Source organism: Pseudomonas sp. SJZ079 (genome assembly GCF_007993865.1).
Lineage (GTDB): Bacteria > Pseudomonadota > Gammaproteobacteria > Pseudomonadales > Pseudomonadaceae > Aquipseudomonas.
The window spans coordinates 1-54,906 of sequence record NZ_VIUH01000013.1; the positions used below are offsets into that span (position 1 = coordinate 1).

The window sequence follows — 54,906 nt, forward strand, 5'->3', positions numbered from 1 at the left end:
GCGCTGAAAGGCTTGAGTATCCATGGTGGGCAGACCTCACAAGCGGATGTCTGCCTTAAAGCTTAGTCCTTGCAACACAATTTTGGGACAGAGCCAATAATTACATGCGCGCCTTGTCTCTTTTGCAATTCCGCTGCCAGGTTTTCTTTCGCGAAGTCAGGCAGCTCGGTATTCCCGCCCATGTCATCTTTGGCATATTCGTTGAGCAGGAATACCAGTGCCTCCGCATGGGATGGATTGGATAGGTTGGCAATGCAGATATCTTCCATAATCTAACTCCGTGAGTTTCAATGTTGGCATTGTCGAGCAAGCAAGACCAAGGTGGGGCGGGGTTATCCGGTGGCCGACGAAAATGAATCGGTTTACTTTTCGATTGTGCTTTCAATGTATGGGCTTAAGTGCTGCTGGGCAGTCTTCTTCGCCACAATGAATACGCTTTTGTTTTTGCCCGGTTGCCATTGGTGATCAATCTCAAAGCCGACATCGGTCAACGCAGTTTCCAGCGCGCTTGTGGTGAATACCTTGACCGACGGCATTAAGCCTAAGAATTGTCCACTTGGCGCGATCACCTTGAAGAGCTTCATCGAGTCGCCAATGCACGCGGTGCTGGTGACGAAAATGCCGCCCGGTTTTAGCATGTTGTAAACCTTGGCGATGACCTCATTGCGGTTGTCCAATAGTTGATGGCGCAATGTCTTCGCCGAACATGATTCGATGCCCCTCTGGCGTAGCAACACCAAATTCACGTATGCCCCAAGGTTTATTGGATATGGCCTGGCAAATCTCGGCGCCGCGCTGCTGATAGTCACTATAGATCTCATCAATACCTTCGCAGTTCACATACGCAAAGTACGAATGGTCATGCGTATCGCGGGCCGGAAGTTCGTCGGGGCAGTGCCCCAACATGACATGGAAACGGTCAAGGCTAAGGAATGACCAGCCGTCCACACGGAATCGGACGGAAAACCCAAGCTTGTCGAGAAAATAGCTCTCGGTCTTCTCTAGATCATTGACAGCCAGAACATGCTGAGTTGACTTTACTTCAAACACTTATGACTCCCTTCACGAGTATGGATACTCATAACGATTAAGCTACAGGGCGGCTGAACACCGTCCCAGCGAGCGAAGTGAGCGACTTGAGCACTTGGCTCCCGTTGTGCGAACCACAGAGTGGCCAGGGCGGCAACGCCCAACACAGGCCGGATATACGAATGCAATCGCACTGACGACAGGGCAGAAAAAGCGTTACTCACCGCTTGCGGGGAGAGTCCATATACACATGTTAGCGGCGCTGAACTATGGGCGTAAAGAAACCTCCCAAATATTTTCAATGCCTTTGATATGATCATTAAGTCGATCTTTAACGTGCTCAGGTGACCATGCAGCCGCTCTCTCTAGACCAAAACATTGTTCCTTGGTTGCCGATATTTCTGAGTCATTTATGTATAGCGAGTACTTGCCAGATAATGGGTCTTTTTTGAATCGGGTGACTTCGTTTTGAAATTTTTCAGGAATATCTTTGCATTGGCACAAGAGTTTCCAGGTGGGGTCTTTAAGTGCTTTGCGTGTTACCCATAACCGCCAAAGCAACTCAGATGCAAGAACCTCTTGTGGTGAGGCGCTTGGTGCAAAGCAGTTGAAAAATGCAAATTCTGGTTCTTGAAGAGCCAGTGCGTATGCGCAGACCTCGCTATCCATTTGTATTTTAAATAGCTTCCCTGCTTTCCAGCGCATATCCACGGTTTCCTGTAAGGGCCGGTAACGCCTGAGTTAAGCCGACTTGCGTAGCGGAGCCAACAACATGGCAAGCTTTTCCTGCCATGTTGTTGGTGGAGCGAAGCAAGTTCGGCTTGAATGCTGTAATGGACTCTCCTTGCACCACACTTGCCGATACCGAGTCGTTCGGGTGATCGCTGGGAGAGTCGCTATGCACAAGCGTATTGCAGTTGATTTGGCCAAGTCCGTTTACCAGGTTGCCGAGAGTGTCCGTGTCGGTCAGGTGAGTCAGCGCCGGCGGCTGAATCGTGAGGCGTTCCGGCGATATATACAGGAGCAGGGCGAGCCGGTCGAGTGGGTCATGGAAGCGTGCGGCACGGCGCATTACTGGGGCCGGGTGGCGCAGGCGCTGGGCCATCGGGTGATCTTGCTGCATCCGCGCTATGTGCGGCCCTACCGGCGGCGCAACAAGACCGACCGCAACGACTGCGACGCCATCCTCGAAGCGGCGCGTTGTCAGGGCATTCATCCGGTGCCGGTGAAGAGCTCCGCGCAGCAACAGGTGCAACAACTGCATGGCCTGCGCGAAACCTGGAAGAAAAGCCGCATCCAACGCATCAACCTGTTGCGCGGCATCCTGCGCGAAGCCGGTATCGAAGCCCCGGTGACGACAGCCGCGTTCTTGCGTCAGGCCACCGAACTGGTCGAGCATCCCGAACTGGCCCGCCTGAGTGGCCTGCTGCATATCGTTCTGTCCGAGATAAACCTCTACGAACAATGCATGAGCGAATGCGAGCAGCAACTCAAACGCTGGCATGCCGACGACGAGGTCGTGCGCAAGCTGGACGAAGTCAGCGGCATTGGCGTGTTGACGGCCAGTGCCTTCAAGGCCGTCGTAGGCCAACCCGAGCGCTTTGCCAACGGCCGGCAACTGAGTGCCTGGCTGGGCATGACCCCGCGCGAATTTAGTAGCGGCAACAGCCGCAAACTGGGACATATCAGCCGGCAGGGCAACGTCTACCTGCGTACCTTGTTGATCCATGGCGCCCGCGCCGCCTTATTGGCGGCCCAACGTTGCCAGGCCAACACGCCCGAACGGATGACCGCGCTACAGCGCTGGGCCACGCAAACGGTGGCGCGCATCGGTCACAACAAGGCGGCGGTGGCCTTGGCCAACAAACTGGTGCGGATCTGCTGGGCGGTGTGGTGCCATGAGCGGCGCTTCAGCGGCAACTGGCAAAGCATCGCGCCCGCGTAGCGGGCAGGGTAAGCAGAAAGTAGTTTTTACGTGGTTGTGGTGAGACCAAGAGCACTGTCGGAACAGGCGAGTCCTGCGACGGAGCAAGGCCGATAACAAGTTTGATCCTAGTGATCGATTGAACGCTTGGCCCCCGTTGCGCGAACTACAGAGTGGCCAGGGCGGCAACGCCCAGCACAGGCCGGATATACGAATGCAACCGCACTGACGACAGAGCAGAAAAAGCGTTACTCACCGCTTGCGGGGAGAGTCCATATACACTAGTTAGGGTTTACTAAAACTAGTTTATGCCAGTCAGAGTTTTCACAAGGCCATGGTAGGTGAGCTTGTGCCTCGTGTGGAATGCAACTGTAGTATTTGGTTTTGTCTGTAGTGTAAAAAATTTTTATTGATATTTTGTAGGGAGGACTTGAATTTTCCACGCTTTCTTTGTGGTTGATCGGAATGGCCTTAAATTCGATATTTAATAAGTCATTTATTCCTTTAGGCGTGCTGGCTCTAAAAAAATATACAGCCGAGTTAGGCGTGCAGTCGCCGTGAGTTAAAAATGCTCCCTTGAATAATTTTTCTTTTGTGCGTGCGAGTAATATTTCACAGGCTTCTTTTGGTGTGTATTTAGTGTTGATTATTGCTTCTGCTTCGGCGTTATGCTTTTCATGGTTCCCGGTAAATAGTATTTTGTTACTTTCATTGGTTCGGCTGTTCATGAGCCCTGAATTTGTAGATGTTGACAGTGCGCGCAATACATTTTCTACATAGGTGGAAGCTTTGTGCTGGTCAATTATTTCATTTGGGAGCGGGATGTTGAATAGCTTATAAATTAATACAATTGCAATTGATGAGATTATCAATGTATCTAGTATTTTCATGTCATCCCTAACTATTAATAGACACCAAATGGTGTGATAACACTTGCCCGCTCTGGTGGATAACCTTCCTTGTCATCCTGGCAGTCCCGCTCTAGCAAGCGGGTTACGCGCGGATGGTGGGGTGTTCGGGGTGTTATGCACCAAGCTGGGCAAGTCCTTTTGCCGGCTTGGCCGGCTGATGGCCAGACGCTATTGGATTGCGCCGTTGCTGTCCACCGAAACGACAAGGCCCACCGAAGTGGGCCTTGTCGTAGCGCTACAGGACGTCCGGGTGGTGCTCAGCGCCAGTGCAGGATCGGCCAGCCGGCTTGCTCGGCATGCTCGCGCAGCACGCTGTCGGGGTTGACGGCGTGGGGTTTGCTGACTTTTTGCAGCAGCGCCAGGTCGTTGCGTGAGTCGGAGTAGAAGTAGGCGCCATCCAGGCTTTCGTTGTGCTGTTGCAGCCACTCCAGCAGGCGGCTGACTTTGCCTTCGCGGTAGGTCAGCACCCCCTGGGTGCGACCGCTGTAGCCACCGTGTTGTTGCTCCAGTTCGATCGCCAGCACGTGTTCGACGCCGAGGCGCTGGGCGATCGGCGCGACCAGATGCACCCCGGAGGCGGAGATGATCAGCACCCGGTTGCCGATGGCGCGATGCTGCGCCATGCAGGTGCAGGCGTCGCTGTGGATCAGCGGTTCGATGACGTTTTCGACGAAGGGCTCGACCACGTGGGCGACTTCTTCCACGCTGCGCCCGACCAGGGGCGAGAGGCTGAAGGCCATGTAGTCTTCCATGGCCAGCTTGCCTGCGGCGTAGAGCGCCATCAGTTCGCGGTCGCGCTGTAGAAAACTGTCTGCGTCGACCCAGCCGAGCCGGGCCATTTCCTGGCTCCACAGGCTGGCGCAGTCGCCGTCGATCAGGGTGTCGTCCAGATCAAAAATTGCCAGGGCCATCACGCCACCTCACAGATTGCGTTGGCCTCTATTTTAAGCCCGATGCGCTGGCCCTTGGTATGCAGGTCGGCGGCCGAGCGATTGAGCACATCGACCAGCAGCTCGACCCCGCGCGCCTCGACGCGGTAGCGGATGACGTTGCCGAGCAGGCTGTGGCTGCGAATCTGTGCCTCGATGCTGCCCTGCGGGTCGAACTGGATGGCTTCCGGGCGGATGGCGATGCGCTTGCCGATCGGTCGGTCGAACAGACGGCTGGCGGTCTCGGCGTCGAGCAGGTTGTAGTTGCCGATAAAGCCGGCGGCGAAGGCGTCCACCGGCGCGGTGTAGAGGGTTTCCGCATCGCCGCTCTGGACGATCTGCCCGGCGTTCATCAGGAAGATGCGGTCGGACAGCACCAGCGCCTCCTCCTGATCGTGGGTGACGAAGATGGTGGTCAGGCCCAGTTCCTGCTGGATCTGCCTGATCTGTTCGCGCAGGTGCTTGCGAATCCGCGCGTCCAGCGCCGACAGCGGCTCATCCAGCAGCAGCAGGCGCGGGCGGGTGACCAGCGAGCGGGCCAGGGCCACGCGCTGGCATTGGCCGCCGGACAGTTGCTGCGGGTAGCGCTCGGCGAACTCGTTCAGCTCGACCAGCGCCAGCACCTCCTTGACCCGCTGACGGCTTTCCTCGGCGGCGACTTTCTGCATGCGCAGGCCAAAGGCGACGTTCTGCTGCACGGTCATATTGGGGAACAGTGCGTAGCTCTGGAACACCATGCCGATGCCGCGCTTCTGCGGCGCGACCGGCACCAGGTCCTCGCCGTCGAGGAGGATCTGCCCGCTGTTGACCGGCGTCAGCCCGGCGATGCAGCGCAACAGGGTGGACTTGCCACAGCCGGACGGGCCGAGCAGGGTGACGAACTCGCCTTGGGCGATCTCGCAGTGGATGTCGCTGAAAATCTGCGTGGAGCCGAAGCTCTTGTGCAGGCCTTGGATGGCAAGAAAACTCATGACTTGTCCTTGTTCAGGTGGTTCGCGGCCCAGGTCAGGATCAATACGAAGAGGAAATAGGAGATCACCAGGGCGCTGGTGAAGTGACCACTGCTGTTGCGCATGTTGTTCAGGTACACCTGCAGGGTTTCGTAGCGGGTGCCGACCAGCAGGTTGGCGAACACGAACTCGCCGAACAGGAAGCTGAACGAGAGGAACAGCGAGACCATCAAGCCCTTGCGCAGGTTCGGCAGTACCACCAGAAAGGCCGCCTTCCAGGTACTGGCGCCGAGCATGTGGGCGGCGTCCATCAGGTCGGGCAGGTTGATCGCCTGCAGGTTGTTGGTGATCGCCCGGTACATGAACGGCAGCGCCACGGTGAAGTAGCAACCGATCAGAATCCACGGGGTGCCGGTCATGGCCAGCGGGCCGGAGGAATACAGCTGCAACAGGCCGACCGAGGAGACCACCGGCGGCACGGCGAACGGCAGCAGGATGAGAATGTTCATCAGCCCGTCGAGCTTGGGGAAGTGGTAATGCACGACGAACAGCAACGGCAGGATCAGCACGGCCGACAGCAGCAGGGCGCCGACACAGATCAGCAGCGAGTGGCCGAAGGCAGCGAGAAAGCGCGGGTCGCCCCACAGCTCGACGTACCACTTGAAGGTCATGCCGCTCGGCAGAATGGTCGCCGACCAGTCGGTGGACAGCGAGTAGAGCAGGGTGCCGAACAAGGGCAGCAGCAGGATGAAGAACAGGGTGTAGACCATCAGCCGGTGATAGAGGCCGACGGCGGAGAGTTCAGCGCGTGACATGGTAGCTCCTGCGCAATAGCCATTGATGCACCACGGTGACCAGGGTCATCAGCCCGACCAGGATCATCGCCAGGGCACTGGCCATATTCGGGTCGAGGAAGATGTCGCCGGCGACCAGCGAGGCGATGCGGATCGGCAGCACGTTGAAGTTGCCGGTGGTCAGCGCGTAGACCGTGGCATAGGCGCCCAGGGCGTTGGCCAGCAGAATCACGAAGGTGCCGAGCAGCGCCGGGGTCAGCACCGGCAGGCCGATATGCCGCCAGAACTGCCAGTTGCTGGCGCCGAGCAGCGCCGCGGATTCGCGCCAGTCGCTGCGCAGGGCGTCGAACGCCGGATACAACAGCAGCACACCGAGGGGAATCTGGAAGTAGGTGTAGAGGATGATCAGCCCGGTTTTCGAGTAGAGGTTGAAGTCTTCGATGATGCCCATCTGCTTGAGCAGGATGGTCAGCGCACCGTTGAAGCCGAGCAGGATGATGAAGGCGAACGCCAGCGGCACCCCGGAGAAGTTGCTGGTCATGTTGGAGAAGGCCATGACGAAGTCGCGCAGCTTGGAGTCGACCTGGCGCAGCGAGTAGCTGCCGAGCACGGCGATGACGATGCCGAGCAGGCTCGACCAGAAACTGATCTGCAGGCTGTGCTTGATCGCTTGGCGGTAGAACGGCGAGCCAAACACCTCCGTGAAGTTGCCCAGCCCCCAGCCATCGGCGGCGTTCAGGCTGTTGCTCGCCACCCACACCAGCGGCGCGATCTGGAAAACCGCGAAGAACAGGGCGAAGGGCAGCAGGCACAGCAGCGCCAGCCATTTGCCGCGCAATGCGCTGCGCAGACGCTGCAGCAGGCCTTGGTCTTGCTGGCGAGCCCGCGCGGGCAGCTGCGGCGCCACAGCGGCTGCCGGCGTTGCAGGGGGGGAGGGGCGTTCAAGACTGGCGCTCACTTCAGCAGCTCCCGGCACAGGGGTTTGTCGTGGGCCACACCGAGCAGCTCGCACACGGTGCCGCACAGTTCGGTCTGCTTGGGCTGGGCCTGGGGATCCAGGCTGAAGGCGCTGCCGAGCACCAGCAGCGGCACTTCGCGTTCTTCCGGCAGCAAGCCGTTGTGCGAACGGTCGGCGTTCATGCCGTGGTCGGCGGTGACCAGAATCTGGTAGCCGGCATCCAGCCAGGTCTGGATGTATTCGGCCAGCAGCACGTCGGCCATGCGCGCGCTGTTGCGGTATTGCGGGCTGTCGAGGCCGAACTTGTGGCCGGCGTCGTCGATATTCATCGGGTGCACCAGGAGGAAGTCCGGCGCCTGTTGCTGGCGCAGGCTGTCGGCATCGGCGAACAGGTGCGAATCCGGGTAATGGTCGGCGTAATAGAAGTGGCCGTACTGGATCGGTAGCGCTGCGTCGGCGGTGTGGCGGTCGCGGGCGGCCTGGAAAGGCGCGCGGTTATACAGCTCGCTGACCCAGTGATAGGCCGCCGCGGCGGTCTTCAGGCCGGCGTCGCGGGCGTAGTGAAAGATGCTGCGTTGATTGGACAGGCGCACCACGTCGTTGTGCACGATGCCACTGTCGATCGGGGTAACGCCGGTGAGGATGCATTCGTAGAGCGGGCGGGACAGCGCCGGCAGCTCGCAGTCGAGCTTGTACAGGGCGGCGCGTCCGGCCCTGCAGTAAGCCTGCAAGTGGCCCAGCGCATGCTGGGCCACCTGGTAACTCAGGCCGTCGAGTAGCACCAGGATGACGTTGTGTTTCATAGGCGTGGTTATCCCCAAACTCAGGTATTAAGCAACGGTTCTGGGGACGCCCGTTGAACGGCGTCCCCAGCTCCGTAGCCCGGATGCAATCCGGGAAGGCTTATCAAGTCTCCCGTACGGCATCCGGCTGCTCCGGTGTGCCGGCGTTATTGCATATGGATGATGACGTGCTCCTGCCACATGCGCGGCAGTGCCTTGGAGGTCGCTTCCCAGGCGGCCGCGTCCTTGATCGGCTGAACCTTGGCGTACTGCTCCTGCGGCAGCAGCTTGGCTTGCACCTCGGCCGGCAGGGTCAGGTGCTCGGCGCGGATCGGCCGGGCATTGCCTTTGGCCAGGTTGATCTGCCCGGCGTCGCTGAGGATGTACTCGCGGGCCAGCTTGGCGGCGTTGGGGTTCTTGGCGAACTTGTTGATGATGGTGGTGTAGCCGGAGATCACCGAGCCGTCGGACGGGATCAGCACTTCGAAGCGGCTGGGGTCGATCTGGTCGCGGTAGCTCAGGCCGTTGAAGTCCCATACCACGCCGACTTCCACTTCACCTTTTTCCAGGGTCTGGATGGTCGGGTTGGCCAGCGACAGACGGCCTTGCTTGGCCAGCTCGCCGAACAGTTCCAGGCCGGGCTTGATGTTGCTCTCGTTGCCGCCCATGGCGATGGACGCGGCGAGCACGCCATTCACCGCTTGCGCCGCGGTGCTGACGTCGCCAGCGGCGACTTTGTAGCTGCCGGTTTTCAGGTCGGCCCAGCTCTTCGGCACATCCTTGACCAGCTGCTTGTTGACGATGAAGGCGATGGAGCCGGTGTAGGCGAGCATCCAGTGGCCGTCCTGATCCTTGGCCCAGTCCGGAATCTGCGCCCAGGTGCTCGGCTTGTACGGCTGGGTCACGCCTTGCTGCACGGCAATCGGTCCGAATGCCGCGCCGACGTCGCCGATGTCGGCGCTGGCGTTGTCTTTCTCGGCGGCGAACTTGGCGATTTCCTGCGCCGAGCTCATGTCAGTGTCCATGTGCTTGAGGTTGTACAACTTGGCCAGATCGACCCAGGTGTCCTTCCAGTTGGCCCAACTGTCCGGCATGCCCACGCTATTCACCGCGCCTTCGGCCCTGGCGGCCTGTTCCAGCGCTTTGAGGTCGGTCTCGTTGGCCATGGCCGAAGTCGCCAGAGCGATGGTCGAGCCCAGTAGTGAAGCCAGCAGCAACTGTTTCATTCGAAACTCCTTTGCATTGAAAAGGTGTTGGTCTAGATCAGCAAGAACCCGGTCAATCTAGGCGCTACAGATGACATTTTTATGTCGTCACCCACCTGGTGCTGCTTTTCGAGCCGTGGCAAGCGGGTGCACATCTAGCGTAGACCATGCGTATGTGGTTGTTTTCGGCTGGGCTGGCGGCGCATCAGCTGGGCGTTTCGTCGCTTGGCGAGGTGTCTTGTCATCTACCAGTCATCTAGGCTGCTTAAGATTGCAATGAACTGCGGCATGGGCCGCGCCCGTTCGGAGTTGGATGGGTTTGGACTAGTCCAGTAGAGGATTGTCGATGCGCGATACAGCGCCACGAGCGGTAACCGCGATTTGCCGAGCCCTGGAAGAGCAGATCGAGCATGGCTTGCTGGCCTCCGGCAGCCAGCTGCCGGCCGAGCGCAAGCTCAGCGAAGTGTTCGCTACCACCCGGATTACCCTGCGCGAGGCGCTCAGCCAGCTGGAAGCGCAGGGGCTGATCTATCGCGAAGAGCGCCGTGGCTGGTTCGTCTCGCCGGCGCGGGTGGCCTACAACCCGCTGGTGCGCACGCATTTCCATGCGATGGTGGCGGAGCAGGGGCGGGTGCCGGCAACCGAAGTGTTGAGTGCGCGGCTGATGCCGGCCACTGCGGAAATCTGCCAGCTATTGGGCTTGCCGGGGCTGTCCAGCGTGTACCAGATCCGCCGTGCCCGGCGTATCGACGGGCGCTTGGTGCTGTATGTCGAACATTACCTCAACCCGACGTATTTCCCCGGCGTACTGGACTTCGACCTGACCCTCTCGCTGACCGATCTGTATGCCAGCGAATACGACATTCATTACGGCCGGGTGCGTTTCGACATGGTACCGACCGCCCTGCACACGGAAGCGGCGGCAGCCTTGAAGGTGGCGGCGGGCAGCCCGGCGCTGCGCATCGTGCGGGTCAACCGCGATCAGCATGGCCGGCTGATCGACTGCGACCTGGAGTTCTGGCGTCACGATGCACTGCATGTGAGCGTCGAGGTGCCGGAGTAGCGGCTGTCCATTGGCTTGTGGCTAGCCGAGGATTACCGCGGCCCCGTAGGCTGGGTTAGCCGCGCAGCGGCGTAACCCAGCACCCTTGAAAGCGCCTCTCACCCTGCCTATGGCAGCTCGGGGCTGGCGTAAAAGGCGGTCAGCACCTTGACCAGGTGAGCCAGGTCGTGGCTGCCGGCCAGTTCGCGGATCGAGTGCATGGCGAAGGTCGGCAGGCCGATGTCGACGGTGCGTACGCCGAGTTGGCTGGCGGTGATCGGGCCGATGGTCGAGCCACAGGCCATGTCGCTGCGCACCACGAAGCTCTGCACCGGCACTTCATTCTCCAGGCACAGGTGGCGGAAGAAGCCGGCGCTTTCGCTGTTGGTGGCGTAGCGCTGGTTGCTGTTGATCTTGATCACCGGACCGGCGTTGATCTTCGGGCCGTGGTTTTCATCGTGCTTGTCGGCGTAGTTGGGGTGCACGGCGTGGGCGTTGTCGGCCGACACCAGCAGCGAGTGCTGGATGCAGCGGACAAAGTCATCGCCATCCGGTAGCACGCGGCGCAGCACCTGTTCGAGCATCGGCCCGTCGGCGCCACAGGCCGAGCTGGAGCCGACTTCCTCATGGTCGTTGCACACCAGCACGCAGCTTTCCGCGTCGGGTGCGGCGAGCAGCGCTTGCAGGCCGGCATAGCAGGACAGCAGGTTGTCCAGGCGCGCGCCGGCGATGAAGTCGTTACTCAGGCCGATCACGGCAGCAGACTGGGTGTCGTAGAAACTCAGTTCGTAGTCGAGCACCGCATCGGCGTTGAGGCCGTGCTCACTGGCCAACTGGTTGGCCAGCAGGGCACGGAAGTCGGCTTTCTCCGCGCCGGCGAGCTGGGCGAGAATCGGCGGCAGCTCGTTTTGCGGGTTGATCGCCCAGCCCTGGTTGGCCTCGCGGTTGAGGTGGATGGCCAGGTTGGGGATCACCGCGATCGGGTTCTGGAAGTCGATCAGCTGGCTTTCGACCTTGCCGTCACGGCGAAAGGTCACGCGCCCGGCCAGCGACAGGTCGCGGTCGAACCAGGGCGCGAGCAGGGCGCCGCCGTAGACTTCCACGCCGAGCTGGAAAAAGTCCTGACGTTGCAGTTCCGGTTGCGGCTTGACGCGCAGGCAGGGGCTGTCGGTGTGGGCGCCGACCAGGCGGATGCCGGCTTCGATGGGCGGGCGCTTGCCCAGCTGGAAGGCGATGATTGCCGAGTCGTTGCGGGTGACGTAATAGCGGCCGCCGGCTTCGGTGTGCCAGGGCGCGCGCTCATCCAGACGCTGATAACCGGCCGCTTCCAGGCGTTGGGCCAGGCTGGCGGTGGCATGGAAGGGGGTGGGTGAGGCCTTGAGGAAATCGATCAGGCCTTGGTTCAGTTCGTCGCGCATGGGGCACTCCTGGCAGCAATGCGCGGAGTTTATCGGATTTGCCCGGTGTATAGGGGTGGGCCGACCGAGTGAATCAGGCCGGAATGCTGACCAGACTCAGCAGGTGCCCGTCGACTGCGGCGAACTGGCCGTCCAGCTCGCAGCCCGCCGGCCAGTCGCCAGTCAGGTCAATCAGCAGGCGCAGGCGTGCGCTGTCGCCTTCAGTGTGGCTCAGCAGTTCGGCGTCCTGGAAATAGAAGCGCCGTAACACCAGAGGGTAGAGCGCCTTGAACAGACTTTCCTTGAGCGAGAAGGTCAGGCTGACCCGCCAGGCGCGCTGCTCGGCGGGCAACGCCTGCAACCTGAGCAGTTCGTTCGGGGTGAGGATTTCTGCCGCCAGGCGCTCGGCGCGGCTGGCGGGCAGCGGTTGCTCGACATCCAGGCCGAGGCCGCGCCAGTCGCTGCGTTGCGCCACCACGGCGGCGGCCCAACCCTTGCCATGGGTAATCGAGCCGACCAGGCCGTTCGGCCATTGCGGCGCGCGGTCGCTGCCGATCGTCGGCACGTCGGCCACGCCGGTCAAACGACGCAACGCCTCGCGCGCGCACAGGCGTCCGGCGAGGTATTCGCTCTGCCGTTTGGCCACGCCGGGTACTGGTGCGATGGCGCAGCGGCTGAAATCCTCGCCGCCCAGCAGCGCGGGATCGAAAGCTGCGCTGACCAGCTGTACGCCGGTGAGCGTCTGCGGCAACGGCCAACGATGGTTCAGGGCAGGGCAGCAGGGGGGCAGGTAGAGGTCGGTCATCCGCGCATTCTGCCGTGCGCCGCCCACGTCGGCCAGTCGCGTGCGCAGTTACATTTCTTTGCACAGCTGCAACAAAGCTAAACGGATAGTCGGGCGGGATTTTGTCAGACTGGCCGCTGTGTTCCTCCGGGGACGCAGGTGAGGTTGTTGTCGGGGCCTGTGTGAGCCGGTTCTGACGTTTTCTCTAGATTGAGTACGGGAGCCCGATTGGGCTCCCGTTTTTTTTGGTGGGTTTGCACTGCAGGGCCCCAACCTGGGGTGTCAGCGTCTCGCAAGCATTGCGGGACTGGGCCTGGCCGCTGGCCGGCACGTCTTGTGTTAGCATCGTTTTTCGCGCCCCTTGCAATAACCAATAAGTAAGACGGGAGGCGAAATGACCCGTTTGCCGTGCCTCGTATGGGCGGACCTGCGCAGCAACACCCTCGAACCCAGCCCCGTGGGTGAGTTGGATGCGCAGTTCAGTCTCCAGCACGTCGTGGAGATGGCGAGCATCTCTGCGCGCATCGAGCAGACAGCGCCCTTGTTGTCATGCTTCGAATACGACTACCCAAGCCTGCCTGCACTTAAGGCGCTGCGTGCCACCAAGCAGGCCTACCCTTACCTGCCTATCCTGATGCTTACCCTCCATCACTCGGAGGCGCTAGCCGTGTGGGCGTTTCGTGCGCGGGTTTGGGACTTTCTGGTAAAACCGGTGTCGGTCGAGGCGCTTAGCGCGCGCATCCAGTCTCTGGTAGCGGTCTTGCCATCGGCCCCAGCGTCTGGGCGAGAAATCGCCATGCCCGCGCCGCTCATTCCCTTGGAGGCCCGCGTCGGCGGCCCCGGCTCTGCCGAACGGCCGACTCAAGCCGCGCTGTCCTATGTGCAGTGTCACTATGGCGAAGTGCTGCGGTTGCAGGATGTCGCCCGCTGCTGCCGCATGAGCCTCTACGAATTCAGTCGCCGCTTTAAGCATGCCCACGGCCTGACGTTTCGCGAGTACCTCTGCCAATACCGGCTAGAACGCTCCTTGGAGATGCTGTCCAATCCCCATGCCAGCATCCTCGAGATTGCTTGCGCCGTTGGTTTTCGCAATGCCTCCCATTTCACCCGGCTGTTTCATCAGCGAATCGGGGTCACCCCCTCCCAATATCGCTCGAACCCCAGCACGCGGCACTCCTTCAAATAGTAAAACGCATAGTGCCCTGCAAAAGCAGCACAGCGGGCCGCTTTCATCGCCGTCATAATTCCTTGTGGCGTTGGTAGTCGCTCACTGCATAAGTGAAGTGTCAACTGCGCCATGCCAACGAACAGGGGAGTGAGTGTTGCGAGGAGTTGCGAGTAGCAAGGAACGAGCGCAAACGCTGGGGCGTTGCAATGAGGAACGATGTAAACGTCGTTCCCCCTTCTCGAAAAGGAGGTAAGCCATGTTTGCTCATTGGTTAAAAATCTACTCAGTTCCGGTGGCAATCAGCCTGGTCGGTGCGGGGCTCTATGCGGGCCCGGCAAGCGCGGGTATTTGTGAATTGGCTGACGGCAATCGCGATACCGGCTGGGCACTCACCTTCGATGACGCCCAGGTGAGCAACTGCGTATTTACCGGCAATGCCGGGACGGGCCGCAACAAAGGCACCCTTAGCCTGACGTTGAATATCGCCAATGCCGAGCCCATCGACATCGGCTTCGTTCAGGAAGTCGCGGCCGCCGAGGACAGCTTCGGTCTGCGTATCACCTGGAATCTGATCCTCAACAATAACTTCCAGTTGTTACGGGGCATCAGGGGCCGAGCTTTCGACAACACCGAAAAACTCGACGACGACGAAAACGAGTTCGTCGCGGACGAGCACCCCGGCTTCGCGCATTTTCACAACGATGGCACCTTCAACCCAGGCCCATTCGTAGGAGCCGAGGACTGTGATTGCGAGTCCGACCGTGACTTCAAAATCAAGGCCGAGGATGGCATGTTCGCGGCTGGCGGGACGGGCATGGTCACGGGTATCGGTGTCCACCAGATCGAGGAACAGGGACGCGTGCGGAGTTTCTCGGTCAGCGTCAAGCCACTGCCCGAGAATGATTAGCCAGTAGAGGTCAGCAGGAAGGCTAGATCCGCTGGCGTACGAGCGCCGCAAGAGCGCTCCGCAGAGGAGTAGGTCGAGCGGCGCGCTAAGTCCCGTAGTGCTGCTGAGCACGCAGCCTGCGGGATTCTTGTTGGTCGATCATCACGCCAGCTTCATCAGCAGCATCCCGGCGAGAATCATGGCGCAGGCGAGCAGCCGAATCGGCGGCATGCTTTCCTTGAGCCACAGGCTACCGATCAACAGGGCGAACAACACGCTGGATTCGCGCAAGGCCGACACCAGCGCTACCGGGGCCTGGGTCATGGCCCAGATGACGATGCTGTAGGCCGCCAGCGACAGGCCGCCGCCGAGCAGGCCGCTGCGCCAGTGTGGGCCGAGTTGGCGTAGCACTTGCGGACCGCGCCTTGCGATCAGCGTGCTGGCCATCACCAGCCCGCTCATGCTGAACAGCCACATCGAGTAGGACAGGGCGTCGCCGTTGCCCCGTGCACCAACGGCATCGGAGAGGGTATAGCCGGCGATAAAGGTCGCCGTCATCAGGGCGCTGAACAGCAGCGGGGCATTGAACGGGGCGGCACGGTGGCCGCTGCGCAGGGCCATCAGCCAGATGCCTGCGACCAGTGTCAGCAGGCCGAGCCATTGGCCCTTGGGCAGGCTGTCGGAGAGCAGCAGCACGGACAGCAGGGCAACCATCAGCGGCGAGCTACCGCGTGAAATCGGATAAACCTGGCCCAGGTCACCGTACTGGTAAGCTCGCGATAGAAAGGTGTTGTAGCCGATATGCAGCAGCGCCGAGAGCACTATCCAGGGCCAGGCTTCGGCAGCGGGAAAGGCCACGAAGGGCAAGGTGCAGAGGGCCACGGCGCCGGCGGCCATCTGCATCAGGGCGGCGCTGAGAAAACGGTCGAGGCCGATCTTCAACAGGGCGTTCCAGCTGGCATGCAGGGCTGCGGCGGCCATGACGGCGAGAAAGACTGAGGTCTCCAAGCGGTTTCTTCCTTGTCCCGGCGGCGAGCTATGGCGGGTATAGCAGCGGTGGAATACTGCCACATCCTCTGTACGCGTTGGCAGCGAGTCAGTCGGTTGAGGCCGGCAGCGAACCACGCGCCAATCCGCTGATCGCACAGTTTCGCGTACCGCCAGGCCAGTGCCTAGCTGGGTCGTAACAGCCTGAACCGATTCGCATGTTAGGCTTGCCCGGCGGGCCACCCGGGCCGGTTTTGCGAGTCTTTTCGATGTCTAACTCCGAAGTCAGTGCGCACCTGCAGCGCGGTACTGCCGCCTATCGACGTGCCACCCTGGCGCTGTTCTGCGCCGGATTTGCCACCTTCGCCTTGCTCTATTGCGTGCAGCCGTTATTGCCCTTGTTGGCGGCGCACTTCGCGGTGTCGGCCGCCGCCAGCAGTCTGGCCTTGTCGCTGACCACCCTGAGCCTGGCGCTGTGCCTGCTGGTGTCCGGGGCACTGGCCGAGAGCTGGGGGCGCAAGCCGGTGATGGTCGCGGCGCTGGGTCTGGCCAGTGTGCTGGGCATCGCCTGCACGCTGGTCGAGACCTGGGATTACCTGTTGCTGTTGCGCGCCTTGCTCGGCCTGGCCCTGAGCGGCTTGCCGGCGCTGGCCATGGCCTACGTCGGCGAGGAGTTCGATCCCGCGGCGTTGCCGGCCGCCATGGGCCTGTATATCGGCGGCACGGCCTTGGGTGGCCTGCTCGGCCGCTTGCTCGCCGGCCTGCTCAGTGACCTCGGTGGCTGGCCCTGGGCGTTGGGCGGTGTAGCCGGGCTGGGTCTGCTGGCCCTGGGGCTGTTCGTCTGGCTGTTACCGCCCTCGCGCCACTTTCGCGCGCAACCACTGTCGCTGCGCGGCCTGCTGGGCAACTTCGCCATGCACCTGCGCAGTCCCGCGCTGCGGGGGTTGTTCTGGCTGGCCTTCCTGTTGATGGGCGGCTTCGTCGCACTGTTTAACTATGTGGGTTTTCGCCTGGCTGCGGCGCCGTTCAACCTGTCGTCGACGGTTATCGGCCTGTTGTTCAGCGTGTATCTGTTGGGGATCTTGAGTGCAGGTTGGGCCGGGCGGCTGGTGCCACGCTTTGGCGCGCGGCAGGTGATGCAGAGCGCTATCGGCATCATGTTGCTCGGTGTAGCGCTGTGTGCCACGCCCTGGTTGAGTGTGGTGATCGCAGGGTTGGCGCTGTTTACCCTGGGCTTTTTCGCCGCCCATGCGGTGGCCAGCGGGCAGGTCGGTCAGCGCGCGCAGAGCGCCAAGGCGCAGGCTTCGGCCTTGTATTTGTGTGCCTATTACCTGGGCTCCAGTCTGGTCGGCTATGCCGCGGGTTATGTCTGGGAACACGCCGGCTGGTTGCCACTGCTGGCGGTGTTGAGCGCGTTGTTCGTGCTAGCCGGCTGGCGGGCTAGAACGCTGTAGGTGTTGCCACGGCGAATCCGGCTTGAGCGGCGCCTCAGCTTTCCTGGGCGCGATAGGCGCCAGGGGTCAGCCCGGTCCACTTCTTGAACGCGCGGTGGAAGGCCGAAGGCTCGGAGAAGCCGAGCTGTTCGGCGATGTCCTGGGTCGACAGCTCGTCGCGCCCTAGCAGGTAGATCGCCAGATCGCGGCGCAATTGATCCTTCAATTCCTGAAAGCTCGAGCCCTCCTCGCGCAGATGCCGGCGCAGGGTCTGCGGGCTCATATGCAGGTGCTGGGCGACCGCTTCCAGGTCCGGCCGGCTGCTGCAATCGCGGCCGAGCAGGCGACGAATCTGGCTGATCAGGCTGTCGCCACCGTCCGGGCGCGCCAGCAGGTCGGCGGGGGAGTGCTGCAGGAACTGCTTGAGCGTGCGCTCATCCTGCAGCAGCGGCATGCTCAGGTAACGGGCATGGAACAAGAGGCTGGTGCTGCCGGCCGCAAAGCGCCGCGGGCAGGGGAACAGCAGCCCGTACTCGGCGCTGTGCGCCGGCTCGGCATAGCTGAAGGTGGCTTCTTCCAGGCGGATGCGTTGGCCGATCAGCCAGCTGCCGAGGCGATGCCAGATCACCAGCAGGCTTTCGACCAGGAAGTGGTCGGGGTCCAGCAGGCTCGATTCGTCCACGCTCAAGCGCGCCCAATCGCCTTCGCGGCTGAGGCTGATGGTCGGCGCCTCGGCGAACAGGCTGTAGAACAGCGCGCCACGGCCCAGGGCCTTCTCCAGGCTGCGACAGTGGATGATCGCGTGGCACATCATGGCGAAGGTGCCGCGCCTGCTGGCCGTGCGGCCAAAACCCAGGTACTCGTCATCGAGACGTTCCCACAACAACTGCAACAGGCGGGCGAATTGCTCGGGGGCCACCCGTGCGCGGGGTTCATCGAGCAGCGCCGGCTGGATGTTCAGCTGACGCAGCAGCGGCAGGCAATCGTGGCCATGGCGTTCGGCGCCCCGCAAGGCGGCGCGGACGAAATGGCTGGCGATGGTGCGTTCGCGCATGGCTGACTCCTGTTCGGTGTGCCGATGGTAGGCAGGTGCGGCGGATCAGGACAAGTCGCCTGTAGGCGCGAGCGAATGGGTCAATCGAGTCTGAGCGCTTGGGTCATTGAGGGGGCGTGGCGCCGGCGCCTACCCTGCGCAACGACTTGATCAGTAGGGGCCACCGCCATGCAGCGCATCCACTTCGACACCGAACACCGCATGTTTCGCGAGTCCTTCCGGGCTTTTCTGCAGAAGGAAGTGTTGCCGCATCAGGACGCCTGGGAGGAGGCCGGGGTGGTCAGTCGCGAGGCCTGGCTGAAGGCCGGCGAGATGGGTTTTCTGCTGCCTTGGGCGGACGAGGAATACGGCGGCGCCGGGCTCAAGGACTTCCGCTACGAGCAGATCATGGCCGAGGAATTGGCCTACATCAACGAGGCCGGCTTCATGCTGCCGTTGCACTCGGCGCTGTGCGGCCCTTACATCGCCGAGTACGGCAACGCCGAGCAGAAGGCGCGCCTGCTGCCGGGGATCATTCGCGGCGAACTGATACTCGCGGTGGCGATGACCGAGCCGAGCGCCGGCTCCGACCTCGCCGGCATGCGCACCACCGCGGTGGACAAGGGCGACCACTATGAGCTGAACGGCTCCAAGGTGTTTATCTCCAACGGCCTGCTGGCCGATGTGGTGATAGTCGCGGCGAAGACCGACCCGGCCAACAAGCACGCCATGGGCCTGTTCCTGGTCGAGCGCGGCATGCCCGGTTTCGAGCGCGGCGCACCGCTGAAAAAACTCGGCATGAAAAGCCAGGACACCGCCGAGCTGTTCTTCAATAACGTCAAGGTGCCCAAGGCCAATCTGTTGGGCGATGCCAAGGGCGGCTTCTTCTACTTGATGAACATGCTCGCTCAGGAACGCCTGACCAACGCCTGCGGTGCGGTGGCCGGCGCCGAGGCGGCGTTGCAGACCACCATCGACTACGTGACCCAGCGCAAGGCCTTCGATCGACCGATTTCGCACTTCCAGAACACCCGCTTCAAGCTGGCCGAGATGCGCACCCAGGTCGACGTGGCCCAGGTCTTCGTCGACCGCTGCGTGATGGATCACAATCAGCAAAAGCTGACCCCGGAAGTGGCCGCCGAAGCCAAGCTGTTCACCACCGAATTGCTTGGCAAGGTGGTCGACGAGGGCGTGCAGCTGCACGGCGGCTGGGGCTACATGTGGGAGTATCCGATCTGCAAGATGTACGCGAACGCGCGCATTCAGCGCATCTTCGCCGGCACCTCGGAAATCATGAAGGAGATCATCAGTCGCGGCATGAAGCTCTGAGCGTGGCACTGAACCGGTAGGTCGCGACGCGGATCGCCGACGACCTGGAACAGACTCGTCAGCGACTCAATGCCCAGCTGCCAGCGCATGAGCGGATCAGTGATTTCGTGCTGGTGCACGAGGCCTGGACGGTGGATAACGGCTGCATGACCCCCGACCATGAAGACTCGCCGCAATGTGCTGGAGGCGCGCTTCGCCGATTAGCTGGCCAGGTTGGATGCCGCTCAGCCGCTGCACTGGCAATAACGCGGCGTGTTTCGTAGCCCGGATGCAATCCGGGAATGTCTGTAGATTCGTCCCGGATTGCATCCGGGCTACCGGGGTCCTCTCCTGACAGCATTTATCCGGCCGAGTCATGCATGAATAGAGAGCTTGCCGGGTTTCGCTTTGCTTTACGCCGCCTACAACAAGGAACTGCCATGAACGGTCCGCTGTCTTCGCTGAAGATTCTCGATTTTTCCACCTTGCTGCCGGGGCCCTTCGCCTCGCTGTTGCTGGCCGACATGGGTGCCGAGGTGCTGCGGGTCGAGTCGCCGAGTCGCATGGATCTGGTTCGCGTGCTGCCGCCGCACGATGGCAGCGTCTCGGCCAGCCACGCCTACCTCAACCGCAACAAGCGCTGCATCGCCCTGGACCTGAAACAGCCCGAGGCGGTGGCCATGGTCAAGCAGCTGGTGGCGGAATACGACATCGTCCTGGAGCAGTTCCGCCCCGGGGTGATGGACAAGCTCGGCGTCGGCTATGCGGCGCTCAAGGCGATCAACCCCAGGCTGATCTATGTGTCGATCACCGGCTACGGCCAGACCGGGCCGTACAAGGACCGCGCCGGGCACGACATCAACTACCTGGCCCTGGCCGGCATCGCCAGTTATACCGGGCGTCGCGACAGTGGACCGCTGCCCTTGGGCGTGCAGCTGGCGGACATCGCCGGGGGATCGCTGCACGGGGTGATGGGCCTGCTGGCGGCAGTGATCCAGCGCCAGGTGACCGGGGAGGGGCAGCAGGTCGATGTGAGCATGACCGACTGCGCCTTCAGCCTGCACGGCATGGCCGGCGCCGGTTACCTGGCCGCCGGGGTCGAGCCGCAGATGCAGAACCAGGTGCTCAACGGTGGCAGTTTCTACGACTACTACCGCACCCGCGACGGGCGCTGGTTTTCGGTCGGCAGTCTGGAGCCGCAGTTCATGCAACAGTTCTGCACGGCGCTCGGGCGCCCGGAGTTGGCCGCGCGCGGCTTGTCGCCCAAGCCGGAGGAACAACAGGCGCTCAAGCGTGAGATCGCGATCGAATTCGAGAAGCGCGATTTCGCCGAGTGGAGCCAGGTGTTTGCGGGACTGGATGCCTGTGTCGAGCCCATGCTGAACCTGTCCGAGGCAGTCGAGCATCCGCAACTCAAGGCCCGCCAGCTGGTGACGCAGGTGCCGCGTGACGGCAATACCGCGCAAGCGCAGATCGCCTGCCCGATCAAGTTCTCCAGTGGTCTGCCAGAGCCGCGTCACATCGGGGCGGCACTGGGTGCGCATACCGAGGAGGTGCTGCGCGAGCTGGGTTATTCAGCCGAACGGATCGCCGAGTTGAAGGCCGCCAAGGTGGTGGCCTGAGTCGGCGGGGCGACACGGGCTCGTTGATCGGAATGGAAAAAGCGCAGGGTCTGCTGGGTTTCATGGGGTGCATCCATGCACCTCACCCTGCGGGCAGCTAAAGCTGTGCAGAACTACGTCCTGCCGTTCTGTCGCTGCGCTCTACGTCAGCCTAGCTGCGGCCTGTGTCGCCGGTAGGCGAGGCAGGTTAGTGGTTGTAGCCGTAGCGCTTGGCAATCAGGTGGTCGATGGCCAGGACCCCCGGTCCTTTGGCGGCGAGCAGTAGCAGCACGGCGGCCCACACCCCGTGGGTCGGATAGGCGCCGGGGTAGACGAACAGCTGGATCACCAGGGTCATGCCGAGCAAGGCCAGGGCCGAGAAGCGCGTGGCCAGCCCCAGCAAAATCAGGACCGGGAAGAAGTGCTCGCCGAACGCGGCCAGGGAGGCGGCCAGCTCGGGCGGCAGCAGCGGCACTTTATATTCTTCGGTGAACAGCGGCACGGCGGAGCCGGACAGCGACGGAATGCCGAGCTCGACAGTGCCCTCGACAATGTCGATGGCCAGTCCTTGAATCTTGGTCTGGCCCGACTTCCAGAACACTGCGGCGATCGAGAAGCGACCGATAAAGGCGATCAGGCTGTAGGGGATGAGCCGGCACAGGTCGATGGCGCGAGCGATCAAGCGCACCGGCGCGGCTGCATCTGCTAATCGGACGGACTGGGTCATGCGGATTTCCTTGTTTTATGGAGCAAAGCGGTAGCCGGTGAGAACCCCGGTACCGATCAGGTGCGCCAGGAGCTGGCTGAGGTCGAATTCGGGGTCGACGGCCAGTGCCCGCTCGGCCGCTTCGCCTAAGCATTGGCCTGCGAGCAGCGCCTGGATAAACAGCGCCGCGCCGGGCCGGATACCCATGACCTCGACCTCCAGCCGGTTGCGCAGAATCAGGGCGTGCTCGGCGCGCAATGGATCGACCTGGGCGATGGCCACCTCGCCCTGATGCGCGGCCCATAGGGAAACAATCGCGAAGGCCGAGCTGAGCAGCGCAACCGAGGGGTGCAGCTCGAAGGTCATATTGTCGAGCCTTTCCGGTTGTGCGAGGACCGCGCCGATCTGTTCGGCGTTGAGCGCCGGAGTGTCCGCCGAGTGGTAGGCCTGGATGCGCAGGAACTCCAGTCGAGCCACATCGGCCAGATAGGGCAGGCTGTCGGCGGGTGGGAAGCTTTCGATGAACGCCGGGAATGCCTCGCCGTACTCGGCCAGGATGCGCGAGCGGGGCGGGCTGGCATGCACATAGACCTGAGCCATGGCGCGGAAGAACTCATCGCCGACCAGCTGCAGCACCACCGGGAAACTGTCGGCCAGGGCGTTGACCAAGGAGCTGATCACGTTGTTGCGATAGACCGCGAAACGGCTGCCCGGGTCTGCGCCGTTCCAGCTGGTCAGTTCGGGCGGGCAGCTTTGCTCAGGGTCGAGCAGGGCGGCGACGAAGTCCTGTTGGCCGCTCATGCGAAAGTCTGCCGTTGCGGGGCGCGGTGCAGGGCCAGCTGGCGTTCGGCTTGCTGCGCCTCGGCAACCAACACATCGAGCGCGGGGATGTCGTTGTCGCGCTCGATCAGGGTCGGGGTCGGGCCTAGCAGCTGCAGTACCTGGGCGTAGAGCCGCCATACGGCATCATCCACCGGCGCGCCATGAGCGTCGATCAGCAGCCGGTCGCCGGCGCTGTCGCGGTCTTCGGCAAAGCCGGCCAGGTGCAACTCGCCCACCGCGTGCAAGGGCAGGGCGTTGATGTAGGCGAGCGCGTCCCAGTTATGGTTGATGCACGAGACGTAGACGTTGTTCACGTCCAGCAGCAGGCCGCAGCCGCTGCGCCGGATGACTTCGCCGATAAAGCTGGTCTCGCTCATCGTCGAGCTGGCGTACTCGACGTAGGTCGCGGGGTTTTCCAGCAGCATGGGACGCTGCAGCCGGTTCTGTACCCGGTCGATGTGCTCGCAGACCCGCGTCAGTGTCGTGGTGTCGTAGGCCACGGGCAGCAAGTCGTTGAGAAAGAGATCGGCATGGCTGGACCAGGCCAGGTGTTCGGAAAACGCCTGCGGCTGGTAGCGCTCGATGAGCGCGGCGAGGCGATCGAGATGCTGGTGGTCGAGAGGTTGCTCGGCACCAATCGACAAGCCCACCCCATGAATGGAGAGGGGATAGTGTTCGCGAATCCGCTGCAGGTAGTGATGGAAGGGACCACCCGCAACCATGTAATTCTCGGCATGCACCTCGAAGAAGCCAACCTGCGGCTGGGTTTCGAGTATTTGCCGGTAATGCTGTGATTTGAGGCCTACGCCTGCCCGTAAGGGCAGGCTAGTGCTGAGCGCAGGAGCGCCGCTGTTCTCATCGGCTAAGACTGAGAGGGTCATGATCGGCGCTCCTGGCGTTGTCAGTTAGGCTTTTTCCTTGAATGCCTCAAGCTGACCGTAGCCGGTTGGTGAGGTTGGCGAGGCGGTTTTTGTGCAGGTGCCAGTCGGTACGTACTTCCAAGAGTTGCCCTGGTAGTCCATTTTTGCGGTGCCGGCGCAGGTGGTGCCAGCGCCCGCTGCACAGTCATTCTTGCCCTTCAGGGACACGCCGAAGCATTTCTCGTTTTCCGCGGCTTGAGCGGTCATCAGTGGCGCAGCGGAAATGGCGACGGCAGCACCCAGAGCGAGAGCCAGGCTGGCGGCCGAAACGGTGCGGGAAGTGGTCGATTTCATGCTGTGTATCTCCGTTCGAGTTGTTGGGTGACGCTGTGGTATTAGGGGTTTGCTTGGGACTGTTGTTTGCGACTTTAATCAGGCAGCCAGCAGTGCATCGAGTTCACCGGCTTGATCGAGCTTGACCAGGTCATCGTAGCCGCCGACATGACGTTCGCCAATGAACAGCTGCGGAACGCTACGCCGGCCAGTCAATGCGACCATCTTATCCAGTTCATTCGGGTCGCTATCGACCCGGACCTTGATCAGTTGGTCTATGCCTTTGCGTGCCAGCAATTGCTCTGCCATCAGGCAGAACGGGCATCGTAGGGTGCTGTACATCGTGACTTGACTCATGCTGTGCCCTCATTTGAATGTCGCGTAGCTCAGCGAGTTCGCTACCAACCTGGGTAGTCGATCATGGTGTGCCAAACTCACTGCTCTCGTCATATCAGAGAGCGCAGAAAGCGCTTTGTTACACGCTGCCCTGAAAAATCCAGGGCCATGGCTGTGGCGGTGACTGACAACATCGGATGAGCGAACGCGTGGGGGCTTGGAGGCGGCGTGGACCGGATGGGGCAAGTGCTTGGGTTTGGGCGCAACTAAAGCAGTGGCCAGAGAGTAAAAACAGAGCAGCGCTTCGGGTTGCATGCATCCTCCTTGATTGGCTCATTGGTGGACCCTGCAGAGGAATTTAGCCTAAGCCGCGGTGTTCATCGAAGGCCCCAGGCGTCAGCCATGCGGCCGGAGGCCGGGTTCACTCCACCCGCTGTTCGCCGGTATAGCTCAGGGTGACTTTGCAGCGTCGGCAATAGTAACGGCGGCCCTTGGCGACCAGGGCATGGCGTTGGCTGGAGAAGGGGAATTCGCCCTCTGCGCAGCTGCAACGGTAGATGAAGCGACTGACCTGGCGACGTTGGACCGCATAGCTGTGGCAGCGATGCGGCGGCAGTTCATAGACGCCGCGCATGATCAGCTGCCATTCCTCGCCATGGGCCTGGATCTTCAGGCCAAACAGCTGATGGGCGATCAGGTGCGCCACCTCGTGAGCCACCGTCTGTTTGAGGAAGTCTTGCTGATTTTCGCGGTACAGCTGCGGATTGAAGCGCAGCTTGTTTTCCGTCAGGTGCGCCACGCCGGCCTTTTGCCCACGCAACTTGAAGCTCACCTCGGGGCGGGCAAAGCGTTGCTTGAAAAAGGCTTCGGCCTGCTGGTAACAGGCTTCGACACGGGCATGGATCTGTTCGGGCATGACGGCGACTTTCGACAAGGGCGGCGCAATTATGCCCAAGCCAGAAGCAAGCGACAGCCCCCAAACGACGAAACCACCCGTGGGTGGTTTCGTGTTGTGTGAGGTTCCAGGTGAGCGTAAGCGTTTAACTGGTATACACCGGGCCGACCCCCATACCCCAGAGAATCACCGAGCTGGCGATCATCGCCACCAGTACCACCAGCCCGACCGCCAACACCGAACTGGAGAACATGAAGCCTTCGTCCTTAGGGATGTTCATAAAGGTTGGTATGCCCACGTAGAGCAGGTAAACGGTGTAACAGATGGCTACCGTGCCCACCGCCATGGCCAGCCAGAGGTCCGGGTAGAGCGCCGCCAAGCCGCCGATGAACAGCGGGGTGGCGGTGTAGGCGGCGAACACGATGCAGCGGGTCAGGTTAGGGCTGGCGTCGTAGGTGCGCGCCATCCAGTGGATAAAGGCCCCCATCACAGCGACCCCGGCGAGCATCGCCAAGTAGGACATGATGGTCATCTGTATCGCGCTGCTTTCGGTGAGCATCACCGGCGCTCGGTCGCCAATGGACCAACCGACCTGGGTGGTGCCGATAAAAGCCGAGATTGCCGGGATAGCCGCGAGCACGAGAACGTGGGTGAGATACATGTGGCTGATAGATTCTTCTTCGCCACGGATTTCCTGCCATTCCTGATCGGGATGGGTGAAGAGCCCCCAAACGTGGTGGATCATGCCAGACACCTCCTCTTGTTATAGCGATCGCCCCCCAGCGGAGCGCCCGGCGCGCGTAAGCAGCGCCACCGGGTGCCGGGCCGAACCTATGCGACCGTATGTCGCAGTATAGGCAGGGACTGAAGGCCGCGTAGGGCGTGGCGTTAGAGCAAATTAATCTTTAAAGGTCAGCTGTAATAGCGCTCAAGTATTTCCATCGCTTTGTTGATCGTTTGCAGGCGGCTGGTGCTGCCACCCCGATCCGGGTGGTGCTGGCTCACCAGTTGGCGATAGCGATGCTTGATGGTCTTGAGGTCGAGCGATTGTCGGCTGGCGTCCAGTTCAAACAACTCCAGCGCCGCTTGTTTCTCCGCGCCGCCCTGCATGCGCTTCCAGAAGCTGACCAGCAACTGCTCGACATCCTCCTCATCGGTGTCGCGCAGGTTGCTCAGGTCCAGGTAGTAGTCACGTAGCGGGTCATGCTCGACCAGCTCGGCGCTGCCGGCTTGATAGGGCAACAGCTGGACCCGCAGCGGGTTGATCTGCACAAAGCCGGACTGTTCGCCCCACAGCTGTTCACGCAGCTGATACAGCGCGTTGAACACCAGAAAATGGGTGCGAAACAACACCAGTTTGTCGAGCAACGGCAGGTTGGGGATGTGGGTGGAGTGGCCGCTCTTCAGTTGCTGGATCAGTTCGTATTCGCTGAGCCCGGTGGGGGCTGCTTGCAACAACTGCAGCAGTTGGTCGGCCAGCTCAAGGCTGGGGTCGAGTTCATCGTTCATGCATCGAGCCTAGCACTTCACTATTAATGGGGTGGGTCGTGCTGCGCTTTCTGCGTAAAATATCCGGTTTCCGCAACTCCTCCGGATTCCAGCGCACCATGGGTACCCTCTCGGTCAACCAGAACAAACTGCAAAAACGCCTGCGCCGCCAGGCCGGCGAAGCCATTGCCGACTTCAACATGATTGAGGACGGTGACAAGGTCATGGTCTGCCTGTCCGGCGGCAAGGACAGCTACACCATGCTCGACGTGCTGCTGCACCTGCAGAAGGTCGCGCCGATCAAGTTCGAGATCGTTGCGGTGAACATGGACCAGAAACAGCCGGGCTTCCCCGAGCACGTGCTGCCGGCCTACCTGGAATCCATCGGCGTGCCTTATCACATCGTCGAGAAGGACACCTACTCGGTGGTCAAGGAGAAGATCCCGGAAGGCAAGACCACCTGCTCGCTGTGCTCGCGCCTGCGCCGTGGCACCCTGTACACCTTCGCCGACGAGATCGGTGCGACCAAGATGGCCCTCGGTCATCATCGCGACGACATTCTGGAAACCTTCTTCCTCAACATGTTCTACGGCGGCACGCTGAAAGCCATGCCGCCCAAGCTACGCGCCGACGACGGCCGCAATGTGGTGATCCGCCCGCTGGCCTACTGCAACGAGGCCGATATCGAGGCCTATTCCACGCTCAAGGGCTTTCCGATCATCCCTTGCAACCTCTGCGGCTCGCAGGAGAATCTGCAGCGCCAGGTGGTCAAGGACATGCTCCAGGAATGGGAGCGCAAGACGCCGGGGCGTACCGAGATCATGTTCCGCGCCCTGCAGAACGTAGTGCCCTCGCAACTGGCCGACCGCAACCTGTTCGACTTTGCCAGCCTGAAGATCGATGACAGCGCCACGCCGCGTTTCGTCAACGTGATGAACCTGTAGGCTGGGTGAGCGCAGCGCTACCCAGCGTTTTTCCGGATCAAGGATTGCCCGATGCGTGACTACAACTGGCTGCACGAGTATTGCCTGAACCGCTTCGGCTCGGTCGAGGCTCTCGAGGCGCGGCTGCCGCAGCCCAGTTCGGCCGAGGCACTACGTCAGCTGAGCGACGACCGCTATCTGTCGCTGATCAGTTTGCGGATCTTCCGCGCCGGCCTGAAACACAGCTTGGTAGACGCCAAGTGGCCGGCCTTCGAGCAGGCGTTCTTCGGTTTCGACCCGGAAAAAGTGGTGTTGATGGGTGGCGAGCGCCTGGAGAACCTGATGCAGGATGCTCGCCTGATCCGCCACCTGGGCAAGCTCAAGAGCGTGCCGCGCAACGCCCAGTTCGTGCTGGATGTGGCCAGGGAGAAGGGCAGCTTCGGCGCCTTGATCGCCGACTGGCCGGTGACCGACATAGTCGGCTTGTGGAAATACCTGGCCAAGCACGGCGCTCAACTGGGTGGCCTGTCGGCGCCGCGCTTGCTGCGCATGGTCGGTAAGGACACCTTTATCCCCAGTGACGACATGGTCGCCGCGCTCAAGGCGCAGGGCATCGTCGACAAACTGCCGACCAGCCAACGGGATCGTGCGGCGGTGCAGGCGGCGTTCAATCAGTGGCATGCGCAGAGTGGCCGGCCGTTGTGTCAGCTCTCGGTGATGCTGGCGCATACCGTCAATCATTGAGGTTGCGGCTGTAGGCTGTGTTCGCGCAGCCGCGGCTGGGTTACGCCACGCACAAAAGCTGTCATCCAGGAAGTCGCGCAAGAAACTTCCTCATGTTGCTGGCGTGAAGCCCTCTACTCACTAAGCACCGGAGGTCGCGATGGAACAACAGATCAAGCGTGTCGCCCAGGCCATCGCGGCGGCCGAACGCATCCTGATCATCACCGGCGCCGGGCTGTCCGCCGATTCCGGTCTGCCGACCTACCGTGGCCTGGGTGGTCTGTACAACGGTCGCACCGCCGAAGGCCTGCCGATCGAGGTCGCGCTGTCCGGACCCATGCTGCAGCGCGATCCGGCACTGTGCTGGAAGTACCTGGCCGAACTGGGCAAGGCCTGTCTCGGCGCCCGGGCCAATGCCGGCCACGTGGCGATTGCCGCCTTGCAGCGGCGCAAACCGCAGTGCTGGGTATTGACCCAGAATATCGACGGTTACCACCGCGCCGCCGGCAGTCCGCCCGAGCGCTTGATCGAGATTCACGGCGAGTTGGCGCCGCTGTATTGCCAGTCCTGCGGCGCCGAGGACCCGCAACTGACCGAGCACCTGAGCCGGCCGCTGCCGCCGAAGTGCCGACAGTGCGGCGGCATTCTGCGCCCACCGGTGGTGCTGTTCGAGGAAATGCTCCCCGAGTCGGCCATCGACAGCCTTTACGCCGAACTGGCTAAGGGCTTCGAGGTGGTCCTCAGCGTCGGCACCACGGCCAGCTTCCCCTATATCGTCGAGCCGATCCTGCGGACACGGCAGGCAGGCGGCCTGACGGTCGAGGTCAACCCGACCCGGACCGACCTGAGCGATACAGTGAGCCTGCACCTGCAAGGCCGGGCCTTAGATGTGTTGCCGGAACTACTGGGTCACATTTAGCGCGATAGAAATTGCAAATAGTGCGGCCAAAAGGCATAGTCGCGGCCTTATTAGAACTTCGACACGGCTGTGCCCATGCTTAAGCGCTTCGCACCCCTCGTGCCTCTCGCACTCACCCTGGTTCTCGCCGCTTGTGCGAGCCATACACCGCAATCGCCAATGGGCGCGTCTGCGCATCCCTCGCGCGCTGCAACCGCCTCATCCCACGCAGAACTGACTGCAGAAGAAATTGCCGATATCACCGATGACAAAGCCTATGAGCTGCCTCAGCTGGCCGACAGCATCCTGACTCATGGTCTGTCGCTGGTTGGTACCCGTTACCGTTACGGCGGCAGTTCGGTGAACTCGGGCTTCGATTGCAGCGGCTTCATCGGTTATCTGTTCAAGGAAGAAGCCGGCCTGCAGCTGCCGCGCTCCACCCGCGAAATGATCAAAATCGATGCACCGCTGGTTGAGCGCGAAGAGCTGGAGCCGGGCGATCTGCTGTTCTTCGCCACCAATGGCCGCGGCCGGGTCAGCCATGCCGGCATCTACCTGGGCGACGATCAGTTCATCCATTCCGCCAGCCGCAGCAGCGGTGTGCGGGTCGACAGTCTGGATGACCGCTACTGGAGCCGCACCTTTATCGAGGCCAAGCGCGCCTTGGCCCTGGCGCCGAGCGAGTCCCTCGAGCGTCATCCCTGAGCCTCTGGCGCAGCCCCAGGGTTGCGCCTTGTGCCTTGAAACGGCAGAGTAGGGCGCATCCAGGCACAGGATCGCCTCGCTCATGCCCGTTACGACCCGCCTCGTCCTGCTGCTTCTCGTCGCGCTGCTGACTGCTTGCGCCGGCCGCGCACCGACTCCGCAAGCGTCCATCCCGTTTTCCGCGACTAACGTCCACGGTAATGCCGAGGATGTGCTGTTTCGCGCCCTCGGCCTGGTCGGCACGCCCTACCGCTACGGCGGTAATACCCCGGCCGGTGGTTTCGATTGCAGTGGCCTGATCGGTTACGTCTACCGTGACGCCGCCGGCATCAGCCTGCCGCGATCGACCCGCGAGTTGATCGCCTTGCGTGCGCCGACTGTTGGCCGCAATGCGTTGCAGAGCGGTGATCTGTTGTTCTTCGCCACCAGCGGCGGGCGCACGGTCAGTCACGCCGGCATCTATGTCGGCAACGGACGTTTCGTGCATGCGCCATCCAGCGGCGGCACCGTGCGCCTGGACAGCTTGAGCAATAATTATTGGCAACGCACCTACCTGGATGCCAAGCGGGTATTCAGTGACGAGTTGGCGCACAATCCATAATCCTCGACCTTGTCGGGCGATGGGTTGCGGGGGGTTCGCTTCGCTCTAGTCCAGATTGGTGCTGCCCCGTTAACTGCTTGCACGCGGAGCCGATATGACCAATCGCACCCTCAATCTCGATGACGCGCTGTACCACTACCTGCTCGATGTGTCCTTGCGTGAAACGCCGCTGCTCAGGCGTCTGCGCGATGAGACCGCACAGTTGGTCAACGCCCGCTGGCAGATCGCCCCGGAGCAGGGGCAGTTCATGGCGCTGCTGGTGCAGTTGAGCGGGGCCAGGCGCATCGTCGAAGTCGGCACCTTCACCGGCTACAGCGCGATCTGCATGGCCTCGGCCATGCCGGCCGACGGCCGGCTGATCTGCTGCGACATTCCGGGCGACTACAACGCCACGGCCGAGCGTTACTGGCGCGAGGCGGGGCTGGCTGAGCGTATCGAGCAGCGTCTGGCCCCGGCCCTGGAAACCCTCGCCGCGCTGGAAGCCGAAGGGCGGGGCGGACGTTTCGATCTGATCTTTATCGATGCCGACAAGGCCAATTACCCGGCTTACTTCGAGCGAGCGCTCAGGCTGGTGCGCCAGGGCGGCCTGATCCTGTTCGACAACACCCTGTGGAGTGGCCGCGTGCTGGAGCCGAACCCGGACAGCGCCGACACCTGTGCCATTCAGGTGCTCAATCGTGCGCTGCATGACGATGCGCGCATCGACTTGTCGCTGTTGCCCCTGGGCGATGGCTTGACGCTGTGCCGCAAGCGCTGAAGCGCATAATGGCGTAGCCCGGATGCACTCCGGGAGCGTTATCACCGGTTAAGCCATTCCCCGGATTGCATCCGGGCTACCAGAAACCTAGCCACTGTCTTGCCGCCATGCCCGAAGCTATCCGCCTGCCGCCCCAGCCCGATGCCTGCGAACTCTGCGCCCGCCGCGTGGCGTTGACTCGCCATCACCTGATTCCCAAGGCCCTGCACGATAAACCCTACGTGCAAAAGCGCTATGCCAAGAGCGAGCGGATCACGGCCACCCTGTGGGTCTGCCGCGCCTGTCACAACCAGATCCATCGGCTGTTCAGCGAGAAGGAACTGGCCCTGAGCTACAACCACCGCGAGGCCCTGCTGGCTGATGAACGCCTGCGCAGCTTCGTCGCCTGGCTGGCGAGCAAGCCGCCGGGCTTTATGCCCAGGCCATGAGGCCGCGGTCTGTCTGGGTCAAAGCGCCCGCCCGTCGAAGTGAGTGACGGGGATGCTGGTCAGATCGAGGTCCTCCAGGCAGCGGATATTGATTGCCGCCATGCGCTGGCCTTTGGGGTCGCTTCCCTCGCCATAGGGGTGAATGCCGCAGGTAGGGCAGAAACGGTGCTGAATCAGGTGTTTGTTGAACAGGTAGGTGGCGGTGTCGCTCTCTGGGGTCAGCAGCTTGAGTTGCTCGCGCGGTACGAACCACAGCAGCGAACCCTTGCGCTGGCACATTGAGCAGTTGCACGACATCGCGCCGTCGATTTCACCTTCGACTTCGAAGGCCACTCGGCCACAGTGGCAGCTGCCTCGGTATTTCATTGCGCTATCTCCGCTGGTTTGCCCGAACTGACAGATTAGACCCGCTTTTCCCTTGGAGTGCGCCTATCGATTGACGCCCGGCCTGCGTGTCTCTACCCTGCGCGGCTTGCTTCAGGTGCCCCCAGCCTTGGCGCCTGTCCACGATCTGCTGCGCTCTAGCTCGCAAGCTCGTGAACAGGTCCTAGGGCTAGAGGGGTGAAACAGGGAAGTCGGTGCGTTTCGCGTGCATACGCCAAACCATTCCGACGCTGCCCCCGCAACGGTAGACGAGTCACACCAAACGCTTAAAGCCACTGTGCGTCAGCATGGGAAGGTGCGTTGGGTGGCGTTCTGATCATCAGAGCGCAGCTCGTAAGCCCGGAGACCGGCCTGCTGCAGTCCATGGCATCGCGGAGGGCGTTGTCTGGCGTGTGGGCTGCGCCGTTGCTGCGGTTCCATGCGTCCCTTGTTCTCCGTATGCCTTTCCCAGCCTAAGTCGCCCGGGTGAGAGCGACGGAGCATACAGACAAGATGAGTAAGTCCCTTTTGACGCCGGCAGCGGCCCTGCTGTGTGGTGTTAGCAGTATTTCCCAGGCTCACGCAGCCGAACCCGCCCGACTGAACGATCAGCTGGTGACCGCCACCCGCACCGTGCAAACCGCTCAGCAGAGTCTGGCGGCGGTGACGGTATTCGACCGCGCGCAGATCGAGCTGAGCCAGGCCACCTCGGTGCCCGAGCTGCTGAAGAAAGTGCCGGGCGTGTCCTTCGCCAACAACGGCGGGCCGGGCAAGAACACCTCGCTATTCATGCGCGGCAGCGAATCCGACCACGTGCTGGTGCTGATCGATGGCATCAAGATCGGCTCGGTCAGCAGCGGTGGCGCAGCGTTACAGGATCTGCCGCTGGAGCTGATCGAGCGCATCGAGGTGGTGCGTGGTCCGCGTTCCAGCCTGTATGGCTCGGAAGCCATCGGTGGGGTGATCCAGATTTTCACCCGCAAGGGCAATGGCACGGGCGCCAAACCGTTCTTCTCCGCAGGTGTCGGCACCCATGACAGCTACAACGGCAGCGCGGGTATTGCCGGCGGCGACGGCAAAGGCTGGTACAGCCTGGGCCTCAGCAGCGCCGATACCGATGGCATCAACGTCAAGTCGGTGGGCAGCAGCGGTTATGAAGACGATGCCGACGGCTACCGTAACCTGTCGGCCGCGCTCAGCGCCGGCTACCGCTTCGACAACGGCCTGGAGCTGGACGCCAATCTGCTGCAGGCCAAGTCGCACAACGATTTCGACCAGGTCAATCGCAGGCGCACCAGCGGCTTTCACGCCAATGCCGATGGCGAGTCCAGGGTGTTCAGCACCCGCGCGCGTTTCACCCCGCTGGAGCCCTGGCTGGTGACCCTGCAAGTCGGCCGCAGCGAGGACAAGTCAGATGCCTTTCAGGATGGCGCCTTCTACTCGCGCTTCGACAGCCGCCGCGACAGCGCCAGCTGGCAGAACGACCTGAGCCTGGCGCCCGGGCATACCCTGACCCTGGGCGTCGACTACCAGCACGACGAGGTCAACGGCACTACCGATTACGCCGAAAATTCGCGGGACAATAGCGGGACCTTCGCCCAGTACCTCGGCGAAGTCGGCCGGCACGACTGGCAACTGTCGCTGCGCCACGACGATAACCAGCAGTTCGGCCAGCACGATACCGGCAACATCGGCTACGGCTACGCCCTCAGCGATGAGCTGCGCGCGATCATCAGCTACGGCACGGCGTTCAAGGCACCGACCTTCAACGAGCTGTACTACCCCGGCTACGGCAACCCGGAGCTGGACGCGGAAACCTCGCGCAGCCTGGAAGTCGGTCTGGCCGGTCAGCACGCCTGGGGTCACTGGTCGGTCAACGCCTTCCGCACTGTGATCGACGACCTGATCGCCTATGACTCCAGCATCATGGCCCCGGCCAACGTCGACGAAGCGCGCATTCGTGGGGTCGAACTGGTGCTCGGCAGCCAGCTGCTCGGCTGGGACTGGAACGCCAACTACACGCTGCTGGAGCCGGAGAACCGTTCTTCGGGGCCGAACGACGGCAACGAACTGGCGCGGCGTGCCAAGCAGCTGTTCAACCTGGATCTGGATCGCCACCTCGGCGATTTCAGCGTCGGTGCCAGCCTGCATGCCGAGGGTCAACGCTTCGACGACCTGGCCAACACCAAGGAACTGTCCGGTTTCGCCACCCTGGACCTGCGCGGCGAATACCGCATCAACCCCGAATGGCGTCTGCAAACCCGCGTCGCCAACCTGCTCGACGCCGATTACGAGACTGCCCAGGGCTACAACCAGCCGGGGCAGGCGCTGTATTTCACGGTGCGCTATCAGGCGTTGTAAAACACTGCGCAGGCAGGGCCGATCGCCTGCCTGCGCTCAATCAAGGAGAACTCCATGTTGCAACTCTCACCGCGTCACCAACTGCTGGTCGCTATCGCCCTGGCGGCGCTGCTGGCCATGACCCGTGGCCATCACTTCGGCTCGCTCAACCTGCCGAGCGCGTCCTGGGCGGTGTTCTTCCTCGCGGGTGTGTTGCTCGCCCCGCGCTGGCTGTTCCCGGCATTGTTCGTCGAGGCTTCCTTGCTGGATTTCGGCGCGATGCAGTGGTCCGGGGTGAGTGACTGGTGCCTGTCGCCGGCCTACTGGATGCTGGTGCCGGCCTATGGCTCCTTGTGGTTGGCGGGTCGCCTGTATGCCGGCTGGCACCGTGATCAGCTCAGCAGCCTGCTGTTGCTGGCGGCCGTTGCGTCGATCGCTGCCTTTGTCGCCTACCTGTTTTCCGGTGGCGGTTTCCTGTTCTTCTCCGGGCGTTATCTGGAACCTAGCCTGGCGCTGCTGGTCGAGCGCATCGGCGCGTATTACCCGCGCTACCTGGGCAACCTGGCGCTGTATCTCGGCCTGGCGGTGGTGCTCTATGTCGGCGCCCGCGCAGCTTCCGGTGTGCGCCAGCAGAGCGAGGTCAAGTGATGAGCGAGTCGGCAGAACGCGATGCTCGACACAAGGCGCGCATGGCGCGCAAGAAGGCGCTGATCGACGAGAAAATCGCCCAGGCCCAGGACGAGTACGGCCTGCTGCTGGTGCACAGCGGCAACGGCAAGGGCAAGAGCAGCTCGGCCTTCGGCATGGTCGCCCGCGCCCTCGGTCATGGCATCAAGGTCGGCGTGGTGCAATTCATCAAGGGCGCCGCCAGCACCGGGGAAGAGAGCTTCTTCCGCCGCTTTCCCGAGGAAGTCAGCTACCACGTGATGGGCGAAGGCTTCACCTGGGAAACCCAGGATCGCCAGCGCGACATCGACAAGGCCCGTGAGGCCTGGGTGGTTGCGGCCCAGCTGCTCAACGACCCGGCCATCGGCCTGGTGGTGCTGGATGAGCTGAATATCGCCCTGAAGTACGGCTACCTGGAACTCGACGCGGTACTCGCCGACATCGAGGCGCGGCCACTGCTGCAGCACGTGGTGGTGACCGGGCGTGGCGCCTTGCCGGGGATGATCGAGGCGGCGGACACCGTCACCGAGATGAGCCTGGTCAAGCATGCGTTCAAGGCCGGCGTCAAAGCACAGAAAGGTGTTGAGTTCTGATGCGCGCGAGAAGCTGCCCGGCGCTATTGATCGCCGCGCCGGCCTCAGGCCAGGGCAAGACCACGGTCACCGCCGCCCTGGCGCGGCTGCATACCCGGCAGGGCAAGCGGGTGCGGGTGTTCAAGTGCGGGCCGGATTTTCTCGACCCGATGATCCTCGCCCGCGCCAGCGGCGCGCCGGTGTACCAGCTGGACCTGTGGATGGTCGGTGAGGCCGAGAGCCGGCGCTTGCTCTGGCAGGCGGCGGGTGAGGCCGATCTGATCTTGATCGAGGGGGTGATGGGCCTGTTCGACGGCACGCCCTCGGCGGCCGACTTGGCGCGGCGGTTCGGCGTGCCGGTGCTGGCGGTCATCGACGGCTCGGCCATGGCCCAGACCTTCGGCGCCCTGGCCCATGGCCTGGCGACCTTCCAGGCGGACCTGCCGTTCTCCGGGGTACTCGGCAACAAGGTCGGTAGCGCACGGCATGGCGAGATTCTGCGCGATGCGCTGCCCGCGTCGATTCGCTGGTACGGCGCCTTGCCGCGCAGCGCCGCGGTCGAGCTGCCCAGTCGTCACTTGGGCCTGGTGCAGGCCGAGGAACTGGCCGATCTGGATGCGCGCCTAGAGGCTGCCGCCGACGCCCTGGCCGCCAGCGCCGACGTGGCCCTACCACCTGCGGTCGAGTTCGCCGCGCCCGAACCGCGCAACCTCGAGCCGCTGCTGGCCGGCGTGCGCATCGGCGTAGCCCGCGACAGTGCCTTCGCCTTCCTCTACCAGGCCAACCTGGATCTGCTGCGCGAGCTGGGCGCCGAGCTGCGGTTCTTCTCGCCGCTGGCCGACAGCCAGTTGCCCGAGGTCGACAGTCTGTATCTGCCTGGCGGTTATCCCGAGTTGCACCTGGCGCAGCTCGAAGCCAACCAGGCCATGGCGCAGGCGATTCGCGCCCACCACGCCGCCGGCAAGCCGATCCATGCCGAATGTGGCGGCATGCTCTATCTGCTCGACAAATTGACCGACAAGGCCGGGATCAGCGGGCAGATGCTCGGCTTGTTGCAGGGCGAGGCGACCCTGCAGCCACGGCTGACCGCCCTGGCCCTGCAGGAAGTGGCGTTGCCACACGGACGCCTGCGCGGGCATAGCTACCATCACTCGGCCTTGACCAGTGAACTGGTACCCCTGGCGCGCGGCGAGTGCCCGAACTACAAGCGCACCGCCGAGGTGGTCTACCGTCTGGGCCGGCTGACGGCCAGCTACATCCACTTCTATCTGCCGTCCGCTCCTGTGGCGGCGGCGCAATTGTTCAAGCCATGAACGTGCAGGCCTTCAGCGCCGAGGAGCGTGCGGCGGTCTATCGCGCCATCGCCGAGCGCCGCGACATGCGTCACTTCAGTGGCGGCGAGGTGGCGCCGGAGCTGTTGGCGCGCCTGCTGGAGGCGGCGCACCGGGCGCCCAGCGTCGGTCTGATGCAACCTTGGCGCTTCATCCGCATCGCTCGCCCGTCATTGCGCGAAGCGATCCACGGCTTGGTGGAAGAGGAGCGCGTGCGCACCGCCGAGTCCTTGGGCGAGCGCAGCGACGACTTCATGCGGCTCAAGGTCGAGGGCATCCGCGACTGCGCGGAGCTGCTGGTGGTGGCCCTGATGGAGGGCCGCGAGGCTCATGTCTTCGGTCGCCGTACCCTGCCGGAAATGGACCTGGCGTCGATGGCCTGCGCCATTCAGAATCTCTGGCTGGCCGCGCGCGCCGAGGGCCTGGGCCTGGGCTGGGTGTCCTTGTTCGAGCCGCAAGCGCTGGCCGAGCTGCTCGGCATGCCGCCTGGCAGCAAGCCGCTGGCTGTGCTCTGTCTGGGGCCGGTGGCGGCCTTCTACGACGCGCCGATGCTGGTGCAGCAAGGCTGGGCCGAGCCGCGGGCGCTGAGCGAGCTGGTATTTCAGGATCAATGGGGAGTCAAGGCGTGCACAGAGTAGCAAGCGGCCGTTGGCAGGTTCGTCCATGAGCCTGTTACTCAGCACCCTGGCAGGTGTCAGCCTGGATGCGGTTCTGGGCGAGCCCAAGGGCTGGCACCCGCTGGTGGCCTTCGGTCGGCTGGCCGAACGCATCGAACAACGCTTAAACCCGGCCGGGCGCGGCTGGCGTAGCCATGGCGTCACCGCCTGGTGCCTGGCGGTGTTGCCGCTGACCTTGCTGGTCGGGTTGCTGGCGCAGGTATCGGCGTTTGGCTGGGCGGTGGAAATCCTCGCCCTGTATGCCGCCCTCGGCCTGAAGAGCCTCGGCGAACATGCGCTGCCAGTGGCCCAGGCCCTGCGCCTGGGCGACCTGAAACTGGCGCGTGAGCGGGTCGGCTATATGGTCAGCCGCAACACCGCCGCCCTGGATGCCAGCGGCGTGGCCCGTGCCGGCAGCGAGTCGGTGCTGGAAAACGGTTCGGACGCGGTGTTCGCCGCGCTGTTCTGGTTCCTCGTCGCCGGCGCGCCGGGCGTGGTGCTGTATCGCCTGAGCAATACCCTGGACGCCATGTGGGGCTATCGCAATCCACGCTTCGAACGCTTCGGCTGGGCCGCGGCGAAGATCGACGATGGGCTCAACTATGTCCCCGCACGCCTGGTGGCCCTGACCTATGCGCTGCTCGGCAACACTGCGCTGGCGCTACGCTGTTGGCAGCGCCAGGCGCCGCACTGGGACAGCCCCAACGCCGGCCCGGTGATGGCAGCCGGCGCCGGTGCCCTGGGCGTCAGCCTGGGCGGCGCGGCGGAGTATCACGGCGAACTGCATCAACGCCCGCAGCTGGGCGAAGGCCCGTCCGCCCAGGCGCGGGATATCGAGCGAGCGCTGAATCTGGTGTACGGCGGTGTGCTGCTATGGCTGGCGTTGTTACTGCTGTGGGGGCTGTTCGGTGCTTGAGCATGGCGGCCGGCTGCGTGCGGCGGCAAAACGCTATGGCATCGCCCTGGACGACTGGCTGGATCTGTCCACCGGCATTGCGCCTTACGCTTGGCCGCTGCCGGTTATTCCGCTTACGGCCTGGACGCGACTGCCGGAGTCGGACGATGGCCTGGAGGCCGCCGCGCGCGACTATTACGGCGTGCCTGCCTTGTTGCCGGTAGCCGGTTCGCAGGCGGCGATCCAGGCGTTGCCGCGCCTGCGCAGCCGCTCGCGGGTCGGCATCCTGTCGCCGGCCTACGCCGAACATGCGGCGGCCTGGCGGCGCGAGGGTCATACGCTGCACGAGATCGACGCGGCGAGTATCGACGCCAGCCTGGCGCAGCTGGATGTGCTGTTGCTGATCAATCCGAACAACCCGAGCGGACAGCGTTTCGCCTCCGAGCAGTTGCTGGCCTGGCATGCCCAGCTGGCCGCGCGTGATGGCTGGCTGCTGGTCGACGAGGCGTTTATCGACTGCACGCCACAGCACAGTCTGGCGGGGCATAGCGAGCTGCCGGGGCTGATCGTGCTGCGCTCGTTCGGTAAGTTCTTCGGCCTGGCGGGGATTCGTCTGGGCTTCGTCCTGGCCGAGCAGCGGCTCCTGAATCGGCTCAACCAACTGCTCGGCCCTTGGACAGTCAGCGGCCCGGCTCGGGCGCTGGCCACGGCGCTGTTGCACGATGGCTCCGGCCAGCAGGCGCAGCGCCAGCGCCTGCTGGCCGATGGCGAACGGCTGAGCACGCTATTGCAGCGCCATGACCTGGCGCCGACTGGCGGCTGTGCGCTGTTCCAGTGGCTGGCCATCCCGCAGGCGGCCGCGCTGCATGAGTTTCTCGCCGGCCAGGGCATCCTCACCCGGCTGTTCGCCAGCCCGCCCAGCCTGCGCTTCGGCCTGCCCGCCGACCAACCGGATTGGCTGCGGCTGGAGCACGCGCTACGACTCTTTATGGAGCAATCGAAATGAGTACCTTGATGGTGCAAGGCACCACTTCCGACGCCGGCAAAAGCACCCTGGTGACCGCGCTGTGCCGCTGGCTCAAGCGCCAGGGCGTGGCGGTGGTGCCGTTTAAACCGCAGAACATGGCGCTCAACTCCGCTGTCACTGCAGACGGCGGCGAGATCGGCCGGGCCCAGGCGGTACAGGCCCAGGCCGCCGGGTTGGCGCCGCACAGCGACATGAACCCGGTGCTGCTCAAGCCCAACAGTGACATCGGCGCCCAGGTGATCATCCATGGCCGCGCCCTGACCAGCATGGATGCGCTGGCCTACCACGACTACAAGAAGGTGGCGATGAACGCGGTGCTGGAATCGCACCGACGCCTGACCGCCGCCTATCCGGTGGTGATGGTGGAGGGCGCCGGCTCGCCGGCGGAGATCAACCTCAGGGCAGGGGACATTGCCAACATGGGCTTCGCCGAGGCGGTGGACTGCCCGGTGATCCTGATCGCCGATATCGACAAGGGCGGGGTGTTCGCCCACCTGATCGGCACACTCGACTTGCTCAGCCCATCGGAACAGGCACGGGTCAAAGGCTTCGTGATCAACAGGTTTCGCGGTGACATCGCCCTGCTGCAATCGGGCCTGGACTGGCTGGAGCAGCGCACCGGCAAGCCGGTACTCGGCGTGCTGCCCTACCTGATGGATTTTCACCTGGAAGCCGAGGACGCCATCGATACCCGGCAGACCGTCAAGGCTGCCGAGACGCTCAAGGTGGTGGTGCCGGTGCTGCCGCGCATCAGCAACCACACCGACTTCGACCCCCTGCGCCTGCACCCGCAGGTCGAGCTGTGCTTCGTCGGCCCCGGCCAGGCGATACCGCCTGCCGACCTGATCATTCTGCCCGGCTCGAAGAGCGTGCGCGCCGACCTGGCCTTTCTGCGTGAGCAGGGCTGGGATACGGCTATCGACAAGCACCTGCGCTACGGCGGCAAGTTATTGGGCATCTGCGGCGGCCTGCAGATGCTCGGCCAGTTGATCGACGATCCCCATGGTCAGGAAGGGCCGGCCGGCAGCAGCTCAGGCCTGGGCCTGTTGGCGTTCGCTACCGTGCTGGAGGCGCACAAGCAGCTGCGTAATGTGCGTGGCCGTCTGTGCCTGGAGAATGCCGAAGTCAGCGGTTATGAAATCCACGCCGGCGTCAGCACGGGCGAGGGCTTGAATGCTGCCGTGCGTCTGGACGATGGCCGCGCCGATGGTGGCGTCAGCGCCGATGGCCAGATACTCGGCACCTACCTGCACGGTCTGTTCGAGTCGAGTCCGGCCTGCGCCGCACTGCTGCGCTGGGCCGGGCTGCGCGAGGTGCAGGCGGTGGATTACCACGCCCTGCGCGAACGCGATATCGAACGCCTGGCCGATATGGTCGAGGCGCATCTGGATACCGACCGGCTGCGCCAGCTGTGCGGCCTGTGAGCTGCGTTCGTTGGAGGGGCTTTAGCCGCGAAATAGCGGAATGAAGCGTTTCGCGGCTAAAGCCCCTCCCACACGGCCTCCGCCATCCAATGGATTGAAAAGGTTATCGACATGCATGAACTGATCCTCGGCGGTGCCCGTTCCGGCAAGAGCCGCCTGGCCGAACAACGGGCCGCCGACAGTGGTTTACCGGTGACCTACATCGCCACCAGCCAGGCGCTGGATGGCGAGATGTCTGCGCGCATTCAGCACCACCGCGAGCGTCGTCCGGCACATTGGGGGCTGCTGGAAGAACCGCTCGAGCTGGCACGGGTGCTGCGTGAGCACGCGGCGGCGGAGCGTTGCCTGCTGGTCGACTGCCTGACCCTGTGGCTGACCAACCTGCTGATGCTGGACGACCCGGCGCGTCTGAGCGCCGAGCGCGAGGCGCTGTTGGCGTGTCTGGACGAGCTGCCGGGGCGGATCATTCTGGTGAGTAACGAGACCGGCCTGGGTGTGGTGCCGCTGGGTGAACTGACCCGCCGCTATGTCGACGAAGCCGGCTGGCTGCATCAGGCCCTGGCCGAGCGTTGCCAGCGGGTGATCTTCACCGTGGCGGGGCTGCCGATGGTGTTGAAGGGAGAGGCACTATGAGGCAGCTGTGTTGGCAAACCTATCGTTCAGCCTTTGTAGGAGCCAGCTTGCTGGCGATCCAGGCTTACGCAAAAACATCGCCAGCAAGCTGGCTCCTACGGGTTCGTTGCTGGGCTTAATCGCCTCAGGGACCCTAACTGACAAGCGTGACTGAAGGGAGAGGGGCTATGAAACACCCGTGGTGGCTGGCCGGTGCCAAGCCGGTGGATCAGCAGATGCAGGCCAAGGCCGTGGCGCGTCAGCAGCAACTGACCAAGCCGGCCGGCTCGCTCGGTCAGCTGGAGCAACTGGCGATCCAGCTGGCCGGCCTGCAAGGCCGTGAGCGGCCGAGCATCGGGCGGCTATGGATCAGCATCTTCGCCGCTGACCATGGCGTGGTCGCCGAGGGCGTGTCGGCCTTCCCGCAGGCCGTCACCGGGCAGATGCTCAGCAATTTCGTCAACGGCGGCGCGGCGATCAGCGTGCTGGCGCGGCAACTGGGCGCCAGCCTGGAGGTGATCGACCTCGGCACCGCGCTGCCCACGCCGCCGCTGCCGGGTGTGCGCATGCTGCAGATCGGCGCCGGCACGCAGAACCTTGCCCGTGGTCCGGCGATGAGCCCGCAGCAGGCCTGCGTGGCCCTGCAGGCTGGGCGCGACAGCGTGCTGCGCGCCCGGCAGGCCGCAAGCCAGCTGTTTATCGGCGGCGAAATGGGCATCGGCAACACCACCGCAGCCAGCGCCCTGGCCTGCGCCCTGTTGAACCAGTCGGCGACCGCCCTGGTCGGCCCCGGCACCGGGCTGGATGCCGCCGGCGTGGCGCACAAGGCGGCTGTAATCGAGCGCGCCCTGGCCCTGCACAGCGCCGTGCTGCATGACCCCTTGCTGGCGCTGGAGCGCCTCGGCGGATTCGAGATCGCCGCCCTGGTCGGTGCCTACCTGGCCTGTGCTCAGCAGGGGCTGCCCGCGCTGGTCGACGGCTTTATCTGCAGCGTTGCGGCGTTGACCGCAGTGCGTCTCAACCCGAGCTGCCGGGAGTGGCTGCTGTTCGCCCATCAGGGCGCCGAGCCGGGCCACCAGTTGGTGCTCCAGGCCTTGGCGGCCGAGCCGCTGTTGCAGCTGGGCCTGCGCCTGGGCGAGGGCAGTGGCGCGGCCCTGGCGGTGCCAGTGTTGCAGCTGGCGTGCCGGCTGCATAACGAGATGGCCACCTTCGCCGAGGCGGCCGTCGCCGAGCGTCCGGCATGAGCCTGCACCTGGAACTGCTGCGCCACGGCGAAACCGAGCTGGGTGGCGGCCTGCGCGGCAGCCTCGACGATGCCTTGACTGCGCAGGGCTGGACGCAGTTGCGTGGCTCGGTGCTCGCAGCCGGGTCATGGGACCGCGTGATCAGTTCGCCGCTGCATCGTTGCGCGCGCTTCGCCGAGGAACTGGCCGGGCAGCACGGTTTGCCGTTGCGCCTGGAGCCCGACCTGCAGGAGCTGCACTTCGGCGCCTGGGAGGGGCGCAGTGCGGCCGATTTGATGCAGACCGACGCCGAAGCGCTCGGGCGATTCTGGGCCGATCCCTACGCCTTCACCCCGCCCGAAGGCGAGCCGCTGCTGGCCTTCGAAGCGCGGGTGTTGAGCGCCGTGCAGCGCCTGCAGGAGCGGCATGCCGGTGAGCGCGTGCTGCTGATCACTCATGGCGGGGTCATGCGCCTGCTGCTGGCGCGGGCGCGGGGGTTGCCGCGCGCCGAATTGCTGCAGGTGCAGGTCGCTCACGCCGAACGTTTTCGCCTGCGGGTTGAGGCGGACGGCCAGTTGCTGGAGCTGGCATGACGCCGCTGCTGATCGCCCTGCAGTTTCTCACCCGCCTGCCCATCAGCCTGCCGGGGATGCCGGCAGCGCAGCAGGTCGGCCGTTCGCTGCTCTGGTACCCCGTGGTGGGGCTGCTGCTCGGCCTGCTGTTGCTCGCCCTGCAGCAGCTGCTCGACGGCGCGCCGTTGCTGTTGCAAGCGGCGCTGCTGCTGGCGGTCTGGGTGGGTATCACCGGCGGCCTGCACCTGGATGGCTTGGCCGATACGGCCGATGCCTGGGTCGGCGGCTTCGGCGACGAGCAGCGCACCCTTGAAATAATGAAAGACCCGCGCAGCGGACCTATTGCCGTGGTGGTGCTGGTGCTGGTGTTGCTGCTCAAGTTCGCCGCGCTGGTGGCGCTGCTGCAGGCGGGCGAGGGCGCGCTGCTGTTATTGGTGCCCTGGCTGGCGCGCGGGTTGGTGCCGTTGCTGTTCCTCACCACCCCTTATGTGCGTGCCGGCGGCCTGGGTCAGGCGTTGGCCGAACACCTGCCGCGCCAGCAACTGCCCTGGCTGTTGGCAGCCCATATCGCGGCGTTGCTGCTGTTCGGCTGGGCCGGCGTGCTGGCGCTGCTGGTGGCCGGACTGCTGTTCGCCTGGCTGCGCCAGCTGATGCTGCAACGGCTTGGCGGCACCACCGGCGATACCGTAGGCGCCATGCTGGAGTTGGTGGAGTGCGCGGTGCTGGTGGCTCTGGTGCTGTGAGCGACCTGTGGCCTGGGTAGGCTGCGGCCACAACACGCGGAAGAGCCGAACCTACTGAAAGATCGCAGCTAGGGGTGATCCCTCAGTAGGTTTTTCATCCGGGCCGAGCCCGCAGTTCTGCAAGCGCCGTCGCGTTCGCGAAACACCCTAGTTTGTCGCGCCTGAAGCTGAACAACCCATATCCCAATCCTTCTGCCATGCGGGCCGTGCGTTTGCGTGCGGGCAGCTTTTTCCTAGCCAGCGACTACAAAAATCATAATTTCGCAAATCCCTGGCTCCGAACAGAATGCGGCCAACACCCCACAGGTAGCCGCAACAGTAGAGCGGCAATGATCGGAATCAGAGGCGGCAGCCATGAACGACCTGAATCAGAGCGCCTTGCAGAAGGACACAGGCATGACAACTGAAAAAATACAAATAGATACCCTGGTTATTGGCGCCGGTCAGGCCGGCGTGGCCATGAGCGAACACCTGAGCAAACTCGGCGTGCCTCACTTGGTGCTGGAGCGCAAGCGCATCGCCGAAGCCTGGCGCACCGGGCGCTGGGATTCGTTGGTTGCCAACGGTCCGGCCTGGCACGACCGCTTCCCGGGGCTGGAGTTCGAGGGTCTCGACCCCGACGCCTTTGCCGCGAAAGAGCAGGTGGCGGATTACTTCGAAGCCTATGCCAAGAAGTTCAACGCCCCCATCCGCACCGGTGTGGAGGTGCAGAAGGTGGTACGCAATGCTGGCCGCCCGGGCTTCACGGTCGAAACCTCTGCGGGTGTGATCGAGACCAATCAGGTGGTGGTCGCAACCGGCCCGTTCCAGCGTCCTGTCATCCCGCCGATCGCGCCCGAAGATAACCAAATCACGCAGCTCCACTCGGCTGACTATCGCAATCCACAGCAGCTGCCAGAGGGTGCGGTTCTGGTGGTTGGCGCCGGATCGTCGGGCGCGCAGATCGCCGATGAGCTGCAGCGTGCCGGCAAGCAGGTTTACCTCTCCGTTGGCGCCCACGACCGTCCTCCGCGGGCCTATCGCAACCGTGACTTTTGCTGGTGGCTGGGGGTGTTGGGCGAGTGGGATGCGGAGATTGCCAAGCCGGGCAAGGAGCATGTCACCATTGCCGTTAGCGGGGCTAATGGTGGTCAAACAGTTGATTTCCGCCGTCTTGCTCAGCAGGGGATGATGCTGGTTGGCCTGACGAAATCGTTCAATGACGGTGTAGTGACCTTTCAAGAGGACCTTGCAGACAACCTGGCTCGTGGTGATGAGAATTATCGGGCGTTGCTGGATGCAGCTGACGCCTATATCGAGCGCAACGGTCTCGACCTTCCGCCTGAGCCAGAGGCCCGCAATAGCTACCCTGAGCCGCAATGTGTAAGCAATCCCATCCTTGAGCTCAATCTGGCCGAGGCCGGGGTTACCTCGATCGTCTGGGCAACCGGCTTTGGGGTCGATTACAGCTGGCTGCAGGTCAAGGCCTTCGACGAGAGCGGCAAGCCGAAGCATCAGCGCGGTGTTTCCAGCGAGCCAGGCGTTTATTTCGTCGGCCTGCCGTGGTTGTCGCGCCGTGGATCCAGCTTCATCTGGGGCGTTTGGCACGATGCCAAGCATATTGCCGACCACATCGTTAAACAGCGCACCTATCTCGCCTATCGGGATGCCGCGCAACGCCAGGCCGAAGCTGATCGACAGGCAAGGCCTGATACCCAAAACCCCAATTCACACGTCCAGAAAGCCAGCTTGATGGGAGTCAGTTGATGCCTACTCATACCCGCATCCGCATGTTCAACACTAAACAAACCTACCCCAATCAGAGCCTGGACAACGATTTGTGCCAGGCGGTACGCGCCGGCAATACCGTGTATGTGCGCGGTCAGGTCGGCACCGACTTCGAGGGCCGCCTGGTCGGTCTCGGCGACCCGCGCGCGCAGGCCGAGCAGGCGATGAAGAACGTCAAGCAACTGCTCGAGGAGGCCGGCAGCGACCTCAGTCATATCGTCAAGACCACCACCTACCTGATCGACCCGCGCTACCGCGAGCCGGTCTACCAGGAAGTCGGCAAATGGTTGAAAGGGGTATTCCCGATTTCCACCGGTCTGGTGGTCAGTGCCCTCGGTCAGCCGCAGTGGCTGATGGAGATCGACGTGATCGCCGTGATTCCCGATTGAAAGCTACTGCGTTCGCTCAGGCTGCGTTGAGGGCCGTCTCAAAATGCTCATATGCAGTGACGGCCCTCGCCTGGCCTGAGCGTCGCTCGTGACGCTGTCAGGATTTTTGTTTAGGGAGGTTTTATGACGTTCTCCATAGTCGGCCACTGCGCCGAAACCGGCCAGTTGGGCATCGCCATCAGCTCTTCGAGTATTGCCGTGGGCGCGCGCTGCCCCTGGCTGCGCGCAGGGGTCGGTGCGGTAGCCACGCAGAACATTACCCTGCCGGCGCTTGGCCCGCAGATCCTCGACCTGCTGGATGCCGGGCAGGAGCCAGCCGCCGCGCTGGATAAAGCGCTGAGCAGCAATGGCTGGAGTCAGTACCGCCAGGTTGCGGTGATCGACAGCCAGGGGCGCAGCGCCCTGTTCAGCGGTGCTCAGTCGCTGGGCATCAGCAACGCGCTGGCCGGCGAGCACTGCGTGGCCGCCGGCAATCTGTTGGCCGGGACTGAGGTCATCGCGGCCATGGTGGCTGCTTTCGAGCAGGCCGAGGGCAGTTTGCCCGAGCGCCTGCTGGCCGCCATGCATGCCGCCGTGGCCGCGGGTGGCGAAGCCGGGCCGGTGCATTCGGCGGCGCTCTCGGTGGTCGGCGAGCTGATCTGGCCGATCGTCGACCTGCGGGTGGACTGGGCAGATGAAGACCCGATCGGCCGACTCGACCAGCTGTGGCAGGCCTACCGCCCGCAGATGCAGGACTACCTGACCCGCGCCCTGAATCCGACCGCCGCCCCCAGCTACGGCGTGCCGGGCAACGAGTAGGCAGTCGAACCGTAGGATGGGTTGAGCGCAGCGCTACCCGTCAGCCCTGTTGCTTCATCCACAAGGAGCCCCCCATGCCCACCAGCCGTGACCTGCTGGCCAAGCTGATTGCCTTCAACACCGTCAGCCGCGAGTCCAACCTGGCGTTGATCGAGTTCATCCACGACCACCTCAAGGGGCTGGGGGTGGCGTGCGAGCTGGATTACAACGCCGAGCGCAGCAAGGCCAACCTGTTCGCCACCATCGGCCCTGATGATAGAGGCGGGGTGGTGTTGTCCGGCCATACCGACGTGGTGCCGGTGGCAGGGCAGGCCTGGACGGTCGAGCCATTCCAGCTGACCGAGCGTGACGGCAAGTTGTACGGGCGTGGCAGCGCCGACATGAAGGGCTATATCGCCTGCGTGTTGGCCGCCGTGCCGCGCTTTCTCGCCCAGCCGTTGCGCGTGCCGGTGCTCCTGGCCTTCTCCTACGACGAGGAGGTCGGCTGCCTGGGCGTACGCTCCTTGCTGGCTGAACTCGAGCGGCGACCGCACAGGCCCATCGCCTGCATCATCGGCGAACCCACCGAGCTGAAGCCGGTACTCGGTCACAAGGGCAAGCTGGCCATGCGCTGCCGGGTGCAGGGTGCCGCCTGCCACTCGGCTTATGCGCCCCAGGGGGTCAATGCCATCGAATACGCGGCGCGCCTGATTGGCAAATTGGGCGAGATAGGCGAGCAGTTGGCGCGCGTGGAGCTGCACGACCGACGCTTCGATCCGCCATTCACCACCGTGCAGGCCGGCGTGATTCAGGGGGGCAGGGCACTGAACATAGTCCCGGCCGAGTGCCAGTTCGACTTCGAGGTGCGTGCCCTGCCGGACTTCGATGCCCAGCAGGTAGCCGAGCAGTTGGCCGGCTACGCCGAAAGCCAGCTGTTGCCAGCGATGCGTGCGCTCAGCGCCGAAACCGCCATCGCCTTTCAGCCCTTGTCGGCCTACCCGGGCCTGGCCACCGACCCACACAGCGAAGTGGCGCAGCTGCTGGCGCTGATCAGCGGCAGTCGCGAATTCGGCACCGTGGCCTTCGGCACCGAGGGCGGCCTGTTCCATCAAGCCGGCATTCCCACCGTGGTCTGCGGCCCCGGCAGCATGGACCAGGGGCACAAGCCCGACGAGTTCGTCAGCCAGGAACAGCTCGACGGCTGTGATCTCATGCTCGAGCGTTTGACGGAATGGTTGCAGCGCGGCGTCTGATTCCCCCTTGGACCCTGACCCGCGTCATCGCCGAGTGGCGTTCTTTGCCTATGGGCGACGAGCGCTGGGCGAGGGGACTATCTGCGAGTGGTACTGATTGGCGCTGCTCTTGATCAATAGGAATGGCTGGAGTCGACCCGGTATAGATGGCCCGCTCCTGACCGAACTGAGCCAGTCATGATCGGCGCAAATTGACCAGAAATGGACGTCCCCAGGTATCTACGAAGCCTGGGCAATTCAGTCTTGGTCCGCTGGGAGTCAGTGTTCGGCCACCAATCTTTCGTGAACAAATTGCTTAAATTGTTCGGCGGGCAGTGCTGGGGAAAACAGATGGCCTTGGTAGGCTTGGCAGCCATGATCGACCAGAAAGGTAAGCTGAGCCTCTGTCTCCACACCTTCTGCAATCACCGCAAGACCTAAAATCTGGCTCAAGCTTACAATTGCGCAGGCGATCGCCGCATCGTTAGGATCAATCAGCACATCCCTGATGAAGGACTGGTCGATTTTAAGTTCATCTAACGGAAGACTCTTCAGATAAGACAGCGACGAGTAACCGGTTCCAAAATCGTCCAAGGAAAGGCCTATGCCGTTCTCTTTCAATTTGACCATTTTGGCGATGGTATTTTCTATATCCTCTATCAGCACGCCTTCGGTCAGTTCAAGTTTCAACTTCTTCGGATCGGCACCCGTGTATTTCAATACTGCCAGCACCTCATCAACGAAGTCCGGATGGTGAAACTGGCGGGCGCTGACGTTTACCGCCATATGCAGTCGGGCGGTTTCCGGATGATTTGACCAGGCTACCAACTGAGCGCAGGCGGTTTGCAGCGCCCAGCGGCCTAACGGCAGAATCAGTCCTGTTTCCTCTGCCAACGAAATGAACTCAGCCGGTAATACGGTTCCGCGTTCAGGGTGTCGCCAGCGCATAAGTGCCTCCGCACCTATGACACGGCCCTCACTATTCACCTGTGGCTGAAAATGAAGAAGCAGTTCCTTGCTCTGCAAACCCTGGCGTAAGTCTGCTTCCAGCCTGGCGCGTTCCGTGGCAACCGCCTGCATTTCCGGATCGAAGAAGCGCATGGTGTTACGGCCCGCCGCCTTGGCGCGATACATCGCCAGGTCAGCGCGCTTCATAATATCGTCCACTGTATTTAGCTGGCCCTGGAACAGGGCAATGCCGAGGCTGGGGGTACTATGGTGCTCATAGCCATCCAGACGGTAGGAAATGTTCAGTGAATTGAGAATTTTCTCGCCAATAGCCTTGGCCTGGACAGCTGCTTCTGGTGGGTTCTCGTTAAGATCTTCCAGCAAGACCACGAATTCGTCTCCACCCAGGCGGGCCACGGTGTCTCTCTCGCGTATACAGCCGGAGAGGCGCAGAGCAACTTGTCGCAGCAACATGTCGCCCCTGTCATGCCCCAACGTGTCATTCAGCGCCTTGAAGTTATCTAGATCAATAAGTATTACCGCGCTCGTATGTAGGCTGCGGGCGCTGCCCGCCAGCACATGCTGTAATCGGTCCAGCATAAGTCGCCTGTTGGCCAGTCCGGTCAGCTGATCGTAGAAGGCCAAACGCTTGGCCTCTTGCTCGGCTGACTTGCGGTGAGTGATATCAGTATCAATCGACAGAACAGACTGCGGTTGGCCACTATCGTCTCGCACTAAGGTTCGGTGGCTTTCGAGTGTGATGGTGCAGCCATCCTGGCGTCGAAGTGTTACCTCACCAACCCAATCCCCCGTTTCTATCAAACTATTAGTGGCCGCAATGAAAGCGGCATGGCCTTGGTAGATTAACTCCTGCGCCGATTTGCCGAGTGCCTCTTCCTTTGACCAGCCGTAGAGGCGTTCCGCGCTCTTGTTCCAATACAAAATGCAGTGATCCATCCCATGAACGACAATGGCATCCTGGGCTTTGTCCAGCAACGAGGCTTGTTGGCGGAACTGCTTTTCGCTTTCGCGCAGTTCTGCAAGATAGCCTTCCCTTTCGGCTGCATGCGATTCCATCTCGCGCCTGATCTTACTCCCGTAAGCAACGGCCGCACTGACCATTAGTAGCACGAACGCCATGATTGCATAATCGATCCGACGCAGTACTTCGACAGACTCCAACTCTTCCTCTAGAAGCTTGCCTTGAATTAGGCCGACGCGCGCTCGCACAGTCGCGAGTGAGGCGAGCAACTTGGCATACCTCCTATCCATTGTTGCCATGCGCTTGCCGGCATTGTCCGACTGGTCCTTGCGGAAGTAGGAAAATATTAGCAAGGCCTCGTTCACCATTTCGACCATCGCCGCGTCGACTGCGCCCACCTCATCCTTTAATGCAAGAGTGAAGCTTTGTATCGCTGCACTGTGCTCAACTTGATTGGCAATTCGAGTTTGTAACTGTTCTTTGGCCATTGCCAAATGCTCGTTGAAGGCGCGCAGCGCTTCACTCATGTTGTGTGATTCGGTTTCGACATTATGGGTATCGAACACATTGTTGCCCGGTGCATTGACTTCGGAGGCCAAACTGCCCAGCGTTGAATAACTCGACAGTTGTTGGACCCACGACTGATTGGCCTTGATGGAACGGTGATAGGTGTCGACAATCTGGTGATTCAAGAGCACGCTCAGCACGACAACCAAAACGTCGAAACCCGCAAGGAAAAAATACATACGGTGCCATTTTTTTGCGCGCGGGTTTTCTGGGCTGGCGAGCATGCTGTGTTGGGCGGCACTTTCCTTTTTGAAAAAATCCATTTCACGGTCTCCAAATACAATTTCTCTAAATGGGCCAATAAAACTGATTTTCGAAGACCACATAACCTATGCTGCCGACACGCTAAAACAGAGAATCAGCTGTACTTAACATGAGCTAACCGCATTCGCTGTTCTGGGCTCACGTGGCGTTTCGTAAGCGGAAGCTCCCGAGGCAAACAATAGCAATCGAACCTATACGTTTAATACGCGTCAAGCTAACTATTGTTCGCCACTAAACAACGCATGTAGTAATTTAATTTCCGCAGTGAGACTTTTTTATTTTCGGAAGCGCTCTCCTCATGGTTTTGGCAATAAAATGAAATCAGTGTCCGTTGTTGGGTTTGACATCATGTTTCAGGCAGCGATTTTCTTGCTGTTTCCCAGCATTCCGCTTTAGCACTGAGCGCCAGCAATCACTTCTGCCAGATGTTCTTCTACCTCCAATTTCCTCAGCCCGCTCAGCCCGCTCAGCCCGCTCAGCGCTGCTGGCGAGCACGAAGACCATGATCCGCATGCTCTGGCGTGAGATACGTCCCCGCGTTTTCGCAGTGCCCGGTCTTACTGTAGTGAAAGTCGATTCGATCCTGAGTGATCCCCTCAAATCTAGTCCAAACCCTGCGTCTGCAGGTGCAGGGTTTGTTCCATTTCTTCCAGGGTGTCGCGGCGGATCTACTCCCCTGAGCCGAATGCTTCACGCAAAACAGTCGGGCGACATAGGGCGCGTTGCGCGTCATTTCCACCTGTCCCCTCGGACTACCCGATCAGTTTCGACAGCAATCCAAGCATAGCCACTGATCTGCCATTATTCTAATCATCGACTGCTCCCGGATCAGAGCGCGTGAAAACGTTTTAGAGCGAGTCTGACAGTCAGAACCGCAATCAAAATCGCGTTCCTGCGCAAAGTTCAGGTCTGCTGACCAACCAAACGCTGGCAGATTTTACGTAGCAACGCAGACTTCAAAACGGCGCATGCGTTTTCACACAACCTGGACCCCAAGCAGACGCACAGAGCATCTTATTTATTTGGACTGCCCGCATCCTTCCGCTCGGTAGCGCTTACCCGCTGGGGAACAGGTTCCCTGCAGTTGAACACCTCAAACCTTGAACTTGTGCACCAATGTTCCGAGGCGGCTGCCCAAGGTGTTCAGGTCATTGACCGTCCGAGTGCTGCGTAAAGCTTCATCCGCAACCCGATCAACCGACTGAGCGATCTGCTGCACACTGCGATTGATTTCTTCTGCCACCGAGGTTTGCTCTTCGGCAGCGCAGGCGATCTGCGCATTCATGGCGTTTATGGTCGCAATCAGATCGGCAATGGTGGCCAACGAACGTTCGGCCTGGTTGGCTTGCTCACTAGCATTTGTACCGGCGTCGCTGGATTTGCCCATCGCCGCAACCGCGTTTTTCGTGCCACTCTGCAAGCGGTCGATCATCTCCTGGATTTCCTGGGTGCTTTTCTGAGTTCTGCCAGCCAGTGCTCTTACTTCATCTGCGACTACTGCAAAGCCGCGACCCGCATCACCGGCGCGGGCGGCCTCTATTGCGGCGTTGAGTGCCAGTAGATTGGTTTGTTCGGCAATCGAGCGAATCACATCCAGCACGTTGGAAATCGACAGAACCTCAGTCTGCAAGCTATCCAGGGACCCGCTGCTGGTCTGGATATCGGCAACCAGGCCATGAATGTGCTTGATACTGCCATCCACTACAGATTTTGCCTCCAGGCCCTGATGATCGGCTTGCAGGGCAGCATCCGCCGCGCGCTGTGCGCTGGCGGCTACCTCGTGTGCGGAGGCGGACATCTCGTTGATGGCGGTGGCGACCTGATCGGTTTCCTGCCTCTGCTGCAGCATCGCCTGCTCGTAGCGCTGCGCCTGCGCCGTAACCTGGGCCACCCTGGCGGTGAGCTCCGCGGTAATCTCGGTAATCTGCCGCACCAGCGCATGAATGGTATCGAGGAAGTGATTGAACGAGCTGGCCAGTTGGCCGATTTCATCCCGGCCGGTGAGCGGCAAGCGTTGGGTCAGATCCCCTTCGCCAGAGGCAATCTCATCGAGGCTGGCCTTGATCTGCCGTAAAGGACGTAGGCAGGCATTGACCATGAACGGCGCTAGCAGGCTCAGAGCAACGATCAGAATGATCGCCACGAGCACAATGCTGCCGATGATGCCCTCGATTCGTTGTTCGATTCGCTGGCGCACTTGGGCCACCTGAGACTCGATGCCGTCGAGGTTGATTGCGGTCAGGACCACCAAGTCCCATTTGGGCAGGAAAAAACCATAGGCCAGCTTGGGTACCACCTGGTCGGTGCCCACCACTGCGCCCGAGTAGTTGATGAAATGCGTGCCGTCTTTCGCCGCGGCGACCATGTCGCGGTTGAGGTACACGCCGTTCTTGTCCTTGCGCTCGCGCATGTTGGTGCCCACGCCTTCACTGCTGTCGCCGCGGAAAATACGCACCACATTGCTGTCGTAACCGAAGAAGTAGCCGTCCTCGCCATACTTGATCGAAGAGAGCAGACGCACAGCCTGCGCTCGACTCTGCATGTCACCCTCGGCTGCCAGCTCATACAGCGGACTGAGCTGGCTTCTGGCGATATTGGCGTAATCGACCAGGCGTGAACGGCTCTCTTGCAACAGGCGTTCTCGCGCTTCAGCCACTTCCTTCTCGGCCATGCCGAGCAATACCCGGCTGGCCGTACCGCTCAAGACAACCGCGAACAGCAGCACCGGAACCAGAGCAAGCAGCAGTATTTTTATCTTGAATGAAAGATTCAAGCTGGCTTTCTCCTAGCAGAGGCAAATGCCCGATAGCATTCGCTATCGATTTAGGTCTAAGGCAGATGGCCATACAGTCGCAGTGCTGAGCATCCACACCGTGCTTGCAGCTCAGTCTGCGCAGTAGGTCTTCTCGCTACTTCGTGGCCGGGTTGGGCAGTCGCTACTGCATTGCCGCCGGCTTGACCAGTTGGCAAGGGTCGCCGCGAAAGAAGGCCTGCACGTTGGCGAACGCATCGCCGAAATACAGTTCATAACTGTGCTTCTCGACGTAGCCCAGGTGCGGGGTACAGAGGACTCGCGGGTGATTGAGCAGCGGGTGCGCCTGGTCCAGGATCGGCTCGTCATCCAGTACATCCAGTGCCGCATAGCCGGGTCGCCCGGAACTCAACGCCTGGAGCAGGGCGCCTGGAGCGAGCAGTTCCGCGCGACTGGTGTTGACCAGCAATGCGCTGGGCTTCATCTGCAGCAGATCGTCGACGGTGACCACATGCCGGGTGCTCTCGGTCAGGCGCAGATTGAGACTCAGCACATCGACGTCGCTGAAGAAGGCTTGCTTGCAGCCCGCGGCTCGATGCCCGTCGCGTACCGCCGCGTCCCTCGCGGTCTCGCTACCCCAGACCAGTACGGACATGTCGAAGGCCTGGGCATAGCGAGCCAGCCGCTGACCTATCCGGCCGTAACCCCAGATACCCAAGGTCTGCCCGTACAGGCGCTCACCGAGATTGGTTTGCCAGTGCCCCGCGTACAGGCCTTGGATCGCCGGTATCAGTTGTCGCCGCGCATTGAGAATCAGCGTCCAGGTCAGCTCGGCCGGCGCGATGGGCGAACCACGCCCCTCCATCACCGCAACACCTTGGGCGGTACAGGCGTCGAGGTCGATATGCACGCCCGTCTTACCGGTCTGACTGATCAGCTTGAGCCTTGGCAGCTGGGTTAATAACTGCGCGCCGATGCTTGTCCGTTCGCGGGTCAGTACCAGGGCGTCCGCGTCGCGAAAGCGTTGCGCCAGCACATTCGGGTTCTTTTGTGCGTCGTGATAAATGCTGACCTGAAGGCCGTCGAGGAGGGAGAAACAGTCGAGCGAGCGGATGACGTGCTGGTAGTCGTCGGGAATTACGATATGCATGTTTATGTCATCAAGGGCGATACGCTCGCCCTTGAAGTCCTCACTGACAGGGAAGGGA

The 54,906-nt window shown here is 62.4% G+C and carries 56 protein-coding genes, 2 pseudogenes and 1 riboswitch; of the genes and pseudogenes, 30 read left to right on the plus strand and 28 right to left on the minus strand.

The window, feature by feature from the left end; all coding sequences use genetic code 11:
• Positions 1-62: 62 nt before the first annotated feature.
• From FBY03_RS13080 to FBY03_RS13095, 4 genes are all read right to left on the minus strand, one after another.
• The gene (locus FBY03_RS13080) at positions 63-269 is read right to left on the minus strand and encodes a hypothetical protein (protein WP_147172813.1); all 207 of its coding nucleotides are present in this window, start codon (positions 267-269) and stop codon (positions 63-65) included.
• 93 nt (positions 270-362) lie between these two features.
• A complete protein-coding gene (locus FBY03_RS13085) occupies positions 363-692 on the minus strand; it encodes a hypothetical protein (RefSeq protein ID WP_147172814.1) in 330 nt (109 codons plus the stop codon).
• Complete coding sequence (locus FBY03_RS13090) at positions 661-1,050, minus strand: VOC family protein (protein ID WP_147172815.1); 390 nt, start codon at positions 1,048-1,050, stop codon at positions 661-663. The genes FBY03_RS13085 and FBY03_RS13090 overlap by 32 nt, the downstream gene beginning before the upstream one ends.
• Before the next feature lie 246 nt (positions 1,051-1,296).
• A complete protein-coding gene (locus FBY03_RS13095; protein ID WP_147172816.1) occupies positions 1,297-1,734 on the minus strand; it encodes a hypothetical protein in 438 nt (145 codons plus the stop codon).
• Between the two features lie 193 nt (positions 1,735-1,927).
• Here FBY03_RS13095 and FBY03_RS13100 point away from each other — a divergent pair, with 193 nt between their 5' ends.
• Positions 1,928-2,974 (plus strand): IS110 family transposase, encoded by a 1,047-nt coding sequence (locus FBY03_RS13100; protein WP_147172817.1) that lies wholly within the window; start codon positions 1,928-1,930, stop codon positions 2,972-2,974.
• 260 nt (positions 2,975-3,234) lie between these two features.
• On the opposite strand, the gene FBY03_RS13105 is transcribed toward FBY03_RS13100, so the two are convergent.
• The 7 genes from FBY03_RS13105 to FBY03_RS13135 form a co-directional block, all read right to left on the minus strand.
• Positions 3,235-3,843 carry a hypothetical protein gene (locus FBY03_RS13105; RefSeq protein WP_147172818.1) on the minus strand — a complete coding sequence of 203 codons (609 nt, stop codon included), beginning with the start codon at positions 3,841-3,843 and terminating at the stop codon, positions 3,235-3,237.
• A 278-nt stretch (positions 3,844-4,121) separates the two neighbouring features.
• A complete protein-coding gene (locus tag FBY03_RS13110) occupies positions 4,122-4,775 on the minus strand; it encodes an HAD family phosphatase (protein WP_147172819.1) in 654 nt (217 codons plus the stop codon).
• Positions 4,775-5,764: an ABC transporter ATP-binding protein gene (locus FBY03_RS13115; protein ID WP_147172820.1), complete on the minus strand. Its 990-nt coding sequence runs from the start codon at positions 5,762-5,764 to the stop codon at positions 4,775-4,777. Before FBY03_RS13115 ends, FBY03_RS13110 begins: the two co-directional genes overlap by 1 nt.
• Positions 5,761-6,558, minus strand: a complete 798-nt coding sequence (locus tag FBY03_RS13120; protein ID WP_147172821.1) for an ABC transporter permease — start codon at positions 6,556-6,558, stop codon at positions 5,761-5,763. The genes FBY03_RS13115 and FBY03_RS13120 overlap by 4 nt, the downstream gene beginning before the upstream one ends.
• Entirely contained in the window at positions 6,545-7,375 is an 831-nt protein-coding gene (locus FBY03_RS13125) for an ABC transporter permease (protein WP_371920779.1), read from the minus strand. The genes FBY03_RS13120 and FBY03_RS13125 overlap by 14 nt, the downstream gene beginning before the upstream one ends.
• Before the next feature lie 116 nt (positions 7,376-7,491).
• A complete protein-coding gene (locus FBY03_RS13130; protein ID WP_147172822.1) occupies positions 7,492-8,298 on the minus strand; it encodes an alkaline phosphatase family protein in 807 nt (268 codons plus the stop codon).
• A 146-nt stretch (positions 8,299-8,444) separates the two neighbouring features.
• On the minus strand, positions 8,445-9,503 hold the full coding sequence (locus tag FBY03_RS13135; RefSeq protein ID WP_147172823.1) for an ABC transporter substrate-binding protein: 1,059 nt from the start codon (positions 9,501-9,503) through the stop codon (positions 8,445-8,447).
• 325 nt (positions 9,504-9,828) lie between these two features.
• On the opposite strand from FBY03_RS13135, the gene FBY03_RS13140 reads away from it, so the two are divergent.
• On the plus strand, positions 9,829-10,545 hold the full coding sequence (locus FBY03_RS13140) for a UTRA domain-containing protein (protein ID WP_147172824.1): 717 nt from the start codon (positions 9,829-9,831) through the stop codon (positions 10,543-10,545).
• 107 nt (positions 10,546-10,652) lie between these two features.
• Here FBY03_RS13140 and FBY03_RS13145 read toward each other — a convergent pair whose 3' ends face one another.
• Both FBY03_RS13145 and FBY03_RS13150 read right to left on the minus strand, forming a co-directional pair.
• Entirely contained in the window at positions 10,653-11,942 is a 1,290-nt protein-coding gene (locus FBY03_RS13145) for a M18 family aminopeptidase (protein ID WP_147172825.1), read from the minus strand.
• 73 nt (positions 11,943-12,015) lie between these two features.
• Positions 12,016-12,726 carry a 4'-phosphopantetheinyl transferase gene (locus tag FBY03_RS13150; protein ID WP_147172826.1) on the minus strand — a complete coding sequence of 237 codons (711 nt, stop codon included), beginning with the start codon at positions 12,724-12,726 and terminating at the stop codon, positions 12,016-12,018.
• Positions 12,727-13,099: 373 nt separating this feature from the next.
• On the opposite strand from FBY03_RS13150, the gene FBY03_RS13155 reads away from it, so the two are divergent.
• Positions 13,100-13,891 carry an AraC family transcriptional regulator gene (locus tag FBY03_RS13155; protein WP_147172827.1) on the plus strand — a complete coding sequence of 264 codons (792 nt, stop codon included), beginning with the start codon at positions 13,100-13,102 and terminating at the stop codon, positions 13,889-13,891.
• A 238-nt stretch (positions 13,892-14,129) separates the two neighbouring features.
• Positions 14,130-14,780: a hypothetical protein gene (locus tag FBY03_RS13160; protein ID WP_147172828.1), complete on the plus strand. Its 651-nt coding sequence runs from the start codon at positions 14,130-14,132 to the stop codon at positions 14,778-14,780.
• A gap of 141 nt (positions 14,781-14,921) precedes the next feature.
• On the opposite strand, the gene FBY03_RS13165 is transcribed toward FBY03_RS13160, so the two are convergent.
• Positions 14,922-15,767 carry a DMT family transporter gene (locus tag FBY03_RS13165; RefSeq protein WP_147172829.1) on the minus strand — a complete coding sequence of 282 codons (846 nt, stop codon included), beginning with the start codon at positions 15,765-15,767 and terminating at the stop codon, positions 14,922-14,924.
• A gap of 248 nt (positions 15,768-16,015) precedes the next feature.
• Between FBY03_RS13165 and FBY03_RS13170 the strand changes: the two genes are divergently transcribed.
• A complete protein-coding gene (locus FBY03_RS13170) occupies positions 16,016-17,200 on the plus strand; it encodes an MFS transporter (RefSeq protein ID WP_147172830.1) in 1,185 nt (394 codons plus the stop codon).
• A 34-nt stretch (positions 17,201-17,234) separates the two neighbouring features.
• Here the strand turns inward: FBY03_RS13170 and FBY03_RS13175 are convergent, their stop codons facing one another.
• A complete protein-coding gene (locus FBY03_RS13175; protein WP_147172831.1) occupies positions 17,235-18,233 on the minus strand; it encodes an AraC family transcriptional regulator in 999 nt (332 codons plus the stop codon).
• Positions 18,234-18,401: 168 nt separating this feature from the next.
• Here FBY03_RS13175 and FBY03_RS13180 point away from each other — a divergent pair, with 168 nt between their 5' ends.
• Positions 18,402-19,541 (plus strand): acyl-CoA dehydrogenase family protein, encoded by a 1,140-nt coding sequence (locus FBY03_RS13180; RefSeq protein ID WP_147172832.1) that lies wholly within the window; start codon positions 18,402-18,404, stop codon positions 19,539-19,541.
• 419 nt (positions 19,542-19,960) lie between these two features.
• Positions 19,961-21,142, plus strand: coding sequence for a CaiB/BaiF CoA-transferase family protein (locus FBY03_RS13185; RefSeq protein WP_147172833.1), 1,182 nt, complete (start codon positions 19,961-19,963; stop codon positions 21,140-21,142).
• 187 nt (positions 21,143-21,329) lie between these two features.
• On the opposite strand, the gene FBY03_RS13190 is transcribed toward FBY03_RS13185, so the two are convergent.
• From FBY03_RS13190 to FBY03_RS13225, 8 genes are all read right to left on the minus strand, one after another.
• Positions 21,330-21,848 carry a DoxX family protein gene (locus FBY03_RS13190; RefSeq protein WP_147172834.1) on the minus strand — a complete coding sequence of 173 codons (519 nt, stop codon included), beginning with the start codon at positions 21,846-21,848 and terminating at the stop codon, positions 21,330-21,332.
• Positions 21,849-21,863: 15 nt separating this feature from the next.
• Positions 21,864-22,628 (minus strand): DUF2063 domain-containing protein, encoded by a 765-nt coding sequence (locus FBY03_RS13195; RefSeq protein ID WP_147172835.1) that lies wholly within the window; start codon positions 22,626-22,628, stop codon positions 21,864-21,866.
• Positions 22,625-23,530: a DUF692 domain-containing protein gene (locus FBY03_RS13200; protein WP_147172836.1), complete on the minus strand. Its 906-nt coding sequence runs from the start codon at positions 23,528-23,530 to the stop codon at positions 22,625-22,627. The genes FBY03_RS13195 and FBY03_RS13200 overlap by 4 nt, the downstream gene beginning before the upstream one ends.
• Positions 23,531-23,554: 24 nt before the next feature.
• A complete protein-coding gene (locus FBY03_RS13205) occupies positions 23,555-23,863 on the minus strand; it encodes a DUF2282 domain-containing protein (protein WP_147172837.1) in 309 nt (102 codons plus the stop codon).
• 78 nt (positions 23,864-23,941) lie between these two features.
• Positions 23,942-24,199 carry a glutaredoxin 3 gene (gene grxC, locus FBY03_RS13210; protein ID WP_147172838.1) on the minus strand — a complete coding sequence of 86 codons (258 nt, stop codon included), beginning with the start codon at positions 24,197-24,199 and terminating at the stop codon, positions 23,942-23,944.
• 400 nt (positions 24,200-24,599) lie between these two features.
• Positions 24,600-25,094, minus strand: a complete 495-nt coding sequence (locus FBY03_RS13215; RefSeq protein ID WP_147172839.1) for a SprT family zinc-dependent metalloprotease — start codon at positions 25,092-25,094, stop codon at positions 24,600-24,602.
• Between the two features lie 124 nt (positions 25,095-25,218).
• Complete coding sequence (locus tag FBY03_RS13220) at positions 25,219-25,818, minus strand: Yip1 family protein (RefSeq protein WP_147172840.1); 600 nt, start codon at positions 25,816-25,818, stop codon at positions 25,219-25,221.
• A gap of 167 nt (positions 25,819-25,985) precedes the next feature.
• The gene (locus FBY03_RS13225; protein WP_147172841.1) at positions 25,986-26,582 is read right to left on the minus strand and encodes a DNA-J related domain-containing protein; all 597 of its coding nucleotides are present in this window, start codon (positions 26,580-26,582) and stop codon (positions 25,986-25,988) included.
• A gap of 98 nt (positions 26,583-26,680) precedes the next feature.
• Here FBY03_RS13225 and ttcA point away from each other — a divergent pair, with 98 nt between their 5' ends.
• From ttcA to FBY03_RS13260, 7 genes are all read left to right on the plus strand, one after another.
• Positions 26,681-27,505, plus strand: a complete 825-nt coding sequence (gene ttcA, locus FBY03_RS13230; RefSeq protein WP_147172928.1) for a tRNA 2-thiocytidine(32) synthetase TtcA — start codon at positions 26,681-26,683, stop codon at positions 27,503-27,505.
• Between the two features lie 51 nt (positions 27,506-27,556).
• A complete protein-coding gene (locus tag FBY03_RS13235) occupies positions 27,557-28,228 on the plus strand; it encodes a DNA-3-methyladenine glycosylase I (RefSeq protein ID WP_147172842.1) in 672 nt (223 codons plus the stop codon).
• Positions 28,229-28,367: 139 nt separating this feature from the next.
• Positions 28,368-29,126 (plus strand): NAD-dependent deacylase, encoded by a 759-nt coding sequence (locus tag FBY03_RS13240; RefSeq protein WP_147172843.1) that lies wholly within the window; start codon positions 28,368-28,370, stop codon positions 29,124-29,126.
• Between the two features lie 75 nt (positions 29,127-29,201).
• Positions 29,202-29,810 (plus strand): C40 family peptidase, encoded by a 609-nt coding sequence (locus FBY03_RS13245; RefSeq protein ID WP_147172844.1) that lies wholly within the window; start codon positions 29,202-29,204, stop codon positions 29,808-29,810.
• 82 nt (positions 29,811-29,892) lie between these two features.
• Entirely contained in the window at positions 29,893-30,411 is a 519-nt protein-coding gene (locus FBY03_RS13250; RefSeq protein ID WP_147172845.1) for a C40 family peptidase, read from the plus strand.
• Between the two features lie 94 nt (positions 30,412-30,505).
• Positions 30,506-31,168, plus strand: coding sequence for an O-methyltransferase (locus tag FBY03_RS13255; protein ID WP_147172846.1), 663 nt, complete (start codon positions 30,506-30,508; stop codon positions 31,166-31,168).
• Positions 31,169-31,275: 107 nt separating this feature from the next.
• Positions 31,276-31,596, plus strand: coding sequence for a hypothetical protein (locus tag FBY03_RS13260; RefSeq protein ID WP_147172847.1), 321 nt, complete (start codon positions 31,276-31,278; stop codon positions 31,594-31,596).
• A gap of 18 nt (positions 31,597-31,614) precedes the next feature.
• On the opposite strand, the gene FBY03_RS13265 is transcribed toward FBY03_RS13260, so the two are convergent.
• The gene (locus FBY03_RS13265) at positions 31,615-31,962 is read right to left on the minus strand and encodes a GFA family protein (protein ID WP_147172848.1); all 348 of its coding nucleotides are present in this window, start codon (positions 31,960-31,962) and stop codon (positions 31,615-31,617) included.
• A 159-nt stretch (positions 31,963-32,121) separates the two neighbouring features.
• Positions 32,122-32,350, plus strand: a riboswitch (cobalamin riboswitch).
• A 122-nt stretch (positions 32,351-32,472) separates the two neighbouring features.
• On the opposite strand from FBY03_RS13265, the gene btuB reads away from it, so the two are divergent.
• The 16 genes from btuB to argE all read left to right on the plus strand — a co-directional run bounded on the left by btuB (position 32,473) and on the right by argE (position 48,206).
• On the plus strand, positions 32,473-34,320 hold the full coding sequence (gene btuB / locus FBY03_RS13270) for a TonB-dependent vitamin B12 receptor (protein WP_147172849.1): 1,848 nt from the start codon (positions 32,473-32,475) through the stop codon (positions 34,318-34,320).
• Between the two features lie 54 nt (positions 34,321-34,374).
• Complete coding sequence (locus FBY03_RS13275) at positions 34,375-34,947, plus strand: hypothetical protein (RefSeq protein WP_147172850.1); 573 nt, start codon at positions 34,375-34,377, stop codon at positions 34,945-34,947.
• Entirely contained in the window at positions 34,947-35,558 is a 612-nt protein-coding gene (cobO, locus tag FBY03_RS13280; protein ID WP_147172851.1) for a cob(I)yrinic acid a,c-diamide adenosyltransferase, read from the plus strand. The genes FBY03_RS13275 and cobO overlap by 1 nt, the downstream gene beginning before the upstream one ends.
• The gene (locus FBY03_RS13285) at positions 35,558-36,850 is read left to right on the plus strand and encodes a cobyrinate a,c-diamide synthase (protein WP_147172852.1); all 1,293 of its coding nucleotides are present in this window, start codon (positions 35,558-35,560) and stop codon (positions 36,848-36,850) included. Before cobO ends, FBY03_RS13285 begins: the two co-directional genes overlap by 1 nt.
• The gene (bluB, locus tag FBY03_RS13290; protein WP_147172853.1) at positions 36,847-37,506 is read left to right on the plus strand and encodes a 5,6-dimethylbenzimidazole synthase; all 660 of its coding nucleotides are present in this window, start codon (positions 36,847-36,849) and stop codon (positions 37,504-37,506) included. Before FBY03_RS13285 ends, bluB begins: the two co-directional genes overlap by 4 nt.
• Before the next feature lie 25 nt (positions 37,507-37,531).
• The gene (cbiB, locus tag FBY03_RS13295) at positions 37,532-38,440 is read left to right on the plus strand and encodes an adenosylcobinamide-phosphate synthase CbiB (RefSeq protein WP_147172854.1); all 909 of its coding nucleotides are present in this window, start codon (positions 37,532-37,534) and stop codon (positions 38,438-38,440) included.
• The gene (cobD, locus tag FBY03_RS13300; RefSeq protein WP_147172855.1) at positions 38,433-39,425 is read left to right on the plus strand and encodes a threonine-phosphate decarboxylase CobD; all 993 of its coding nucleotides are present in this window, start codon (positions 38,433-38,435) and stop codon (positions 39,423-39,425) included. The genes cbiB and cobD overlap by 8 nt, the downstream gene beginning before the upstream one ends.
• Positions 39,422-40,870 (plus strand): cobyric acid synthase, encoded by a 1,449-nt coding sequence (locus FBY03_RS13305; RefSeq protein WP_147172856.1) that lies wholly within the window; start codon positions 39,422-39,424, stop codon positions 40,868-40,870. The genes cobD and FBY03_RS13305 overlap by 4 nt, the downstream gene beginning before the upstream one ends.
• A 111-nt stretch (positions 40,871-40,981) precedes the next feature.
• On the plus strand, positions 40,982-41,503 hold the full coding sequence (cobU, locus tag FBY03_RS13310) for a bifunctional adenosylcobinamide kinase/adenosylcobinamide-phosphate guanylyltransferase (protein WP_147172857.1): 522 nt from the start codon (positions 40,982-40,984) through the stop codon (positions 41,501-41,503).
• 167 nt (positions 41,504-41,670) lie between these two features.
• Positions 41,671-42,726 (plus strand): nicotinate-nucleotide--dimethylbenzimidazole phosphoribosyltransferase, encoded by a 1,056-nt coding sequence (gene cobT / locus FBY03_RS13315; protein ID WP_147172858.1) that lies wholly within the window; start codon positions 41,671-41,673, stop codon positions 42,724-42,726.
• Entirely contained in the window at positions 42,723-43,298 is a 576-nt protein-coding gene (gene cobC, locus FBY03_RS13320; RefSeq protein WP_147172859.1) for an alpha-ribazole phosphatase family protein, read from the plus strand. The genes cobT and cobC overlap by 4 nt, the downstream gene beginning before the upstream one ends.
• Positions 43,295-44,020, plus strand: a complete 726-nt coding sequence (locus FBY03_RS13325; protein WP_147172860.1) for an adenosylcobinamide-GDP ribazoletransferase — start codon at positions 43,295-43,297, stop codon at positions 44,018-44,020. Before cobC ends, FBY03_RS13325 begins: the two co-directional genes overlap by 4 nt.
• Before the next feature lie 354 nt (positions 44,021-44,374).
• Positions 44,375-45,766: an NAD(P)/FAD-dependent oxidoreductase gene (locus tag FBY03_RS13330; RefSeq protein ID WP_147172861.1), complete on the plus strand. Its 1,392-nt coding sequence runs from the start codon at positions 44,375-44,377 to the stop codon at positions 45,764-45,766.
• Entirely contained in the window at positions 45,766-46,176 is a 411-nt protein-coding gene (locus FBY03_RS13335; protein WP_147172862.1) for a RidA family protein, read from the plus strand. Before FBY03_RS13330 ends, FBY03_RS13335 begins: the two co-directional genes overlap by 1 nt.
• A gap of 123 nt (positions 46,177-46,299) precedes the next feature.
• A complete protein-coding gene (locus FBY03_RS13340) occupies positions 46,300-46,974 on the plus strand; it encodes a DUF1028 domain-containing protein (protein WP_147172863.1) in 675 nt (224 codons plus the stop codon).
• A gap of 74 nt (positions 46,975-47,048) precedes the next feature.
• The gene (gene argE / locus FBY03_RS13345; RefSeq protein WP_147172864.1) at positions 47,049-48,206 is read left to right on the plus strand and encodes an acetylornithine deacetylase; all 1,158 of its coding nucleotides are present in this window, start codon (positions 47,049-47,051) and stop codon (positions 48,204-48,206) included.
• Between the two features lie 258 nt (positions 48,207-48,464).
• On the opposite strand, the gene FBY03_RS13350 is transcribed toward argE, so the two are convergent.
• The 4 genes and pseudogenes from FBY03_RS13350 to FBY03_RS13360 all read right to left on the minus strand — a co-directional run bounded on the left by FBY03_RS13350 (position 48,465) and on the right by FBY03_RS13360 (position 54,848).
• Entirely contained in the window at positions 48,465-50,945 is a 2,481-nt protein-coding gene (locus FBY03_RS13350; RefSeq protein ID WP_147172865.1) for a bifunctional diguanylate cyclase/phosphodiesterase, read from the minus strand.
• Positions 50,946-52,039: 1,094 nt separating this feature from the next.
• Positions 52,040-52,534 (minus strand): annotated as a pseudogene (locus FBY03_RS23495) (methyl-accepting chemotaxis protein); the annotation flags it as partial.
• 363 nt (positions 52,535-52,897) lie between these two features.
• A pseudogene (locus tag FBY03_RS23500) lies at positions 52,898-53,617 on the minus strand (cache domain-containing protein); the annotation flags it as partial.
• A 265-nt stretch (positions 53,618-53,882) separates the two neighbouring features.
• Positions 53,883-54,848: a D-2-hydroxyacid dehydrogenase family protein gene (locus FBY03_RS13360; protein WP_147172866.1), complete on the minus strand. Its 966-nt coding sequence runs from the start codon at positions 54,846-54,848 to the stop codon at positions 53,883-53,885.
• Positions 54,849-54,906 lie beyond the last annotated feature (58 nt).

Bases quoted from the DNA above. Each gene is read 5' to 3' on its own strand.
- FBY03_RS13080 (WP_147172813.1), bottom strand. From the start codon at position 269: ATGGAAGATATCTGCATTGCCAACCTATCCAATCCATCCCATGCGGAG.
- FBY03_RS13095 (WP_147172816.1), bottom strand. From the start codon at position 1,734: ATGCGCTGGAAAGCAGGGAAGCTATTTAAAATACAAATGGATAGCGAG.
- FBY03_RS13100 (WP_147172817.1), top strand. From the start codon at position 1,928: ATGCACAAGCGTATTGCAGTTGATTTGGCCAAGTCCGTTTACCAGGTT.
- FBY03_RS13105 (WP_147172818.1), bottom strand. From the start codon at position 3,843: ATGAAAATACTAGATACATTGATAATCTCATCAATTGCAATTGTATTA.
- FBY03_RS13110 (WP_147172819.1), bottom strand. From the start codon at position 4,775: ATGGCCCTGGCAATTTTTGATCTGGACGACACCCTGATCGACGGCGAC.
- FBY03_RS13115 (WP_147172820.1), bottom strand. From the start codon at position 5,764: ATGAGTTTTCTTGCCATCCAAGGCCTGCACAAGAGCTTCGGCTCCACG.
- FBY03_RS13120 (WP_147172821.1), bottom strand. From the start codon at position 6,558: ATGTCACGCGCTGAACTCTCCGCCGTCGGCCTCTATCACCGGCTGATG.
- FBY03_RS13130 (WP_147172822.1), bottom strand. From the start codon at position 8,298: ATGAAACACAACGTCATCCTGGTGCTACTCGACGGCCTGAGTTACCAG.
- FBY03_RS13135 (WP_147172823.1), bottom strand. From the start codon at position 9,503: ATGAAACAGTTGCTGCTGGCTTCACTACTGGGCTCGACCATCGCTCTG.
- FBY03_RS13140 (WP_147172824.1), top strand. From the start codon at position 9,829: ATGCGCGATACAGCGCCACGAGCGGTAACCGCGATTTGCCGAGCCCTG.
- FBY03_RS13145 (WP_147172825.1), bottom strand. From the start codon at position 11,942: ATGCGCGACGAACTGAACCAAGGCCTGATCGATTTCCTCAAGGCCTCA.
- FBY03_RS13150 (WP_147172826.1), bottom strand. From the start codon at position 12,726: ATGACCGACCTCTACCTGCCCCCCTGCTGCCCTGCCCTGAACCATCGT.
- FBY03_RS13155 (WP_147172827.1), top strand. From the start codon at position 13,100: ATGACCCGTTTGCCGTGCCTCGTATGGGCGGACCTGCGCAGCAACACC.
- FBY03_RS13160 (WP_147172828.1), top strand. From the start codon at position 14,130: ATGTTTGCTCATTGGTTAAAAATCTACTCAGTTCCGGTGGCAATCAGC.
- FBY03_RS13170 (WP_147172830.1), top strand. From the start codon at position 16,016: ATGTCTAACTCCGAAGTCAGTGCGCACCTGCAGCGCGGTACTGCCGCC.
- FBY03_RS13175 (WP_147172831.1), bottom strand. From the start codon at position 18,233: ATGCGCGAACGCACCATCGCCAGCCATTTCGTCCGCGCCGCCTTGCGG.
- FBY03_RS13180 (WP_147172832.1), top strand. From the start codon at position 18,402: ATGCAGCGCATCCACTTCGACACCGAACACCGCATGTTTCGCGAGTCC.
- FBY03_RS13185 (WP_147172833.1), top strand. From the start codon at position 19,961: ATGAACGGTCCGCTGTCTTCGCTGAAGATTCTCGATTTTTCCACCTTG.
- FBY03_RS13190 (WP_147172834.1), bottom strand. From the start codon at position 21,848: ATGACCCAGTCCGTCCGATTAGCAGATGCAGCCGCGCCGGTGCGCTTG.
- FBY03_RS13195 (WP_147172835.1), bottom strand. From the start codon at position 22,628: ATGAGCGGCCAACAGGACTTCGTCGCCGCCCTGCTCGACCCTGAGCAA.
- FBY03_RS13200 (WP_147172836.1), bottom strand. From the start codon at position 23,530: ATGACCCTCTCAGTCTTAGCCGATGAGAACAGCGGCGCTCCTGCGCTC.
- FBY03_RS13205 (WP_147172837.1), bottom strand. From the start codon at position 23,863: ATGAAATCGACCACTTCCCGCACCGTTTCGGCCGCCAGCCTGGCTCTC.
- grxC (WP_147172838.1), bottom strand. From the start codon at position 24,199: ATGAGTCAAGTCACGATGTACAGCACCCTACGATGCCCGTTCTGCCTG.
- FBY03_RS13215 (WP_147172839.1), bottom strand. From the start codon at position 25,094: ATGCCCGAACAGATCCATGCCCGTGTCGAAGCCTGTTACCAGCAGGCC.
- FBY03_RS13220 (WP_147172840.1), bottom strand. From the start codon at position 25,818: ATGATCCACCACGTTTGGGGGCTCTTCACCCATCCCGATCAGGAATGG.
- FBY03_RS13225 (WP_147172841.1), bottom strand. From the start codon at position 26,582: ATGAACGATGAACTCGACCCCAGCCTTGAGCTGGCCGACCAACTGCTG.
- ttcA (WP_147172928.1), top strand. From the start codon at position 26,681: ATGGGTACCCTCTCGGTCAACCAGAACAAACTGCAAAAACGCCTGCGC.
- FBY03_RS13235 (WP_147172842.1), top strand. From the start codon at position 27,557: ATGCGTGACTACAACTGGCTGCACGAGTATTGCCTGAACCGCTTCGGC.
- FBY03_RS13240 (WP_147172843.1), top strand. From the start codon at position 28,368: ATGGAACAACAGATCAAGCGTGTCGCCCAGGCCATCGCGGCGGCCGAA.
- FBY03_RS13245 (WP_147172844.1), top strand. From the start codon at position 29,202: ATGCTTAAGCGCTTCGCACCCCTCGTGCCTCTCGCACTCACCCTGGTT.
- FBY03_RS13250 (WP_147172845.1), top strand. From the start codon at position 29,893: ATGCCCGTTACGACCCGCCTCGTCCTGCTGCTTCTCGTCGCGCTGCTG.
- FBY03_RS13255 (WP_147172846.1), top strand. From the start codon at position 30,506: ATGACCAATCGCACCCTCAATCTCGATGACGCGCTGTACCACTACCTG.
- FBY03_RS13260 (WP_147172847.1), top strand. From the start codon at position 31,276: ATGCCCGAAGCTATCCGCCTGCCGCCCCAGCCCGATGCCTGCGAACTC.
- FBY03_RS13265 (WP_147172848.1), bottom strand. From the start codon at position 31,962: ATGAAATACCGAGGCAGCTGCCACTGTGGCCGAGTGGCCTTCGAAGTC.
- btuB (WP_147172849.1), top strand. From the start codon at position 32,473: ATGAGTAAGTCCCTTTTGACGCCGGCAGCGGCCCTGCTGTGTGGTGTT.
- FBY03_RS13275 (WP_147172850.1), top strand. From the start codon at position 34,375: ATGTTGCAACTCTCACCGCGTCACCAACTGCTGGTCGCTATCGCCCTG.
- cobO (WP_147172851.1), top strand. From the start codon at position 34,947: ATGAGCGAGTCGGCAGAACGCGATGCTCGACACAAGGCGCGCATGGCG.
- FBY03_RS13285 (WP_147172852.1), top strand. From the start codon at position 35,558: ATGCGCGCGAGAAGCTGCCCGGCGCTATTGATCGCCGCGCCGGCCTCA.
- bluB (WP_147172853.1), top strand. From the start codon at position 36,847: ATGAACGTGCAGGCCTTCAGCGCCGAGGAGCGTGCGGCGGTCTATCGC.
- cbiB (WP_147172854.1), top strand. From the start codon at position 37,532: ATGAGCCTGTTACTCAGCACCCTGGCAGGTGTCAGCCTGGATGCGGTT.
- FBY03_RS13305 (WP_147172856.1), top strand. From the start codon at position 39,422: ATGAGTACCTTGATGGTGCAAGGCACCACTTCCGACGCCGGCAAAAGC.
- cobU (WP_147172857.1), top strand. From the start codon at position 40,982: ATGCATGAACTGATCCTCGGCGGTGCCCGTTCCGGCAAGAGCCGCCTG.
- cobT (WP_147172858.1), top strand. From the start codon at position 41,671: ATGAAACACCCGTGGTGGCTGGCCGGTGCCAAGCCGGTGGATCAGCAG.
- cobC (WP_147172859.1), top strand. From the start codon at position 42,723: ATGAGCCTGCACCTGGAACTGCTGCGCCACGGCGAAACCGAGCTGGGT.
- FBY03_RS13325 (WP_147172860.1), top strand. From the start codon at position 43,295: ATGACGCCGCTGCTGATCGCCCTGCAGTTTCTCACCCGCCTGCCCATC.
- FBY03_RS13330 (WP_147172861.1), top strand. From the start codon at position 44,375: ATGAACGACCTGAATCAGAGCGCCTTGCAGAAGGACACAGGCATGACA.
- FBY03_RS13335 (WP_147172862.1), top strand. From the start codon at position 45,766: ATGCCTACTCATACCCGCATCCGCATGTTCAACACTAAACAAACCTAC.
- FBY03_RS13340 (WP_147172863.1), top strand. From the start codon at position 46,300: ATGACGTTCTCCATAGTCGGCCACTGCGCCGAAACCGGCCAGTTGGGC.
- argE (WP_147172864.1), top strand. From the start codon at position 47,049: ATGCCCACCAGCCGTGACCTGCTGGCCAAGCTGATTGCCTTCAACACC.
- FBY03_RS13350 (WP_147172865.1), bottom strand. From the start codon at position 50,945: ATGGATTTTTTCAAAAAGGAAAGTGCCGCCCAACACAGCATGCTCGCC.
- FBY03_RS13360 (WP_147172866.1), bottom strand. From the start codon at position 54,848: ATGCATATCGTAATTCCCGACGACTACCAGCACGTCATCCGCTCGCTC.